At 49.3% G+C, this 57,671-nt stretch carries 51 protein-coding genes, 1 tRNA gene and 1 pseudogene (1 of these 53 only partly in view); 37 read left to right on the plus strand and 16 right to left on the minus strand.

The features are described from left to right. Window positions 1-465: the 5' portion of an ABC transporter permease gene (locus MJ770_RS01900; protein WP_239249870.1), read on the minus strand. The gene continues 279 nt to the left of window position 1, outside the view; 465 of the gene's 744 nt are visible here — the first part of the coding sequence; the start codon lies at window positions 463-465; its stop codon lies off the left edge, out of view. Then, window positions 462-1,400: an ABC transporter ATP-binding protein gene (locus tag MJ770_RS01905; protein WP_239249872.1), complete on the minus strand. Its 939-nt coding sequence runs from the start codon at window positions 1,398-1,400 to the stop codon at window positions 462-464. The genes MJ770_RS01900 and MJ770_RS01905 overlap by 4 nt, the downstream gene beginning before the upstream one ends. Window positions 1,401-1,700: 300 nt before the next feature. Here MJ770_RS01905 and MJ770_RS01910 point away from each other — a divergent pair, with 300 nt between their 5' ends. The 8 genes from MJ770_RS01910 to ychF all read left to right on the plus strand — a co-directional run bounded on the left by MJ770_RS01910 (window position 1,701) and on the right by ychF (window position 8,446). Next, window positions 1,701-3,419, plus strand: coding sequence for a tetratricopeptide repeat protein (locus MJ770_RS01910; protein ID WP_239249874.1), 1,719 nt, complete (start codon window positions 1,701-1,703; stop codon window positions 3,417-3,419). An 83-nt stretch (window positions 3,420-3,502) separates the two neighbouring features. Beyond that, window positions 3,503-3,979: a lipoprotein insertase outer membrane protein LolB gene (lolB, locus tag MJ770_RS01915; protein ID WP_239249876.1), complete on the plus strand. Its 477-nt coding sequence runs from the start codon at window positions 3,503-3,505 to the stop codon at window positions 3,977-3,979. Continuing rightward, the gene (gene ispE, locus MJ770_RS01920) at window positions 3,967-4,833 is read left to right on the plus strand and encodes a 4-(cytidine 5'-diphospho)-2-C-methyl-D-erythritol kinase (protein WP_239249878.1); all 867 of its coding nucleotides are present in this window, start codon (window positions 3,967-3,969) and stop codon (window positions 4,831-4,833) included. Before lolB ends, ispE begins: the two co-directional genes overlap by 13 nt. Before the next feature lie 13 nt (window positions 4,834-4,846). Continuing rightward, window positions 4,847-4,921: transfer RNA gene (locus MJ770_RS01925), tRNA-Gln, on the plus strand. Between the two features lie 61 nt (window positions 4,922-4,982). Then, window positions 4,983-5,933 carry a ribose-phosphate pyrophosphokinase gene (locus MJ770_RS01930; RefSeq protein ID WP_239249988.1) on the plus strand — a complete coding sequence of 317 codons (951 nt, stop codon included), beginning with the start codon at window positions 4,983-4,985 and terminating at the stop codon, window positions 5,931-5,933. A gap of 83 nt (window positions 5,934-6,016) precedes the next feature. Beyond that, window positions 6,017-6,664 carry a 50S ribosomal protein L25/general stress protein Ctc gene (locus MJ770_RS01935; RefSeq protein WP_239249880.1) on the plus strand — a complete coding sequence of 216 codons (648 nt, stop codon included), beginning with the start codon at window positions 6,017-6,019 and terminating at the stop codon, window positions 6,662-6,664. Window positions 6,665-6,762: 98 nt separating this feature from the next. Then, entirely contained in the window at window positions 6,763-7,338 is a 576-nt protein-coding gene (gene pth, locus MJ770_RS01940) for an aminoacyl-tRNA hydrolase (RefSeq protein WP_239249882.1), read from the plus strand. Between the two features lie 16 nt (window positions 7,339-7,354). After that, window positions 7,355-8,446: a redox-regulated ATPase YchF gene (gene ychF / locus MJ770_RS01945; protein ID WP_239249884.1), complete on the plus strand. Its 1,092-nt coding sequence runs from the start codon at window positions 7,355-7,357 to the stop codon at window positions 8,444-8,446. A gap of 173 nt (window positions 8,447-8,619) precedes the next feature. Here the strand turns inward: ychF and MJ770_RS01950 are convergent, their stop codons facing one another. Beyond that, the gene (locus tag MJ770_RS01950; RefSeq protein ID WP_239249886.1) at window positions 8,620-11,586 is read right to left on the minus strand and encodes a hypothetical protein; all 2,967 of its coding nucleotides are present in this window, start codon (window positions 11,584-11,586) and stop codon (window positions 8,620-8,622) included. Between the two features lie 339 nt (window positions 11,587-11,925). Here MJ770_RS01950 and MJ770_RS01955 point away from each other — a divergent pair, with 339 nt between their 5' ends. Beyond that, window positions 11,926-14,250, plus strand: a complete 2,325-nt coding sequence (locus MJ770_RS01955; protein ID WP_239249888.1) for a hypothetical protein — start codon at window positions 11,926-11,928, stop codon at window positions 14,248-14,250. A gap of 233 nt (window positions 14,251-14,483) precedes the next feature. Here MJ770_RS01955 and MJ770_RS01960 read toward each other — a convergent pair whose 3' ends face one another. From MJ770_RS01960 to MJ770_RS01980, 5 genes are all read right to left on the minus strand, one after another. Continuing rightward, complete coding sequence (locus MJ770_RS01960; protein WP_239249890.1) at window positions 14,484-16,028, minus strand: NAD(P)H-dependent oxidoreductase; 1,545 nt, start codon at window positions 16,026-16,028, stop codon at window positions 14,484-14,486. A gap of 82 nt (window positions 16,029-16,110) precedes the next feature. Next, a complete protein-coding gene (locus tag MJ770_RS01965) occupies window positions 16,111-16,953 on the minus strand; it encodes a chlorite dismutase family protein (RefSeq protein WP_239249892.1) in 843 nt (280 codons plus the stop codon). Between the two features lie 360 nt (window positions 16,954-17,313). Beyond that, window positions 17,314-17,988: a peptide-methionine (S)-S-oxide reductase MsrA gene (gene msrA, locus MJ770_RS01970; RefSeq protein ID WP_239249894.1), complete on the minus strand. Its 675-nt coding sequence runs from the start codon at window positions 17,986-17,988 to the stop codon at window positions 17,314-17,316. A 2-nt stretch (window positions 17,989-17,990) separates the two neighbouring features. Beyond that, window positions 17,991-18,515, minus strand: a complete 525-nt coding sequence (gene msrB / locus MJ770_RS01975) for a peptide-methionine (R)-S-oxide reductase MsrB (protein WP_239249896.1) — start codon at window positions 18,513-18,515, stop codon at window positions 17,991-17,993. Between the two features lie 159 nt (window positions 18,516-18,674). Further along, entirely contained in the window at window positions 18,675-20,159 is a 1,485-nt protein-coding gene (locus tag MJ770_RS01980) for a hypothetical protein (RefSeq protein WP_239249898.1), read from the minus strand. A gap of 87 nt (window positions 20,160-20,246) precedes the next feature. On the opposite strand from MJ770_RS01980, the gene MJ770_RS01985 reads away from it, so the two are divergent. The 7 genes from MJ770_RS01985 (at window position 20,247) to MJ770_RS02015 (ending at window position 29,639) form a co-directional block, all read left to right on the plus strand. Next, window positions 20,247-21,410 carry a MalY/PatB family protein gene (locus MJ770_RS01985; protein WP_239249900.1) on the plus strand — a complete coding sequence of 388 codons (1,164 nt, stop codon included), beginning with the start codon at window positions 20,247-20,249 and terminating at the stop codon, window positions 21,408-21,410. Between the two features lie 534 nt (window positions 21,411-21,944). Then, entirely contained in the window at window positions 21,945-22,250 is a 306-nt protein-coding gene (locus MJ770_RS01990; RefSeq protein WP_239249902.1) for a P-II family nitrogen regulator, read from the plus strand. Window positions 22,251-22,402: 152 nt separating this feature from the next. Continuing rightward, entirely contained in the window at window positions 22,403-22,753 is a 351-nt protein-coding gene (locus MJ770_RS01995; protein ID WP_239249904.1) for a hypothetical protein, read from the plus strand. Window positions 22,754-22,850: 97 nt separating this feature from the next. Beyond that, window positions 22,851-24,158, plus strand: coding sequence for a TolC family protein (locus MJ770_RS02000; RefSeq protein WP_239249906.1), 1,308 nt, complete (start codon window positions 22,851-22,853; stop codon window positions 24,156-24,158). Between the two features lie 9 nt (window positions 24,159-24,167). Next, window positions 24,168-25,760, plus strand: coding sequence for an efflux RND transporter periplasmic adaptor subunit (locus tag MJ770_RS02005; RefSeq protein ID WP_239249908.1), 1,593 nt, complete (start codon window positions 24,168-24,170; stop codon window positions 25,758-25,760). A gap of 18 nt (window positions 25,761-25,778) precedes the next feature. Beyond that, window positions 25,779-28,901 (plus strand): CusA/CzcA family heavy metal efflux RND transporter, encoded by a 3,123-nt coding sequence (locus MJ770_RS02010; protein WP_239249910.1) that lies wholly within the window; start codon window positions 25,779-25,781, stop codon window positions 28,899-28,901. Window positions 28,902-29,060: 159 nt separating this feature from the next. Next, complete coding sequence (locus MJ770_RS02015; protein WP_320412209.1) at window positions 29,061-29,639, plus strand: aminotransferase class I/II-fold pyridoxal phosphate-dependent enzyme; 579 nt, start codon at window positions 29,061-29,063, stop codon at window positions 29,637-29,639. An 84-nt stretch (window positions 29,640-29,723) separates the two neighbouring features. On the opposite strand, the gene MJ770_RS02020 is transcribed toward MJ770_RS02015, so the two are convergent. Both MJ770_RS02020 and MJ770_RS02025 read right to left on the minus strand, forming a co-directional pair. Further along, window positions 29,724-30,602 (minus strand): dihydrodipicolinate synthase family protein, encoded by an 879-nt coding sequence (locus MJ770_RS02020; protein ID WP_239249912.1) that lies wholly within the window; start codon window positions 30,600-30,602, stop codon window positions 29,724-29,726. An 11-nt stretch (window positions 30,603-30,613) separates the two neighbouring features. Next, the gene (locus MJ770_RS02025) at window positions 30,614-31,390 is read right to left on the minus strand and encodes an aldolase (protein WP_239249914.1); all 777 of its coding nucleotides are present in this window, start codon (window positions 31,388-31,390) and stop codon (window positions 30,614-30,616) included. A gap of 126 nt (window positions 31,391-31,516) precedes the next feature. On the opposite strand from MJ770_RS02025, the gene pdxR reads away from it, so the two are divergent. The 4 genes and pseudogenes from pdxR to mutS all read left to right on the plus strand — a co-directional run bounded on the left by pdxR (window position 31,517) and on the right by mutS (window position 37,644). After that, window positions 31,517-32,974, plus strand: coding sequence for a MocR-like pyridoxine biosynthesis transcription factor PdxR (gene pdxR, locus MJ770_RS02030; RefSeq protein ID WP_239249916.1), 1,458 nt, complete (start codon window positions 31,517-31,519; stop codon window positions 32,972-32,974). Window positions 32,975-33,572: 598 nt separating this feature from the next. Next, a pseudogene (locus MJ770_RS15545) lies at window positions 33,573-33,911 on the plus strand (DUF4238 domain-containing protein); the annotation flags it as partial. A 161-nt stretch (window positions 33,912-34,072) separates the two neighbouring features. Beyond that, window positions 34,073-34,456, plus strand: a complete 384-nt coding sequence (locus MJ770_RS15550) for a DUF4238 domain-containing protein (protein ID WP_445083115.1) — start codon at window positions 34,073-34,075, stop codon at window positions 34,454-34,456. A gap of 542 nt (window positions 34,457-34,998) precedes the next feature. After that, entirely contained in the window at window positions 34,999-37,644 is a 2,646-nt protein-coding gene (mutS, locus tag MJ770_RS02040; protein WP_239249920.1) for a DNA mismatch repair protein MutS, read from the plus strand. 39 nt (window positions 37,645-37,683) lie between these two features. On the opposite strand, the gene MJ770_RS02045 is transcribed toward mutS, so the two are convergent. Beyond that, window positions 37,684-38,490, minus strand: a complete 807-nt coding sequence (locus MJ770_RS02045) for an inositol monophosphatase family protein (protein ID WP_239249922.1) — start codon at window positions 38,488-38,490, stop codon at window positions 37,684-37,686. 14 nt (window positions 38,491-38,504) lie between these two features. Between MJ770_RS02045 and MJ770_RS02050 the strand changes: the two genes are divergently transcribed. The 16 genes from MJ770_RS02050 (at window position 38,505) to MJ770_RS02125 (ending at window position 52,089) form a co-directional block, all read left to right on the plus strand. Next, entirely contained in the window at window positions 38,505-39,314 is an 810-nt protein-coding gene (locus MJ770_RS02050) for an RNA methyltransferase (protein ID WP_239249924.1), read from the plus strand. A 14-nt stretch (window positions 39,315-39,328) separates the two neighbouring features. Beyond that, entirely contained in the window at window positions 39,329-40,057 is a 729-nt protein-coding gene (cysE, locus tag MJ770_RS02055; protein WP_239249925.1) for a serine O-acetyltransferase, read from the plus strand. Window positions 40,058-40,533: 476 nt separating this feature from the next. Then, window positions 40,534-41,007 (plus strand): Rrf2 family transcriptional regulator, encoded by a 474-nt coding sequence (locus MJ770_RS02060; RefSeq protein WP_239249927.1) that lies wholly within the window; start codon window positions 40,534-40,536, stop codon window positions 41,005-41,007. A 231-nt stretch (window positions 41,008-41,238) separates the two neighbouring features. Beyond that, window positions 41,239-41,598 (plus strand): HesB/IscA family protein, encoded by a 360-nt coding sequence (locus tag MJ770_RS02065; protein ID WP_239249929.1) that lies wholly within the window; start codon window positions 41,239-41,241, stop codon window positions 41,596-41,598. A gap of 85 nt (window positions 41,599-41,683) precedes the next feature. Then, entirely contained in the window at window positions 41,684-43,120 is a 1,437-nt protein-coding gene (gene sufB, locus MJ770_RS02070; protein WP_239249931.1) for a Fe-S cluster assembly protein SufB, read from the plus strand. Then, a complete protein-coding gene (gene sufC / locus MJ770_RS02075; protein ID WP_239249933.1) occupies window positions 43,117-43,911 on the plus strand; it encodes a Fe-S cluster assembly ATPase SufC in 795 nt (264 codons plus the stop codon). The genes sufB and sufC overlap by 4 nt, the downstream gene beginning before the upstream one ends. Further along, entirely contained in the window at window positions 43,908-45,215 is a 1,308-nt protein-coding gene (gene sufD / locus MJ770_RS02080) for a Fe-S cluster assembly protein SufD (protein WP_239249935.1), read from the plus strand. Before sufC ends, sufD begins: the two co-directional genes overlap by 4 nt. Beyond that, window positions 45,212-46,471: a cysteine desulfurase gene (locus tag MJ770_RS02085; protein ID WP_239249937.1), complete on the plus strand. Its 1,260-nt coding sequence runs from the start codon at window positions 45,212-45,214 to the stop codon at window positions 46,469-46,471. Before sufD ends, MJ770_RS02085 begins: the two co-directional genes overlap by 4 nt. Beyond that, the gene (sufU, locus tag MJ770_RS02090) at window positions 46,471-46,956 is read left to right on the plus strand and encodes a Fe-S cluster assembly sulfur transfer protein SufU (RefSeq protein ID WP_239249939.1); all 486 of its coding nucleotides are present in this window, start codon (window positions 46,471-46,473) and stop codon (window positions 46,954-46,956) included. The genes MJ770_RS02085 and sufU overlap by 1 nt, the downstream gene beginning before the upstream one ends. Before the next feature lie 250 nt (window positions 46,957-47,206). After that, entirely contained in the window at window positions 47,207-47,767 is a 561-nt protein-coding gene (locus MJ770_RS02095) for a NifU family protein (protein ID WP_239249941.1), read from the plus strand. 315 nt (window positions 47,768-48,082) lie between these two features. After that, a complete protein-coding gene (locus tag MJ770_RS02100; protein ID WP_239249943.1) occupies window positions 48,083-48,406 on the plus strand; it encodes a rhodanese-like domain-containing protein in 324 nt (107 codons plus the stop codon). 122 nt (window positions 48,407-48,528) lie between these two features. Next, window positions 48,529-48,849 (plus strand): non-heme iron oxygenase ferredoxin subunit, encoded by a 321-nt coding sequence (locus MJ770_RS02105; protein WP_239249945.1) that lies wholly within the window; start codon window positions 48,529-48,531, stop codon window positions 48,847-48,849. 160 nt (window positions 48,850-49,009) lie between these two features. Beyond that, a complete protein-coding gene (gene folE, locus MJ770_RS02110) occupies window positions 49,010-49,576 on the plus strand; it encodes a GTP cyclohydrolase I FolE (protein WP_239249947.1) in 567 nt (188 codons plus the stop codon). An 18-nt stretch (window positions 49,577-49,594) separates the two neighbouring features. Then, window positions 49,595-50,770, plus strand: coding sequence for an IscS subfamily cysteine desulfurase (locus MJ770_RS02115; RefSeq protein ID WP_256448775.1), 1,176 nt, complete (start codon window positions 49,595-49,597; stop codon window positions 50,768-50,770). Between the two features lie 69 nt (window positions 50,771-50,839). Next, complete coding sequence (locus tag MJ770_RS02120; protein WP_239249949.1) at window positions 50,840-51,352, plus strand: disulfide bond formation protein B; 513 nt, start codon at window positions 50,840-50,842, stop codon at window positions 51,350-51,352. A gap of 254 nt (window positions 51,353-51,606) precedes the next feature. Continuing rightward, window positions 51,607-52,089 carry a peptidylprolyl isomerase gene (locus MJ770_RS02125; protein WP_239249951.1) on the plus strand — a complete coding sequence of 161 codons (483 nt, stop codon included), beginning with the start codon at window positions 51,607-51,609 and terminating at the stop codon, window positions 52,087-52,089. A gap of 253 nt (window positions 52,090-52,342) precedes the next feature. Here MJ770_RS02125 and MJ770_RS02130 read toward each other — a convergent pair whose 3' ends face one another. Next, the gene (locus tag MJ770_RS02130) at window positions 52,343-52,864 is read right to left on the minus strand and encodes a hypothetical protein (protein WP_239249953.1); all 522 of its coding nucleotides are present in this window, start codon (window positions 52,862-52,864) and stop codon (window positions 52,343-52,345) included. A 1,217-nt stretch (window positions 52,865-54,081) separates the two neighbouring features. On the opposite strand from MJ770_RS02130, the gene MJ770_RS02135 reads away from it, so the two are divergent. Continuing rightward, window positions 54,082-54,366: a peptidylprolyl isomerase gene (locus MJ770_RS02135; protein ID WP_239249955.1), complete on the plus strand. Its 285-nt coding sequence runs from the start codon at window positions 54,082-54,084 to the stop codon at window positions 54,364-54,366. A 504-nt stretch (window positions 54,367-54,870) separates the two neighbouring features. On the opposite strand, the gene MJ770_RS02140 is transcribed toward MJ770_RS02135, so the two are convergent. The 4 genes from MJ770_RS02140 to serB all read right to left on the minus strand — a co-directional run bounded on the left by MJ770_RS02140 (window position 54,871) and on the right by serB (window position 57,607). Further along, window positions 54,871-55,125, minus strand: a complete 255-nt coding sequence (locus tag MJ770_RS02140) for a hypothetical protein (protein ID WP_239249957.1) — start codon at window positions 55,123-55,125, stop codon at window positions 54,871-54,873. Window positions 55,126-55,407: 282 nt separating this feature from the next. Next, a complete protein-coding gene (locus MJ770_RS02145; protein WP_239249959.1) occupies window positions 55,408-55,950 on the minus strand; it encodes a hemerythrin domain-containing protein in 543 nt (180 codons plus the stop codon). Window positions 55,951-55,996: 46 nt separating this feature from the next. Then, on the minus strand, window positions 55,997-56,707 hold the full coding sequence (locus MJ770_RS02150; protein WP_239249960.1) for an HPP family protein: 711 nt from the start codon (window positions 56,705-56,707) through the stop codon (window positions 55,997-55,999). Between the two features lie 63 nt (window positions 56,708-56,770). Beyond that, entirely contained in the window at window positions 56,771-57,607 is an 837-nt protein-coding gene (gene serB, locus MJ770_RS02155) for a phosphoserine phosphatase SerB (protein WP_239249961.1), read from the minus strand. Window positions 57,608-57,671 lie beyond the last annotated feature (64 nt).

Consider the following 57,671-nt stretch of genomic DNA (forward strand, 5'->3'; position numbering starts at 1 on the left):
GGCAAGCAGTATGAGCCCCAGTCCATTGGTGAGAAGTAGGCCTGTATCTAGTTGCGTGCCTGAGGCCAGCGTTAGCACCATCAAACTACAGCTTGCGATGATGAGCGACAGCAATATCATTAGACCGATGAACTTTCCTAGCACAATGTGGCAATCGGAAACTGGCGAACTCATTAATAGGGTCAGGGTTTGGTTGCGCCGTTCCTCGGCGATTAAGCGCATGGTAAAAATTGGTGTCAGCATCATTAAAATCAACGCGAGTGTACCGAATAATGGAGCCGCCACAGCTAATGTGGCACCGAACGGATTGGCAAGCTGAGCTAGTTGTGCCTGTACTTGTATAAAGGCATCGAGGCGTGCCAAGAAAAACCAAGCGAAGATAAATTGCAGAGCGGCCAAAATAAACCAGGTCGAAGGGATAACGAAAAGACTGCGGAATTCTTTGTGCGCAATAGTTAGAATCATGATTTTTCGTCTTGAGTGATTTGCATAAAAACATCTTCCAGGCATGTTCGCAACGGAACTAGTTGTTCCGCTTGCCAGCCATGTTGTGCGGCGAGCGTGAGCAGAGCAGCGCTTGGATTTGTGTTGTCGGCATGCAGAATGCGGAACTGTGTGGTGGAAAGTTGGTCTACTTTCTGTACTTCGGCAAGGGCTTGCAATTCGGAAAGCAAAGGCGGTGCCAACAGGGTGATGATGAAGCCTGATTGAGCCCCGTATTGCTGCATTTTTGTGCTGCTGCCGCCGTAAATTAAGCGCCCGTGATGCATGATTTCAACGCGGTCACAAATGCTTTCTACTTCGGCTAGCAGATGGGTAGAAAGGATAACGCTGTGCATATTCCCCAATTCGCGAATCAATGCGCGGATGTCGCGGATCTGAGATGGGTCCAAACCAACGGTGGGCTCGTCGAGAATGATTACTTCTGGTTGATGGATGATCGCTTGCGCAATACCGACGCGTTGCTGATAGCCCTTGGAAAGGGTCCCGATTATGCTTTTTCCACTGTCCTGTAAACCGCAACGGCGTTTGGTTTCGGTCAAAGCATCCGTAATTTGCGCACGGGGTACACGATGCAACTTGGCGGCGAATATAAGGAAATTATTTACGCTCATGTCCCGATATAGAGGTAGCGTTTCTGGTAAAAACCCGATTCGCGCTTTAGCCTTCTGGGGCTGGCGTAAGAGATCAATGCCGCAGATTTCAATCTGCCCCGAATGTGGTAATAGTGCGCCGGTCAGCATTTGCAAAGTCGTACTTTTACCGGCACCGTTGTGTCCAAGTAGGCCAAGTACTTCACCATGTCGAAGTTCTAGCGATATGCCATGAATGACCTCGCGTTGACCGAAGCGGCGAATCAGATTGCGTACAGACAGGGTGATTGGTGCATTGACAGACATTAGTGCTTATGCAGATTGTGTGGGAAGGTGAATATAACCTAATATGTAGTTGTGCATCAAAATGAACTTATCGATCATGCTGGGGAACTTAAAATTTAAGGGTGCTTAATAACTAAACTTATAATTTATTTATGTAAAGCCAAGGATGTAAAACGCGAAAAACATCGAGCAACATATTTTGATGTTCTCCAAATCTGAGCTACTCTTTGCTTCGACACTAATTATAGTGATTATGGCTCAATCAGAGGGTATGTGTGATTCAATGATTATTTATTTTTTAAAATGTCTACCATACAAAATATGATGAACTTAAAACGTAGTACAGTTTTTTTTGCATTGTTACTGATTTCTTGTGCGCACGCGTCGCAGCAGAGCGCGGGACAAGCGGAGAAGCCAGGACTAGAAGCAAAAAAGCAAGCGGAACTGCCCAAGCAGGAATTGACTGAGGAAATGCTCTATGAGTATCTTCTGGGAGACATGGCTCTGCAGCGTGGTCAGCCTGAGCTGGCTACGCAGCTCTACCTGAAGCTGGCCAACTCCACGCGTGATCCACGCTTGGCGCGATATGCTGCACATTTGGCTTTTGAGACGCGCCAAATGGACAAAGCGATGTCGGCATTCAACCTCTGGCTGGAAATAGAACCAGACTCGCTACTGGCAAAACAGGCTCTGGCCACCCTGCTGGTAAGTGGCGGCAAACTGGATGAGGCACGCCCGCATCTCGTGAGCCTTTTAGCAGCAGCGACAGAGGGGGTCGGAAATATTTTTACGCAAATCTCCTCAATGATCGCGAGTTATCCCGATAAAAATGCCGCATTTAATTTACTTCGTGAACTGGCGCAACCTTATCCGCGCGTAGCGGAGGCGCGTTGGGTGCTGGCACAAGTAGCGGAAGCCGCAGGTCAACACGAATTAGCCTTGAAAGAAGCTCAGCAGGCATATGCTTTGCGACCGGAATGGGATAGCGCCGTGCTACTCAATGCCCAATTGATGCAGAGCGCAGCTCCACAGAAGGCATTGGCATTGCTGAAAAAATATCTTGAAACATATCCTGACACCAAAGAAGTGCGCCTGTTTTATGCACGCGCACTGACTCAACAAAAGCAGAATCGAGAAGCGCGCTCAGAATTTCAGAAGTTGCTAAACGAATATCCGGATAACGCCGATCTGGCGTTCGCGGTGGGATTGTTGTCGTTAGATATGGGTGAGCTGGATCGTGGTGAAAAAGAGCTGCAGCAGGCCCTCACTAATAGAAAAAAAGATGAAAACGTAGTGTACTACTACCTTGGCCAGTTAAGTGAAGCTAAGAAGCATGATGAAGATGCAATGAAGAACTATAGCAAAGTAAGGGGTGGGGAGTATAACTTCAACGCGCGCTTACGCATGGCTTATCTGACCAATAAATTGGGAAAGCTGGATGAGGCACGACAGCTCTTACATAAGACCGCTTCGAAGAATAATAAGGAACGAATACAATTGACTATGGTTGAGGCGCAGATTCTGCGCGATGCTCAGCAATTTGAATCTGCCTATCAGGTAGTAATGCTTGGGCTGGAAAAATTACCCAACCAACCAGAGCTAATGTATGAGGCGGCGATGCTTGCGAATAAGATCGGGAAACTAGATGCGTTTGAGCAGATGATGCGAAAACTAATTGAGATAGAGCCTGATAACGCACAAGTATATAACGCGCTAGGCTATGGCATGCTCGAGCGTAATGAACGCATATCAGAAGCGATGAAGCTGGTGGAGAAAGCATACCAGCTTGATCCGGATGACGCCGGCATCATTGACAGCATGGGTTTAGGGTATTATCGCTTGGGCAATATGTCCAAGAGCGTGGAGTTCCTTCGCCGTGCCTATGCTGCCTATCCAGATCCGGAAATTGCTGCGCATCTTGGCGAAGTGCTATGGATGCAAGGCGAAGAAGAGCAAGCAAAAAAAATATGGAGCGAGGCACTAAAGTCTAACCCCGATAGTACGGTGCTGCAGGTTGTCATCAAGAAATTTACGCCTTGATGTATAGACTCTGTCTACTGTGTCTCTTTTTTCTGGCTGGTTGCGTAAGTGCTCCGCCAGTACACCAACCTGTCACGCGACCCATGCAGCCGGAACATCTGCCATTTGTGCTGTCTGGGCGGATCGCCGTAAAGCATGACGGCAATCACTCTTCATCTGGAGTGCGCTGGATGCATTGTGCTGAATCGGATGAAATACTGCTATTTGCACCATTGGGGCAGACTGTGGCTCGCATTCGTAGCGACCCGCAGGGGGCAACGCTGGATATGCCGTTAAAACACTATGAAGCAAAAGATGCCGACGGATTAACTCAACAAGTGCTGGGCTGGCGTTTGCCGTTGTATGGTTTGCGTTACTGGGTATTGGCGTTGCCAGCGCCGATGGGCGCATTTGACATTGAGCATAATGCTAACGGACAGGTTATGCTGTTAAGCCAAGATGGCTGGGTGATTCGCTATACGCGCTATGCAGCGCAAACATCGGATGGCTTGCCATTACGTCTTGCCATGCAACGCGATGGACTGGAAATTCAATTGCTGATTGATGAATGGGAAATATAACAAGCACTCTAACCTTTCCGGCGCCGGCCAAGCTTAACCTGTTTTTGCATGTGGTGGGGCGCAGGATGGACGGCTACCATCTGCTGCAAACCTTGTTTCGTTTCATTGATTTTAGTGATATGTTGCATTTCTCTTTGCGCAAGGATGGTGTGGTGCGCCGAATTAGTGCGTTTGATGATGTGGCACAGGAGCAAGATTTGTGCGTGCGCGCTGCACATCTGCTGCAAAAGGAGTGTGGTTGTAGGCTGGGTGTGGATATAGCTCTGGAGAAACGTATCCCGATGGGTGGTGGTTTGGGTGGCGGTAGTTCGGATGCAGCCACTACACTTCTTGCACTGAATAATCTATGGGACTTAGGGTTGTCGCGCGAACGATTGATGGCGATAGGCTTGTCTCTGGGTGCGGACGTGCCGGTGTTTGTGTTTGGCGAAAACGCCTATGCAGAAGGCGTAGGCGAGCAATTGCAGGCCTACGTTGTGCCGGATGCATGGTATGTGGTGTTGTTCCCGCCAGTGCATGTTGCTACGGAAAAGGTATTTGCGCACTTGGATTTTTCGAACTTGGAATTGACACGGGATGCGATTTCCCTCAGAATTCGCGGCCTTCCGTTACGGCTACCACACAACGATCTGCAATCTGTCGTATGTGGTTTATATCCGGAAGTGGCGCGACACCTTGTTTGGCTTGAGAAATTTGCGCAAGCTAGGATGAGTGGTTCTGGTGCTTGTGTGTTTTCGGAGTTTGTTACCGAGGCACAGGCGCAAGCAGTCATAGAACATTTGCCGTCAAATATGCGCGGGATTGTAGCGCGCGGTTTACCGCATCACCCATTGCGAGATTTTGCCGTAATGTGAAATACAAGATTATTGGGGAGTCGCCAAGTGGTAAGGCACCGGATTTTGATTCCGGCATTCGTAGGTTCGATCCCTACCTCTCCAGCCAGTTTTAAGAATGTTGCTTGTTTGGGGCGCTTGCGCCCATTTCTATTTTTAAGGGGAGCATGGTGACCGACGACAGCTTGATGGTGTTCACCGGCAATGCCAATCCTAAGCTTGCACAAAATGTAGCGCAGCACCTGAATATTCAGCTTGGACAAGCCACCGTTGGCCGTTTTTCAGACGGCGAGGTACTGATAGAAATTCATGACAACGTGCGTGGCAAAGATGTGTTCGTACTGCAATCAACATGTGCCCCTACCAACGATAGCCTGATGGAAGTGTTGGTAATGGTGGATGCGCTTAAACGCGCTTCTGCCGGGCGTATCATCGCTGCATTACCCTATTTTGGCTATGCTCGGCAAGATCGACGTCCTCGATCTGCGCGTGTAGCAATTACTGCCAAGGTGGTGGCGAACATGCTTGGTGGTGTTGGCGTGGATCGCGTTCTAACTATGGATTTGCATTCGGATCAGATACAGGGATTTTTCGACATTCCTGTGGACAATATTTACGCTAGCCCGATTTTGTTGGCAGATGTGCGGAAGCATAATTACCAAAATCTGGTGATAGTTTCGCCGGACGTGGGCGGTGTTGTGCGTGCGCGTGCATTGGCCAAGCGTTTGGAAGCTGATCTCACTATCATCGACAAGCGTCGCCCCAAACCCAATGAGGCCAAGGTGATGAACATCATTGGTGAAGTGGTAGGCCGAACCTGTTTGATTATGGATGACTTGGTAGATACTGGTAATACTTTATGCGAGGCTGCCGATGCACTGAAAGCCAAGGGTGCAGAGAAGGTGGTGGCGTATTGCACACACCCAGTGCTGTCAGGCTCGGCGATTGAGCGCATAGAAAATTCTGCAATAGATGAACTTGTCGTGACCGACACAATCCCGCTGCGGAAGGAGGCTATAGCTTGTAAGCGTATCCGCCAGCTGAGCGTGGCTGAACTGCTGGCCGAAACAATGCGTCGCGTCCATGCAGAAGAGTCCGTCAGTTCATTATTTGTAGAATAGTTTTTGTGGCCGTCATATTGGCGGCCACGTAACCTGGGATTGCCTGGTCGCGGGTGATCCCGAATTTGAAGTGGAGAAACAAAATGAAAATTGAACTAAGCGCAATATCCCGCAAGGCGCAAGGAACGGGTGCGAGCCGCCGTCTGCGCAAGGCTGGGCGCGTACCTGGTATCGTGTATGGTGGCACTGAGCCTGCGCTGATTGATCTTGATCACAACACCCTGTATTACAGCCTGCGTAAGGAAGGGATCCATGCTTCTATCCTGACACTAGATTTGGATGGGAAAAAGGAAAAGGTGCTGCTTCGCGATTTTCAAATGCACCCATTTCGCCAGCAAGTGCAGCATATCGATTTTCAGCGTGTGGAAGAAAATAAGAAGATCCATATGAAAGTGCCATTGCACTTTATAAATGCCGATACTGCCCCTGGGGTGAAACTGAGCGGAGGTGTCGTTTCTCACGTAATGAATGATCTGAATGTTGCTTGCTTGCCGGCTGACTTGCCTGAATTTATTGAGGTTGATTTGTCCACGCTGGCGTTAGGTCATCCGATCCATGTATCTGACCTTATTCTACCGAAAGGTATAGAAGCGGCAGGTATTCATATTGAAAATGCCGTAGTGGCTACCGTTCAGGTACCGCGTGGCGCGGTTGAAGCAGAAGCACTGGCAGCGGCTGAAGCTGCCGCCGCTGCTGCTGCCGATGCGAAAGCTGCGGCAAAACCTGACTAGTATAAGCATCACAACTAAAAACCCGCCATGCATTCAGTGAGTGTATGGCGGGTTTTTTAACATGTCATGAACGGTTTTTCACATGGTGTACATTTCAAATGAGTGAAATCAAGTTAATTGTCGGGCTGGGTAACCCCGGTCGTGAATATGATTTTACACGGCACAACGCTGGATTCTGGTGGGTAGACACATTCGCTCGCATGCACCCATTCACTTTCAAGGCAGAAAATAAGTTTCACGGTTTGGTCGCGCGCGGCCAGATGGAAGGTCGTGAATTATTCCTGCTCAAGCCGCAAACCTTTATGAATGTCAGTGGCCGTGCAGTGGGGGCGCTGTCACAGTTCTACAAAATCGAACCGCGACACATCTTGGTGGTGCATGATGAACTTGATTTATTGCCTGGCGGCGTCAAGCTTAAACTCGGCGGTGGTCATGGCGGACACAACGGTTTGAAGGACATCTTTGCGCATCTTGGCACGCGCGATTTTTGGAGGTTGCGCATCGGTATCGGTCATCCGGGTGAACGTGCAGACGTTGTTAATTACGTGCTGGATGCCCCGCGCCGTGATGAGACGGAGTTAATCGAGCATGCTATGCAACGTGCGCTGAATGTGGTTTCCCTGATAGTCGATGGCAAGCAGGAAGCGGCAATGCTGAAGTTGCACAGTCATTAATTTTTAAGGAATATTCATGAGTCTGAAATGCGGAATCGTCGGTCTGCCGAATGTGGGCAAGTCCACCTTATTCAATGCACTGACCAAGGCGGGTATAGCGGCGGAGAACTATCCGTTCTGTACGATTGAGCCTAACGTTGGCATTGTGGAAGTTCCGGATGCACGGATGCAAGCCCTGGCCGAAATCGTCAAGCCGCAGAAAATGCAATATGCCATCACAGAATTCGTGGATATCGCCGGGTTGGTGGCTGGGGCATCCAAGGGCGAAGGCTTGGGTAATCAATTCCTTGCCAATATTCGTGAAACCGATGGTATTTTGAATGTGGTGCGCTGTTTCGAGGATGAAGACGTCATTCACGTGGCGGGCAAAGTCGATCCAATTTCCGACGTTGAAACGATTGTAACGGAACTGGCGCTGGCAGATATGACAACGGTTGAAAAAGCCCAGTTACGTAACACCAAGCTTGCCCGCTCCGGCGACAAAGAAGCTGTTAAATTTGGCGAGTTGCTGGATCAAGTTGCTGAACATTTAAACCAAGGCAAGCCTGCGCGTATGATGAAACTGGATGCGGCGCAGCTTGCCTTACTTAAGCCACTGTGCCTACTCACAATTAAGCCGGCCATGTACGTGGCCAACGTGGCTGAAGATGGTTTCAAAAATAATCCATTATTGACTCGGCTGGAAGAATTCGCCGAACGTGAAGGTGCGCCGGTAGTGGCGATTTGTGCAGCGCTGGAATCGGAAATTTCAGAGCTTTCAGATGAGGATAAAGTAGAGTTTCTGGCCGATATCGGTTTGACAGAACCAGGTTTAAATCGATTAATTCGCGTGGCATACAAGTTGTTGGGTTTGCAAACCTACTTTACCGCTGGAGTGAAAGAGGTGCGCGCTTGGACGATACACGCAGGCGATACCGCACCGCAGGCTGCGGGCGTCATTCATAATGATTTCGAGCATGGTTTTATACGCGCCGAAGTGATCAGTTATGATGATTTCGTTGCTCATAAGGGCGAGGCGGGCGCGAAAGAGAAAGGAAAGATGCGCTTGGAAGGCAAGGGCTATTTAGTGCAGGATGGCGATGTTATGCACTTCCGCTTTAACGTCTAACCATTTTTGATGTTTTGTGATATGGCATGAGGAAACAAATAAGTAAACCCCGGTAATTCGGGGTTTTTTTATCTGAGTTGTTTCTATTCGTTTTCTGGCTCCTCATAAACCACTTTAGACGCTGTGGCGTGTATAGCCGCCCTAGAGAGATTGGGTAAAAACTTTAAAACAAGTCAAATAGGAGCACACATGACCACCCCTTCATCGATCCAACCGCGCGCGATGACATCCTGAATGGCAGCCGCAGTACTGGAAATACGATGATTGCTGTCGACCCCGCGGGCAAACCCATTGTTATAGGCCCGATAGACTGGTACTGACCCGGTCGGACATACACCATTGGTCGGTGGAGACGAGATAAAATCCAGGCTTTCAAAATTCCAGCGCTTCTGTGTAGCGGGTGCAATGGCCTGAAGCTGCTTAAGGCCATCACATTCAGCACCCGCTAATGTATAGAAATGCGAATTGGGACCGGGGATCTGGCTGCCATAGAAGCGGCAAATGGGTGTACTACCGCCCGACTTGAAACTATTTCCGGTGCGAATCCAGCCAGGTCCCGCGCTACCCTCGTCGATAGCCGCAGCCTCAGTGGCGTCGGCGGTGATGAAATAGTGATCCAGATTGGTATTGTAAAATTCAACGACCGGCATACTGGCGAGCGCTCCACTCAGATCATAGCGAGCCAGAACAGCACTCGTCGCATCCTGTCCCGCAACGAGTAAACGAGAATTGGCATCGAGCGCCAGCGCTTCAACGCTCAACATGCCGGGTAACGGAAACGCGCCACCGATGCCAAAACTCGTATCAAAACTGTTATTCGGAAGCAGGCGATATAGCGCTGCCGAACTCGTTCCGTCAACGTAACGGTTGCCCGCTATCACCACACTGGCGTCGGGTAATGCTGTAACACTCCAATTGGATTGATCTTGACCTACAAACAAATTGTGTGCCCCGATCAGCAGGCCATTGCTGGAAATCCGAATCATGAGCAGCGATGCGCTTGAAGAACCAGATGGTACGTTTCGAATGCCAGCTAGCAGGGAACCATCGCTCAGTGAGAGCAAGGAGAGTGATGCAATGGAGAATGGATCGGCAAAAACATAGGCAAACTTACCGCCTGTTCCAAACGAAGCTACCGGCAACCCATGCGAATCGACTTTATATAGACGCAGGTTCTGATTCGTCAGTACGGCAACGATCACTGAGCCATCGCCAAGCAAAACCAGATCCGCATAGCGCGAACGCTCCTCGGCAGACAACGGGAATTCGATTTTACCGCCTGCGCCGAAACTCAGGTCAGGCGTGCCATCCGACATTGTCTGCTGCAAAACTGCAGTTCCATCGTTCGTTGTCGTTCCGTAAAGCAAGCGCCCATCTGGACGAACGGCCAACGCAATATCCATATTGGCATTCGACGGTGGTGCAAGAGCGGGTGCGAATCCAGCGTCGAGCACTCCGGCAGAGTTAAGTTGAAACGCTGTGATTCTGCCAAACTGACCAGCACTTCCGGCTGCGGTTCCAGTCACGACAGTTATTGCACCGCTTTCTTGTTCAGCTGCACGCACCTTACCCATGAAATGTGTGTATTGCCTAGGTGCCACACGTCCGTTCGTCCCGAATGCAATGTCGGGGGAACCATTTGCCGTCAGGCGTTCCAGCATATAATCAAAGGTCGCGTCTGCATCTGAAGTACCTGCAAGCACAACTTTGCCCGAAGTTTCAACCAGTATCGAGTCAATCGTGTCGTTGCTGTATTCGGCATTGTTTACGACGGCGAAGCCATCGCCTCGGCCATAGTTGGTTTGGAGTCGCCCGCTGCCATCGAGGCTTGCGACAGCAACATCCGCACCGCGAGAAACGCAAAGCGGGCCGAAGTAGCATACCGAGGTCATGGTGGCCGCTGCCGGTACGAGCAAGCCGCCTACGCCATTTGGCAAAACGCCTATGGCGGAGAACAAGATATAGTCGGCAAGTGCAATTGTCGCAATGCCGGCAGCACCAAAAGCACTATCCAGGACTCCGCTGGCATCGAAGCGACTCACGTGCGCAGTGGTGCCGTCGGCGCCGTAGACGACCTTGGCCAATGCAATACTGCCATCACTCAACGCTGCCAATCGAAAATTGTATGAGTTACTGCTGCCGATTTCTAATCGGCCGGTAGTACCGAAAGACGCATCGGCCAAACCGCCGGTAGTAACTCGCCACAACATGATTTTGACGTCCCCGAGGGATGGAGCATCGCCCATCAAAAGCAATCCGCCATTAGCGGTGCGCACCATCGTGACCGGCTGATCGAAGGGATTGCCCACGTCGTATCCCGAGATTAAACCACCATTTCCAAAGCCAGGGTTAAGTGTGCCAGCAGCCGTCACACGAAGCAGCAAATATGTGCCGCCACTAAAGGTCGCTCTTGCCATAACTGTAAATCCGCCGTCCGGCTCGGCGACAACTGAAACGCCCGAGGCCATTCCAAAATCCGGGGGTAGGCCGCTGAGTATCTTTTCGCCGTTCGGCGCATAGATGGAATCACGCACGCCAGCTGAGGTCAGGCGCGTAAGTTGCAATGCAAATTGCGGTCCTTGAGTGACGTCCGAGACGATCAGCAGACCGCCGTCCGACTGTTGCACGAAGCGCGACGTTGAGGTTCCTCCCATACTGAAAAAACCTTGCGTGCCAAAGCTGGTGTCAATATCGCCGGCCGCCGTGAGACGGGTCAGTACATAGTCGCTCGCAGCAGATCCATTTATAAGTATGGAGCCATCGGCACCCTGCTCGAGTTGTTGGATTCCGTAATAGCCTTCATTGGGCAGGTCGAACAAAGCAACGCCACTCAGGCCAAAAGAGGGATCAGGGACACCGTTCGGGAGTAGTCGGAGAACAAAAGCGTGCGATTGCCTTCCCGATGTCCAACCGGCAAGCAGCAACTTGCCGTCGCGCTGCAGGGCATATGCGGATGGCTTATCCTCCGCGCCGGCGGGCACCCCAATGCGTACGATACCGCTGCTGCCGAACGAGCTGTCGAGCACTGGCGCTGCATGTGCTTCAATCATCGTGGCATTAAACGCGATGAGCGCAAAAAATATCGCGAATATTTTTTTTGTTGCTACCGTCCTGAATACCTTCAGTAGACTCAACATCATTTTCCCTTATCAATATGCGCACAGTCATGAACAGAAACGCCATGTCATCAAGGCGCCGTAAAATTTAGATGGATGCCAGCCATTTATGGATGAGTGTATCAAGGAATGTCCTCTTGAAGCGGAATGTCAAAGTGATAAGATTTAGATTGCCGCATGAAGTATTATTCGAGGGTCAGATGTCCTGCACTAAGCCAGCATTGGCTGTTGTCCTTCGAAATTGAATTCGTCTACCTTCTACAAAACATTGAGCAGAACATGAAAACTCCCTTTAGCACAAAGCGGCAATCAGTAATTTTTCTGACATCAACCCTTGTGCTGTTGCTGTGTGGAGGTGGTTACATGACGATAAAAGAATATCGTCCACAATGGTTTCACACCCCAGCAATAGTTACGAATTCACAAGCCACAATAGCTACGAATATTTCAACAACGCCAATCATCGGATTCGTCGACAAATTGAACGATGAATCTATTGATGGCGGGAAAATTTCCGTGCTCGGATGGGCTGTGAGTCAAGCTGGTATTGCACGTGTAGAGTTGGTGCTGAACGGTGAGCTTAGAATACCGCTTACCATAGCTTTGCCACGCGCGGACGTGGCTCAGGCCTACCCAGGCTTTCCAGACTCAGGTCAAGCAGGATTCGAAGGTAAGGTCGAAGTTTCAAACCGACCTATCGAGTTGCAAACATTGGAGTTGATTGTCACTGACAAACAAGGTGGAGAAAGTGTCCTCACTCGGCGCACTCTACCGGCATTAAATGCTAAGCAGACATGGTCCGATCTTCTCAAGTTGCGCGAACTGAAGCGTGATGACGTGTTCTATTTCATCATGGCCACCAGTAACCTTTCTGGCGGAGGCGCAACGGATGTTGACACTATATTTCGACCCTACGAAAGTGATACCGTTAAGGTCGGCATTAGGGTTCCCATTCTTTATTTGCGTACGACCAAAGGCAGGACCAGCGATTACACTTTCGATGCCGACTTTCCATTCAATCGCAAATGCGGCACGCGGGCCATCGCTGAAGACAATCTGCAAGGCGTTATCGATTACGCGATCAAACACCAGTTGCCTGTATTGTTTACGCTGAATGGCGGGATTTGGGCCGATGCCGCGTGCGACGCACCGGAATGGGATATCAATGATGTGCTCGAACAAGATGTCGTCAACTTGCAGTGGAATGAAAAGAATCAGGTGATGGCGGATGATTATCTGAAAAATCTCTCTGGCTCCATGGATTCACCCGAACTTGGCCGCTCCTTAACCTTCAACATTTACGCTGAGAAAAATCGACATTATAAAAAACGTAATTTGCAGCATGCCGCGTCCATTATCCGTAAATTTGCAACACAATACCCGGCACTTTTCATCGGTGTAACCACTGACCCAGATGTGTATTTAAATCCATTTTTTGAGGGTCGGCAATGGTATGACTATAATCCCGGCACCCTGCGCCAGTTTCGTGAATGGCTGCGCGGAAGCGGGCCATATTCTGGACAGGCGTCGGCGGGCGAACCGGATCTTTCTAGCTACAAAAAAGAAAGACCGCTGACGCTGGATGACGTGAATGCGCTGAGCGGACGTCAGTTCAAGCGTTGGAAAGATGTTGATCCACCCCGCACATTTCCAGCGACTATTAACCCATTCTGGAAAGATGCATGGGTAACAGAGTGGGAGCATTTCCGCCGTCATCTGGTCAAATTACATTATGACGAACTTTCGCAATGGATTGGAGAAGCTGGCATAGGCAAGGAATTCATTTATTCTGCACAAGGTTTCATGGCCCCGGATCCGGACCTTATGCCATTTCCAATTCACTTGGACAGCCCCGTGGCAAACACTGATATGGGCGGTATGTCAGTTGATGGAGCGATGCCATCCAATGGGCACCTCGGTGCAATTCTCTACGGGCCAAGTGCCGTCAATCAGGTCAGGATGGAAGGATCTCAATCGTTATTTTCAGTATTCCGTAAACTCGACCCTGATTGGGCAGTGATCGAACACAATACTGCCGCTTTACGCAATCCGAAACGTCTGGCGAATTTTGCTGAGGCTTACCGATCATTAAGGGATATCCATAATTACGGTGCACGTTTCATTTCACCAATGGCATGGAACGGTAGCCGAGGCATATTTGCTGGCCAAGCCAGCTTTATTGCTTATACAGCGTTACGTGATACACCTTTGGAAGATGCAATAAAGACGTTTATGATCTCGCACGCAAACCTGCCGCGCCGGTCACGCTTGTGGACCTTTGGCGCCGGAGAGCACGCTGATGGGGACGATTGGCTTCCTTCTGGAAAGACACAGGGTCAGATTGCCCCAGGGAAATTTACCTTAAGCACCGTTCTAGGTTCACAAGGTTCACTCGAATCACCGGATGATTTAGCTTTTCAACCGACTAGTTATCAAGCGATCGTCATAAAAATTGCTGAGCCTGAAGCATTAAAGGAGATTGGGGTGGAAGGACAAAATTCGAATGGAAAATGGATTTCCTTGGTCGCCACCACTGAGTCATCTAAGTTACAACGTGTCAGCGCCGGTTTGATGTTGCCGCTAGCGGGCCAGTTTGGCGATGCAGAATTTAGACGTATCCGGCTTACCTGGAAGGCCGCCTGGGGAAAGTCGATAATACTGGAGCGGATTGCGTTTTATGCCAAGTGAGCGCATTAGCAAAGTGATCAAATCCTGATGCTCTGTTTTTGATAACTGTACATTCGAATGGAACACGGAATAAATGGCGTGTCTCTCAATTTTAACGGTGTGCTGTGCATGGTACGTGACTTCCGTTTTCGAGAAAAACCGCTAGATGAGTAATACCTGCAAGCCCAGTTTGTACTGGGCTTTATTTTTTTCTAGCGCTTTACACTGTATGCGCTGTTCACTCTATTTCTGGCTTATTTCAAATGTAGCAAGGGAACCAATCCAAACCAAATAATATATGTGAGCGATGCCACCATCAGCCCATCAATGCGGTCGCAAAGTCTTTGTTGTGACCAGGCACGGTAAGTCAGAAATCCGAGCAGAAAAACATGGGGAAGCACCAAAGGTAGCAATCCTTGAAAGCTTCCGTGCAACGCCGGCTGATCCTTGATGAACAAAACGACCAATGGAGCCGCTGCGGCTAGTATCATAGCTAGTAGCGCTGCCCGGCCTGGGCCCAGGCGATCCACCAAGGTGTGCTTGCCAGCTTGTTTATCTGCCTCGAAGTCTGGAATACCTGAAAGGATGATGGCAGGCATCACCGCCAGAAGCAGAGGTAGGCTAATGAGCCAAGGAAAGGGGTTGTTCAATTCTCCACCCTGGAAGATATAGCCACACAGAATTACACCAAAGCTGTGCGTGAGAGCTACATTGAGTTCTCCCAACCCGCGCCATGCGAGCTTCAGGGGAGGTGCCGTATAACCCAGCCCCAGTATTGTCATTATGAGTATAACGATAGGTACATCACTGTTACCTGCTAGGTCATCCACTAGCAAGCCCGCACAGGCCGCAGCGGCCATTAATGACATCACGATGCCCACGCGTAATTCACGAAAGCTCAGGTTTTTATCCACAAGCACCCGAGAACCGCCGGTAAAGGGCCCGTAATTGCGGTTGCGTCTATCGCTATCATAGTCGAACCAATCATTGGTAAATACCGTGGCTGCTTCTAGAAAGAATAGGCAGGCATAACCTAGCCAGTAGACCCATAGATTCCAGTTTTCACTGATCAATGCCGCTCCCAATGCGCCTACCGTGTAGGCCATCCAGGTCATCGGATAAAATTGGAGTCGTAACGCTTTGAGCCAAGATTTTAGCTTTGTGGTAAAACGGTCAGTGTAGCTTGAGGCACCATTCCTTAAGGAAAAGCCGAGCCCTCGAGCTTGCTCCAGCCACTGAGCTCGTCGAACTGGTTCTGAGTCCTTTACTGGACCTAGCGCAAGGATGCGCTTCGTAGTGATTCCACAGAAGCCTAACGCGGATCGCTTCATGGCATTGTGACCGGGGGCGCGGTAGATGAATCGGTATACCCAAGGTGGCATATCTAAAGTGGTGATGAGATGAGCCGTCTTGCCGGTCAACAATCCCTCGAAGCGGCCGTCGTCACGTTCTCTGAAAGCAACCCCGGGCAAGAGTACCCGATCGAGAAACCCTTTAAGTCGAGCGGGCCCTACTCCCCACCAGGCAGGATAGATGAAAGTTATATGATCTGCCCACTTGATAAGCTGCAAGGCGTGTTCCAGACCTGGTTCCAGAGGTTGCTCCCGAGGCGAGATCGGGTGTACATCAAGGTCGAAGTCTATCGCCCCCAAATCTATCTTTTTAACTTCCAATTCAGCCGCTAGCGCGCCATTTTCATAGGCGTTAGCAAGGGCGGAGCATAGGCTGGGGCTACGTGGATGCCCTAAGATCACAAGTACCTTCATCGCGCCATTGCTCGATTCATAAGCTTCATCCATCAATTAGCTGTTCGTCGCATATCATCTGGTTTTGTTATATCAGTGTATGCGCGGTCGCCTGTTATGTAAGCATTTCTGAATTTTATTCAGTAAGAGCTTTAATAACATCCTCAGGGCTGAGAATGGAACCAAGTGTGGTTGGGTTGCCCCAGCGTACATGGTAATTGTTCTCCGGTATCGTAGCGAGAGATGTTAATAACTTGTTGAATGCAAGCAGATCGTTTGTCTCAAAGTAGGTTATGAAATCGACATCGTCCAGCCCTGTAGAGTGATAGAGTTTACGCTTGATGTTGGTCAGATAGGCTAGTGTTGGTACGGTATGGGCCTCCATCTCCTTCAGCCGTTGCTCAAATGATAAAGTCCACCACGCTGCGCTTTTCTTTACCGGGATAACGATAGCGAAACGAGGCGCGTCGCCAATATAGGATGCTGCGTTAATGCTCGCATTGAGGTTGGGAGATTTTTCTTTTGTGATGTAATTCAATGGTTTCGTCACGCCTACCAGCGTATCGGAAACGACAGCATTTTTACCGATGGTTGTCGACCGAAATTCACGCATGAATGTCTGCGCCTTAGCGAGGTCATAAGCATGTATACGGACAAAAAAGTCGGAGTTGGTTTTAAGGCCGCGAGTCAGATAAAAGTCCACCAGCACAGCATCTTTATGCTTTTCGATCAAATTTGCTACTTCAGCAGCGCTACCCATTCGTTCATATGATGGTACCTTGTCCCACTCTGGCTTCAGTTTAAACATCGTAACTACGCCAAAAACACCTGGCTGGGTAAGAATCATGGAGCGTTCTATTGTTACTGCATCCATAGTCACTTGTTGTGCAACAACAGGCGCCGTTTGCATAGCCATGATCGCGGCAATGGTTCCCGCAACAAGGCTTACATGGAGGTTGCGAATTGACAAACGTCTCATAATATTTTTCCTTATGGAAGGGTTAAAAAGTCAAACAAGCATTGATTCTTAATGCAGTCGTGTCTGGTTAAATATGGTATGAGATTGAGTCTGTTTTGCACAGAACAATCACAGTACAAACGTTATCTGCGATTAGATTATCGAATTGAGTACTCATCACCAAATAATGTTACCTGTAACTAATTGTGCATTCCAGCACAACCATTACTGTTCGCGGTGAACTTGTCGAACCGCTAGTTCCGCGCTAATACTAACCATCGACAATCTCAGCCCGAACGGATTAGTTGAAATTAATGTACGGAACGATCTAGCAGGCTATTTTTCTCGTAATGCAAAACACTCATTGTAGTGAAAAAACCATCAGTTTTTTTTGTTCCAAACTTGTTTCAGGCGCGCATCTCGTCCACAGCGGTAACGATAGTATTTGTATCGAATCGGATTTTTGGTGTGAAAATCTTGGTGATACTCTTCCGCTGGATAGAATGTTGTAGCAGGTAAAAGGTCAGTCACAATCGGTTTGGTAAAGCGAGAAGAAGCTACCAGTGCTGCTATAGATGCTTCAACTTGCTGTCGTTGATCTGCATTGTGATAAAAAATTGCGCTACGGTATTGTGTGCCACTATCGCAAAATTGACGATTGGGCGTTAGCGGATCTATCGTCGGCCAGTATGCGGCAAGTAGTTTGGCGAAATTGGTCTTGGCAGGGTCAAAACGTATTTGTACTGCTTCAACATGCCCAGTGTTGCCGGCAGATACTTGTTTGTATGTCGGATTGATCACTGTGCCGCCGATATAACCTGATGTAGTGGATGTCACGCCAGGTATCTTGTCGAAATCTGATTCGGTGCACCAGAAGCAGCCACCCGCAAAGGTGGCGACGCCTACCGCTGGCTCAGCTCGCTCGTTGGAGGCTATGGACGACGTATTCTGTGCCTTTGATTGCCCACTGGCAGCAAATACGGCAAATATCAGCAAGGCAATATTAAGCGCATTGCGGGCTTGGTTATCAAAAATTGAGGGGTTAATTATTTTCATGATTAACTCCTTAGCGCTGGCAATGGTTCGTCCTTCGGGATAAATCGCAACGCTACGCCGTTATTGCACCAGCGTTCACCACGTGGTGGTGGCCCATCATTAAATACATGGCCTTGATGGCCGCCGCAGCGTGCGCAGTGATATTCAGTGCGGGGTAGAATCATTTTGAAATCCTGTTTTGTTCCCACGTGCCCCGCAATGGGCTGAGTAAAGCTGGGCCAGCCCGTACCGCTTTCAAATTTATGCGCACTTTCGAACAATGGCAGGTAACACGCTGCACAAATATAGTGGCCATCACGATGCTCACGATTGAGCTCGCTACTATTTCGTCGTTCGGTATCCTCTTCAAACAGCACCTTGTAGGCGTCAGTGGAGACTAAATCTCGCCACGAATTCTGTGGCTTATTCAGAGGCGTAATTGTGACAGTATCAATGGTATTAGTTGCCGTCCGGCCGCGAGAACAAGCTGAAACCAACGGAAGCACAGCCGCCATGGCGAGACTTTGTAGTAGGGTTCGTCGTTTCATGGAAATTCCTTTTGGAAGTTTCGACCTTATTTTCACATTTTCGTTCTCAACGCCCACACTAGCTGCAAGTGACTCTGCACAAACGGGCACTGTCAATTCGATCATCTGCCATCCGCGACTGCAGCGAGAAACAGACTGCGATTCAGTATAGCAATTTTTTCATGGCACCTTCGTAAATAGCGATTGAATGAGAAATGCATCGTCAAAATGGCGACGACCAACAAATGCGGTGGCGTGACGCCCCCACTGACGCATCGCACCCGGCGAGCGAATTCCCATGGGCCACAAAAGAAAACGCTCAGCACGTTCAGTGCCGACGATTAAGCCATGCATGCCAAACAGGCTGCGGTAACCGTCAGCCGTGGGCAGAGAACGCAATGCATCGTATTTTTCCCAGGCCATAGATTGTGCCGCAGACAGTAATTCGAGTGGTGATTCGTCGTGGTAGATTCTCTGAATAAAATGAGTACGGGGTGCAATGCGCAGCACCAGCGGTTGTTGTTCAGGTGCAGGTTGCGGCAGCAGTGGGGGTTCAAAATAGGAAGTGGGAAGATCATCGCGCAGACGCAAGTGATGGCTAGTGAAAAATTCGTGGTAGCAACCGCAATTGTGGATAACGTCATACAGCCAAGGTTCGCCATCTGGGCCTAAAGTCACTCGCCAGTTTATGCCGTCTAACTGTCCGGCATAAATGTCGTTGCCGGGGCGTGCTGGAAACCAGACAATATAATTGAGTTGCAACAGCACTTGATCATCGAAACGAGAGTGCGAGACCTTGCGATAGTGTGTCGGGCGCGTCACATCCACCATGGGCCCATTCTCCAAGCGTGGCATTCCAATATGATCATTGTTATCCATTACGTCCACTTCCCATACCGGGGCAAAGGTATCGAAGAGATGGTCGAGATCGGTGACCTTTGGCATAGGGATACCGAGTGGATCCAGTGAACGATGCAGAATTTCGCCAACCTGTGGGGTAGTAAGCGGTACACCGGACGGAGACGTCCAGCGCACCAGTTCACCCGTAACTGGCAACGCTGCCAGAGGGGTGGTGAAGGTGTTGTGTGTCTCAATATGCCAAGCTGATATTCTATTAGAAACGATTAGCGCGGTGAGCGGATAGAGGCCGAGTACTTGCCACCAGGTGACATAATCATCCGGAACGTGAGCGGCTTCGCGCAACATAGCGCGGCGCTCCGGCTGCGCAAGATCGGCGGCTAGCAAGCGTTCACGACAGCGGTTGAGTTCTTCATTTAATGTGCCGTTGCGATGATTTTTCATCGACGTGGGCAGATTACGTAACTCCAGCGCACGTGACTCTGCATCCAAATCTGCCATGTGTGTGGTCCATGCTGACCAGTGTTGCTGTGTGATCAGCTCGTCGCTGAACGAAGCAAGCAGACGTGTTGTACGTAAATAGGGAAAATCTCGAACCGGTGATGAACCGAAATCACGCACCCCCGCACCTTCGATGGCCGCGTCGACTTCTTCGTACAGCATCCGGCAGGTAGTCAAAACATCGCCTGTAGGTGTCGCCGGATGGGTTTTTACAGTGGCGCAGCTGGTAAGAAAAGATGTGGCAAACAATAGGATCAATTTTGCCATGGCCAGTGCAAAGCTGCGTGAATTTGTAATGCTATCCATGGCATATTTTTCCATAGAATTAAGTAGTGTGGAATATTGTACCGTTCGATACAATAGAATTTACTCGAAATGTCCAGGAGAAATTACTTGAGCAACAGCTTTGACCACGACATCAACCGAGCCGGTACCTCGAGTGTCAAATATGACGGGCGGAAAAGCATGTTTGGTACAGGCGAAGTCATCCCGATGTGGATAGCCGATATGGACTTTGCCGCCCCGCCAGCTGTGACCCGTGCCCTCGCCGAGCGCGCTGCCCATCCCGTGTATGGCTATACCCAATATCCGGACAGCCTGTACGAATCGTTGATAGATTGGCTTAGACGACGCCACGGTTGGGAGATAAAGCGCGAATGGATCATGATGTGCCCCGGCGTAGTGCCCTCGCTGCACGCCGCTATCATGGCTTTTACCGAGCCAGATGAATCGGTCATCGTGCAGCCGCCAGTGTATTTTCCATTTTTTTCGGCTGTCAAAAACACGGGTAGAACGCTGCTGCAAAACCCATTGCGCATAGAGAACGGTCACTATGTCATCGACTTCGACCACCTGGAACAATGTGCAGTTCAGGCACGTATTTTGTTGCTATGTTCACCGCACAACCCGGTTGGGAGGGTATGGCGCCAGCAGGAATTGCAGCGTCTCCTGCAAATCGCAAAAAAATACGATCTGCTCATACTTTCAGACGAAATCCATGCTGATTTGGTCTACCCCGGAAATAAACACACCACGCTGGCGACGCTGGCAGAGAATCCGGCCACCATCCTCACTGCCGTCGCACCCAGCAAAACATTCAATATCCCGGGGCTGAATCTTTCCTCACTCATCGTGCCGGATGCTAAGCATCGCGCGGTGATCACCCAGATATTTGACAGGATGCACATCAGTGCAACCAATCCCTTTAGTATCGTCGCTTTCGAAGCCGCCTACCGGGAAGGCGAGACATGGCTGGTCGAGTTACTGGCCTATCTGCGGGATACGCGAGATTACGTCGAGAATTATCTGGCCGCTCATCTCCCAAAAATCCGGCTTATCAAACCAGAGGGCACCTACCTGCTATGGCTTGATTGCCGTGCATTAGAGATGAGCAACGCGCAACTCAAGCATTTCTTCGTGCAGCAAGCCGGTGTAGGCATGAGCCCTGGCATTCTATTTGGTGAGGGCGGCAGCGGATTTATGCGCATGAATATCGGCGCACCTCGCCATACCATCGTGACCGCTCTTGAAAATATTAGGGAAGCGGAACTATTGTGATTTGCATAGGCGGGATTACTATCCATCCAAAACGATACATTTGTAATTTTTCGCATCCTTATTTCGCATCCTTATAAAGATTAAGGCTATGTCGCAGTTAGCTGTTGAATTTAGTTTGATAATTAACTAAACACTTATAAATCATATTGTTGCGCGTCTCTATGGTTATCGAAAAATCCTTCATAATTAAATGGTTACCAAAAATCGACAGCTAATTGCGACATAGCCAAGATTAAAGGGTTCAAGTCTTTATCTAAAGAGCTTTGACCCGAATGCCACTAAGTTAAGAGGCTTCAGCATAGCTAAAACAGGAACTTATTTTAGTTTTGGCGCGGGTTACACAATAGTCTAACCTTGCTGAAAAGGTTTAACTTAGTGGCATTCAGCTTTGACCCCTTTAGATTTCTTTAGATTCTTTCTATTGCCGCTGATGTATGAGTGGGTGGAGAACCGCCGCGAACGCAAACAAGCGAAGTAAATAAGCAGCGTCCGGTCTGGAAGGGTCGCACCCAATTGCTAAAAAGGAGAACCCACATGAAAGAAATCAAGGCTTATATCCATAACCACCGCATCGCCGATGTGATTCACGCCCTGAAGGAGTCGGGACAGTGCAATGCGAATGCAGGCACTGGCTGCCGCAACCTCAGCGTCATCCCGGTGCAAAGTCTGCTGAAGGCGGTAGACGCCAAGGAACAACACTATTCTATCGATTGGGCCGAGGCGGTCATCAACGAATCAAAGTTAGAACTGATTTGCGAGGATGGTCAGGTGGACGAACTGGTGGACATCATCGGAGGTGCCGCCCGCACTGGCCAAGCCGAGGCAGGTGGATTTGTGTGAGCGATATCATCCAGGCAATTTCGGTTGCGGGTCTGCCATGACATTCATAGATATCGGCGGAGTCAAAAACCAACTGCAATACTGCGCAATGCAACCTAAAGGTACCCACTTCATCATTGACAGGACAAGCCCACAGTAATATAGTGTCAGCCATGCGACGATTTATCTTGAGCCTTATGATGTGCTTGCTACCGCTCCAGATATCTTGGGCGGCGGTGGCTGAATATTGTGGGCACGAGCAGTCCAAAGCCGTACAGCACTTCGGCCATCACGATGATGAGCACAAAGCGTCTTCCGCAAAACCCGACCCAGACAAGCAGCCCGAGAAATTCAACCTCGGGCACGATCACTGTCATATGTCTGTCTTCCTGGGCCTCTTGAACGAGTCCGCTTTCCGCTCCCCCGCTCCACCCACACAGCCCTCGCTGCGAAGCAACGAAGCGGTTTATCCTTCCATCACTCAGAACAGACCCGAACGTCCCAAGTGGTCCGGTCTCGCCTAATACGGCGGGACGGATGCCACTTCTCAAGCTAGCACGCACTTTTTAGCCTGCGCGGTTCCGTTTCGCCGGATTCATCCTTGTTATTTTGGAGAATTCGATGCGAAGACGTCTATTGCCGCTTGGGTTGGCGGTGCTGTTATTCAATCCATCTTTTGCACAAACTGTCGATGCCGGACGTAATGGCGCTTATATAACGCGTGGTTTCCACGCTCCGCGTGCCGCCGAACCACAAGCTGCCTCGCTCACCCTGAAGACGGCACTGGAGCTAGCGCTTGGCGCCAACCCTGAGCTATCGGCCGCTGAGCGCGAGCTGCAGGCGGTTGAAGCCACTATCATTCAGGCAGGTGTCCGGCCCAATCCGCAAATATCGGCCTCGATCCAGGACACGCAGAGGTCGACGCGCACCACCACATTTCAACTGAAACAGCCTATCGAGCTTGGCGGCAAACGTACCGCTCGCATCGAAGCTGCCGAGCGTGGACGCGATGCCGCCTCAGCTGAGCTCGATGCCAAGCGGGCTGAAATCCGGGCCGCCGTGATGACGGCATTTTTCGATGCGTTGTCAGCGCAAGAGCGCTTTCGGCTCGTTCAGTCATCGGTCCTGCTCGCTCAACGTGCAACGACTGCTGCTTCACGGCGAGTGACTGCTGGAAAAGTTTCCCCAGTCGAAGAAACCAAAGCACGTGTGGCCGAGGCCGGGGTGCGGGTTGAATCGTTCCAAGTCGCCAGCGAGTTGAGCATTGCGCGCAAACGCTTGGCGGCTACCTGGGGCAGTCCGTCGCCCCGATTCGAGCGTGTAGAGGGCGCGCTTGAAACCTTGCCAACGCTGCCAGCGCTGGGGGAGCTGAACACACGCCTCGCCAATGCGCCCAGTCTTCTGCGAGCGCAACTCGAAGTCAATCGTCGTCAGGCTCTGGCCCAAGTAGAACGCACGCGCCGCATCCCCGATATGACCATCGGACTGGGCATAAACCGTAACGAAGAGATAGGGCGCAATCAAGCGATTTTCGGCATATCGATCCCGATTCCGGTATTCGACCGCAACCAGGGAAATTTGCTGGAAGCGCTGCGCCGCACCGATAAAGCGCGAGACGAATTAATTGCCACGGAAATGCGGCTAAGCAGCGAATTGGCGCAGGCCCATGGACGCCTGAATGCAGCACGACAGGAGGTCGATGCACTACAAAATGAAATCCTACCGGGCGCGCAAAGCGCCTACGACGCCGCGACCAAAGGCTTCGAGCTGGGGAAATTCAGCTTCCTCGAAGTATTGGATGCGCAGCGCACGCTGTTGCAAGCCAAATCCCAATATCTGCGCACGTTAACTGAAGGGCATCGAGCCGCTGCCGAGATTGAACGCGTGCTCGGCAATTCCTCATCCGTAACGCTCGCCGTCACTCCGTAGGAACCAAACATGAAAATCAATATGAACAAGAAGCAAACCCTTGCTGTTGCCGCGATTATCGCTGCCAGCATCCTGCTGGGCGGTCTCATCCTCGGTACGAACAAATCCATGCCGGAAGGTGAAGGACAGGATCCAGACACCCACGCGGAAGCAAAAGGCCACGCCGATGCCGAGCATCACGGCAGCGAAGTCACCGACAAACATGACGATTCCAAAGGCCATGCGGATGCGGAGCACCACGAACCCGCCTCGACCAAGGGTTCTCACGGCGGAAAATTATTCGTCAAGGGTGACTTTGGGCTGGAAATTCTGCTCTCGGAAGAGGGAGGTGAGCCGCGCTTCCAAGTCTATCTGCTCAATAAGGGTAAGGCACTCCCGCTAAACGCCGCCAAGGTGTCGGTGATGCTGATTCGACCGAATGGTGAGAAGCAAAACATCGGCTTTGCGGCGGAAAAAGATTTTCTGAAGAGCACCCAGCCCATCGAAGAGCCACATGTATTTGAGGCAACCGTGATTGCTCAAAATGGTAATCAGTCGTTCACGTTCTCTTTTTCAAATGAGGAAGGAAAAATAGAGCTGACCGATGCGCAGATCAAGGGGGCTGGCGTAACGATTGAGACCGCGGGTGCCGCTCGCATCAAGAGTGCGATGACCCTGCCGGGCGAAATTCGCTTCAATGAAGACAGAACGGCACACGTCGTCCCCCGCCTTGCCGGCGTGGTCGAAGGTATCTCGGCCAATCTCGGCCAGTGGGTCAAGAAAGGCCAGGTGTTGGCGGTGATTGCGAGCACAGATTTATCGGAGCACCGCAGTGAGTTGCTCGCCGCACAGAAACGCCTGTCATTGGCCAGGACGACATTCGAGCGAGAGAAGAAACTCTGGGAAGAGAAGATTTCGGCGGAGCAGGACTATCTGCAGGCCAGACAGGCGAAGAGTGAAGCAGAAATCGCCGTACACAACGCGCAACAGAAATTGAGTGCGATTGGGGCCAGTTCAAACGTATCAAGCAGGAGCGGTGCGCTTAACCGCTTCGAGATTCGTGCGCCGTTCAACGGCATGGTGGTCGAAAAGCATATCGCCCTGGGCGAATCGGTCAAGGAAGATGCGAGCATTTTCACTATTTCCGATTTGTCGACCGTGTGGGCCGAGATCATTGTGCCGGCGAAGGATATCAATGTCATCCGGGTTGGCGAGAAGGTCACGATCAGGGCCACGGCGTTTGAGTCCACGGCGTCCGGCGCCGTCTCTTATATCGGCGCATTGATCGGTGAGCAAACACGCACTGCCAATGCGCGCGTGACGCTGTCGAATCCGCAGATGGCCTGGCGTCCGGGGCTGTTCATCAATGTCGAGATCGTCTCCAAGGAAACCAGTGTACCGGTCGCCGTGTCGTTGGATGCCATCCAGAATGTCGACGAAAAGCCCACGATCTTTGTCCGCATGCCGGGGGGCTTCATCGCCCAACCCGTCACCACCGGCCTGTCCGACGGCAAGACTATTGAGGTCGTAAAAGGGCTTAAGTCGGGAACCGAATACGCCGCCGCCGGCAGCTTCACCATCAAGTCGGAGCTGGGTAAAAGCAGCGCCGAACACGCGCATTGATACAAAGGAACACACATCATGTTTGAACGTATCATTCGTTTAGCCATCGAGCATCGGTGGCTGGTACTCCTGGCCGTTTTCGGTATGGCTGCGGTCGGTGTCTTCAGTTACAAGGCGCTGCCCATCGATGCCGTCCCGGACATCACCAATGTCCAGGTACAGATTAATACGGCGGCGCCTGGCTATTCACCGCTGGAGACCGAGCAGCGCATTACCTATCCGATCGAGACCGTCATGTCGGGTCTGCCCGATCTGCAGGAGACCCGCTCACTGTCGCGCTATGGCCTCTCACAGGTGACGGTGATCTTCAAAGACGGCACCGATATCTATTTTGCTCGGCAGCTGGTTAATCAACGCATCCAGGAAGCCAGAGATAAACTGCCACCCGGCGTAACCCCGGCGATGGGACCTGTCTCGACCGGCCTGGGTGAAATCTACCTCTGGACTGTCGAAGCTGAAGAAGGTGCGAAGAAGCCGGATGGATCGGCTTATATGCCGACGGATTTACGCGAGATTCAGGACTGGATCATCAAGCCGCAGCTGCGCAACGTGCCGGGCGTGACCGAGATCAATTCCATCGGCGGCTTCGCCAAGCAGTATCAGGTCGCGCCCATTCCGGAGAAACTCGCGTCCTACGGCCTGACGTTGCAAGACATCGTGACAGCACTCGATCGCAACAACAATAACGTGGGTGCAGGCTACATCGAGAAGCGAGGTGAGCAGTATCTCGTCCGTGCGCCGGGGCAGGTCAATTCAATTGAGGATATCGAGAACATCATCCTCGACAATACACAGGGTGTGCCTATCCGCATACGCGATGTCGGCGAGGTCGGCATTGGTCGCGAACTGCGTTCCGGCGCTGCCACCGAAAACGGTCGAGAAGTTGTACTGGGCACAGTTTTCATGTTGATCGGCCAGAACAGTCGCACCGTCTCGCAGGCGGTCGCCATAAAAATGGAAAAGATCAACCGCACACTTCCTGAAGGCGTTCAAGCTGTCACCGTCTACGACCGGACGGTGCTGGTCGATAAAGCAATCAACACGGTCAAGAAAAACTTAACCGAGGGCGCGATCCTTGTGATCGTGATTCTGTTTCTGTTCCTCGGCAACATCCGTGCGGCCATCATCACGGCGATGGTGATTCCGCTGGCCATGCTGTTCACCTTCACCGGAATGGTGACCTACAAGGTGAGTGCGAACCTGATGAGTTTGGGTGCGCTCGACTTCGGCATCATCATCGATGGCGCAGTGGTGATCGTGGAGAACTGCGTACGGCGGCTCGCCCATGCCCAAACTCACCACGGCCGTCCGCTTACCCGTACGGAGCGCTTTCATGAAGTTTTTGCCGCCTCGAAAGAGGCACGCCGGCCGCTGCTGTTCGGCCAGCTCATTATCATGGTCGTGTATCTGCCGATCTTCGCCCTGAGCGGTGTGGAAGGAAAGATGTTCCACCCGATGGCTTTGACTGTGGTGATGGCCCTGGTGGGGGCAATGATCCTTTCGATCACGTTTATACCTGCAGCCGTGGCACTCTTCATTGGCAACAAGGTTGCCGAGAAGGAAAACATTCTGATGCGGCAGGCCAAGCGCGCCTATGCGCCGATGCTGGACAAGGTCATGGTCAACAAGCCCGTGGTATTGACGTTGGCAATTGTCATGGTGCTTCTGTCTGGACTCCTGGCAACGCGCATGGGCAGCGAGTTTGTACCGAGTCTGAATGAGGGTGACTTTGCGATTCAGGCGCTACGTGTGCCTGGCACCAGTTTGACGCAGTCCGTCGCCATGCAGCAGCAGATTGAGCGTGCACTCATACAGCAGTTTCCGGAAATTGAACGGATATTTGCGCGCACGGGTACCGCTGAAATCGCCTCCGACGTGATGCCGCCTAGTATTTCGGACGGCTACATCATGCTCAAGCCACTGGATCAGTGGCCAGAACCGAAAAAAACGCGTGATGAATTGTTGGCCTCCATACAGGAGGCGGCGAACAAACTTCCTGGCAACAACTACGAGTTCTCCCAACCGATCCAGCTGCGCTTCAATGAGTTGATCTCAGGTGTACGTAGCGACGTCGCGGTCAAGGTGTTCGGCGACGATATGGATGTACTCAATGATACCGCAATAAAAATAGCCGCTGTGATGGAGCAGATTCCAGGTGCATCAGAGGTAAAAGTAGAGCAGACCACCGGCCTGCCCATGTTGACCGTCAATATTGACCGCGACAAAACTGCACGTTACGGCTTGAATGTGGGCGATGTGCAGGATGCAGTGGCCACTGCGATTGGCGGCAAGGAGGCGGGCACCCTGTTTCAGGGCGACCGTCGCTTCGACATCATCGTTCGTCTGCCGGAATATTTGCGTTCCGATCTGGAGGCGATCAAACGCTTACCGCTTGCACTACCACGGGCACAGGGCGGCGACAGTCAAAAGACCTATATTCCGCTCGCAGAGGTCGCAAGCCTTGACTTGGCTCCCGGGCCAAACCAGGTGAGCCGGGAAAATGGCAAACGCCGAATCGTCGTGAGTTCTAACGTTCGTGGTCGGGACATTGGATCGTTTGTGTCAGAAGCCGAACAGCAGCTTCAGCAGAAAATAAAGATACCTGCAGGCTACTGGACAACCTGGGGCGGACAATTCGAGCAGTTGCTGTCGGCCACGAAGCGTCTGCAAGTCGTAGTGCCCGTCGCGTTGCTGCTGGTCTTTGTGCTGCTCTTCATGATGTTTGGCAACGTTAAAGATGGACTGCTGGTCTTTAGCGGCATCCCCTTTGCGCTGACGGGCGGTTTGGTTGCACTCTGGCTGCGCGATATTCCGATGTCGATCTCGGCGGCAGTGGGCTTTATCGCGCTCTCGGGTGTGGCAGTGCTCAATGGCCTGGTGATGATCTCCTACATCCGCAGCCTGCGCGAAGGAGGCATGTCACTGGACAAGGCGATTCGCGAGGGGGCGTTGACGCGGCTGCGCCCGGTACTGATGACGGCGCTGGTGGCATCGTTTGGCTTTGTGCCGATGGCGATTGCCGTTGGTACGGGCGCTGAAGTCCAGCGTCCGCTGGCGACCGTGGTGATCGGTGGCATTCTCTCCTCGACTGCACTGACGCTTCTCGTACTGCCGATTCTGTATCGACTGACACATCGATGAGATGAAGATGAGGAAGACTTTACGGCCGACTTTGCCCCCTTCCTGCAAAGACGTAACGATTGCCAAAGCACTGTAACGGTAAGTAGGGGGCATTTTTCAAAGCAAAGAGAAAGTTGCGGGACCGATTTATGCAATCCCCGCACTTCACCACTTGCCAGGCTGTCAGATGAAACTCATGCTGATTTAGTCTACCTCGGAAATAAACACACTACGCTTGCGACGCTGGCAGATAACCCCGCCAACGTTCTCACTGCCATCGCACCCAGTAAAACATTCAATATCCCTGGACTGAATCTTTCTACACTCATCGTGCCTGATCCTAAGCATCGTGCGGCTATCACCCAGATATTTGACAGGATTCACATCAGCGCATCCAATCCGTTTAGTGTCGTCGCTTTTGAAGCGGCTTACCGAGAAAGCGAGACATGGCTGGACGAGTTACTACTTTATCTAAGGGATACGCGAGATTACGTCGAGAACTATGTAACCGAACATTTCCCGAAAATCCGGCTTATCAAACCAGAGGGCACCTACCTGCTATGGCTTGATTGCCGAGCACTAGAGATGAGCGACTCACAACTCAAGCATTTTTTCGTGCATAAAGCCGGTGTAGGCATGAGTCCTGGAACAATATTTGGCGAAGGCGGCAGCGGAGTCATGCGCATGAATATCGGCGCACCTCGCCATACTATTGTGGCCGCACTTGAAAAAATAAAAAACGCTGAACGTGATTTATAGCGAAAAAAGCACCTGATACTTGTTCAAAGTATCAGGTGCTTTAGTCTCCCTGAAAAACAACGTAAGTATTTGCTAGCTACGCCGTTAGCTTACTTTTGTCATCAAAGACTGTAGCAATGCTATTTCCTCAGGTTGTGAGCCGCGCAATGGTTTACGTGGCACGCCTGCATCAATGCCTCTTAGTTTCAATCCAGCCTTGATTGCCCGAGGGATGTTGCCAGAAACAATAAAGCGCAACATGGGAAGTTGCTGATAAAAAATAGTTTGAGCAGCAGCAAGATTTCCCTTGGCAACATTCTCATAAAGATTTTTAGGTTGCCGATCTAACAGGTTGGGAGCTGCCGTACACCAACCACTGGCACCTGCACAAAGTGCTTCCAGCGCAAGCGGGTTGCTGCCGTTAAAGAAAGGCAACTCACCGTTGCTTAGTTCAAATAATTTGTGCATACGCTGAATATCACCCGTGCTTTCCTTCACCATGGTTACGTTGTCTATTTCATTAAACATTTTTACCAGCAGCTCAGGCGATATATCGACACCACCAGTCGCCGGATTGTTGTAAACCATAATAGGTATTGAAATATTATTTGAAATTTCCTGATAATAATCAAAAATTTCCTGGTCAGTCAGTTTCCAGTAAGACACAGGTATCACCATTACCGCATCAGCACCAATAGACTCAGCATACTTTGCTTTTTTCACTGCCTGCGATGTGGTGATCTCTGAAATACCGACAATCACGGGAACACGTTTAGATACAGCGTCTACAGTAAAGGCCGCAACTTTTTCCCATTCCTCCTGATTGAGGTAAGCGCTCTCGCCAGTGCTCCCTAAAGGGGCAATTGCATCGCTGCCTGCATCAATCAATTGTTCCAGGCAGCTCGCTAAAACAGCGAAGTCGATGCGCTCTCCACAAGCGCTAAAAGGGGTAATGGGGTATGCAATAATACCTGTCAGTTTCATGAATAAGCTCCTTAGATACAGTCGGGGTGATTTTTTAGTGCCTGTCTTGCGTAGTAGGCGAAATTAACTTTGTTGCGTCGATCCGTCGAAACCCAGTCATGAGCTTCTCTGGCCACCTCGGGTGATAGTGGTTTTATGTCACCTGCTGACATGGCAAGTAATTGCAGTTTTGCAGCGCGTTCAATCAATATGGCTAGATTGCAGGCCTCTTCAATGGTCTCGCCCACGACGAGTTGACCGTGATGTGCCAGTAATATGGAGCGCTTGTCACCCAGTGCTTTGGAGATAGTGATTCCTTCTTCATTGCCAACAGGAACGCCTGGCCAATCCTTGAGAAATGCACAATCTTCGTAGAGACCTGTCGTATCCATATGAGACACGATTAACGGTACTTCCAGCATCGATAGTGCCGCAATATGGGTAGGGTGCGTGTGAACAATGCAATTCACATCGGGGCGCTCTTTATATACCCAGGTGTGGAAACGATTAGCCGGGTTAGCCATTCCTTCTCCGTCGAGCGGTTGTAAATCTTGATCAACTGTCAACAGGTTATTGGCTGTTATCTCATCAAAACCCAAACCTAAACGTTGTGTAATAAACGTATTTCTGTCTGCTCCTCGGCAACTGATTTGTCCTGCCAGGCCCGAGTCGTGGCCTTTGTCATAAAGAGTTCGGCAGGTTAATGCCAATTTTTGCTTATCACTCAGATCGCTATCTTTAAATAAATCATCCATGCGATCTTGTGCTGTTTGCATGAGCGCTTGTTTACTCTGACTTTCTGACTTCATTACTTTTCTCCTCTATTTGCCCGTTTGACGAGGTGTAGGCATAATATGAAAATATTGGACCATGCAAAACATCCAGTTTAAATTTTTTTAATGGTCCAGAAGTTTTAACAAACACATGAGCATTACATGAAGCAACCTTGGGAAATTAATGTCTGGCTGGAAGACCGTGAAGAGAGTTCATTTCATGCAAAATTCGTTAACCAGCTCACCAACGATATACAAACCGGTCGACTAAAGCCGGGTATGGCAATGCCCGGGTCTCGTTCAATGGCCCAACGGCTGGGGGTGAACAGGAAGACTGTGCAGCTCGCTTATGAAGAGCTGGAATCTCAAGGTTGGCTTTACGCCAGCCCCAGACGGGGGACATTTGTAGCCGATGTCTTGCCGGAGCAAAGCTTGACTGATGGAAATCGAAAACTACTCAATATCGATAAGGGTGCTTATCTCTCCGGAAGCCTGGTATCTGAACTCTACCGAAATTCGCTCACTGAAAATCATAATGGTATCGGTGCCAACGACGGCGTGCCCGACCCGCGACTCATTCCCCACGAATTGCTTTCAAAAGCCTATCGCCGCGCCATTATCCAATCAACGCGAAAAGGGGAGCTGGGCTATGGTGACCCACGCGGAGTTGAAAGCCTTCGCCGCTCAATCATGGATATGCTCGCGATGGATCGTTTCATGAACCCAAGCCTGGAAGAGATTTGCGTAGTTCGCGGAAGTCAGATGGGTATTTACCTGGCATCGAGAGTACTCAACCCTCAAGATGGCGTGATTGTTTGTGAAGAACTTAGCTACCCGCCAGCTGTGGCTGCATTTGAGTCGAATGGTTTTCAGGTAGTGAGATGCGCTTTGGATCTTCACGGTTTAAATACTGATGCTTTACGAGCCATTATCCAGCAACACAAAGTTGCGGCTGTTTACACTACGCCACATCACCAATACCCCACCACGGTTTCCATGAGTATGGAACGGCGACTGATGCTATTGGCTCTGTCTAATGAATACCGGTTCTGGATTCTTGAGGATGATTACGACCATGAGTTTCACTATGAGAGCAGGCCCATCCCTCCGCTATCGAGTCTGAATGGAGCTGACAATGTCGTCCATATTGGCTCCATGTCCAAGGTTTTTTCACCAGCGCTTCGGCTCGGTTATATCGCTGCCGATAAACGCTTTATCGATTTGGTCGCCAAGGAGATCCTGTTAATTGATCGACAGGGAAACACGATTACAGAACTGGCCGTATCTTACCTGATGGAATCCGGTGACGTGAAAAGGCATATTCGAAAAATGCGCAGGAAGTATCAATTACGGCGCGACTTCGCTATGTGCGAATTTCACCGTGTATTTGGCGACGACGTTGTTATTGAAAAACCAGCAGGAGGAATGGCATTATGGATTGATTTACAGAAAATAACGCACGAAAAAAATGCTGCTCGATTCAGCCACCCGGACTTCCATTTTAATAAGCTATTCAATACTGAGAAAAATAATTTAACGCATATCCGGTTTGGCTTTGGTGCCCTGGAAAAAAAGGAAATAACCGCATCAATAGAGCAACTCGCAAAAATGTTGTCGTAAGTTAGCCCAACGAATTAACTGGAGTATCAGCTAATGCTCTACGAACTGTACGATAGTTTTTGGGCCAATAGTGGCTGTAGGTGGTTTTCTCTCTTAAAATATTACCTGACTGTTCGGCTAGAGCGCTTGAAGGAGCATTTGATCTGTTCAGTATATTGATTTTATTTAACTTATTTATTTTGGTCGAACAGTATTGAGCCCCGACCTCTTTCTTTTCAAAGTAGTCATTCGCTGCTTCATGTTTTCTTTACTCGTAGGTACGGAACGATATGCGCTACCGTAATCAACCAGCCCCATAAAAGAATGATTCAGGGGCGCCTCTAAAATTTCAAGTTTTTAAGCAAGACAAGGCACGAGTAAAAGATTTGAGCGCAGCATATATTTGATATGTACGCGATAATTTTTTCAAGTAACGACGTATCGTGACGAAAATTGGGTTTTTAGAGATGCCCTCAGATAAACTCCCAGCTTATCTGAATTTAAGAATACCGGTTTATGTCAAAGTCAGGCAAGTCGCATACGCATAAGAAGCAGCATTTCGTAGCCCAGTGCTACACCAAGGCGTGGCACAGATCCTTCTGTCTCAGCAAGCTCGACTATGAAGCCATATGTCTGGGTGTTTGACCGCGACGGAGCCAACCCTCGACGCAAAGCGCCCGTCAATCTCTTCACCGAGACGGACATTTACACGATTAAGTGTGCAGACGGCGAGCGTGACCTACGGCTTGAACACGGCTTTTCAGAGCTAGAAGACAAGTTCACACGCATTCGCAACTCTAAGTTCAAGCGGCACGAATGGCCTGACGCCGAGCAAATAGTTTGCTTATTAGCATTCGTCGCCACAGCACAAGCTAGGACAGCCGCTTTTCGTGACCATCATCGCCAGCAATGGAGCGGCACTCGAAAGCGCATGGAAGAGATGCAAGCTGCCTATAAGAGCGCATCGCCGGCAAAAAAGGCGACGATGGAACTCATGGGAAGCCCGAACTCAGAGTCAAGCAAAGTTATAACGCTTGACGATGTTCGTGTCCTCGAAAAGTACCCGATCCAACAAATGATCGGAATGATCTTGCAATCCGTATACCTATTTTCCAGCGCATGCATGTTGCGGTGCTTTGCGCTGCTGATCCGATTGGCTTTGTCACATCCGACCATCCTTGCACATGGTTTGATCCGGAGAGCTACAAATTGCCGCCAATTTACAGAGGCCCCGGACTTGGCTCCTGCACAATCGAAGTCACATTTCCCATCTCGCCTAGCCAGTGCTTAATCATCACCCACAATTCCCAATGGCAAGGCTACATTGATGTTCAGGAAGAAGTGGTCAATGAGCTCAATTGCCGTCACATTGCCCACTGCAATAAAACTTTCATCTCGTGCAGTCCTCAAACACTTCCCATCTGGTTTGAACAGCGCACCATGCCTGACGATGCATGGGAAAAAGTTAGAGAACAGAAGATGAAATCAGGAGAATGGGGCTAAATAGAAATGCTGTGATCAATTTAAGGTTGCGAATATGTACGTCTGAGCCATGCCTCTCCAATCATGCTCACCTTGAAAGCGCTCAAGTTAGATTGGGGTTTTTAGTCCGGCAGCATGGTTATAATTTATCAGGTTATCGAATTGTCGTTTGACAGCAATACTCATCATGTTCCAGCTTGTCATAAATATGCGGCAGTGCTTTACAAGCCACTTGTGACCTCGGCGAAGTTTACGAAGCACTACCTAGACGCTGAATTTGTAGAGGTTTTCAACCCGTAGCCATCATTGCATGAACTATATCGGCAACTAATTCAGCGCGTTCTTGATATCATTTATGTTTGGCGAAATTGCCAACCATGGGCATGATTGATTTGCCATGAACCTTGCGTAGGATGATGTAAATATTATTGCGCCAAACCTTCACCTCGAAGTCTAGCCGTGAGTTGTGGCTGCTGTCTCATAAAATGTAACCCTTGCAAGAAGGGCCTTTGCTAAAACATGTGAAGGAACAACAGGGCTGCGAAAAGTAAAAAAATCATTCAATGAAAATCGAACAAAAACATACTGATAAATCGCTGCCTGCCAGCGGTGCCACCTTGAAGCACACCCCCATGATGCAACAATACCTGCGCATCAAGGCAGAGTATCCCGACATGCTACTTTTCTACCGCATGGGAGATTTTTATGAGTTATTCCATGAGGATGCAGCTCGTGCTGCCAAGCTGCTCGACATTACGCTCACTCAGCGTGGTGCGTCCAATGGCCAGCCGATCAAAATGGCGGGCGTGCCTTACCATGCCGCCGAGCAATATTTGGCGAGGCTGGTAAAGCTGGGCGAATCGATTGCCATATGCGAACAGGTCGGCGATCCCGCCACCAGCAAGGGGCCGGTAGAGCGCAAGGTGATGCGTATCGTTACCCCCGGCACACTCACTGATTCCGCATTGTTGGATGAAAAAAAAGACAGCCTGTTGCTGGCGCTGCAAGAGCGCGCTGGCAAGGTGGGGCTGGCTTGGATGAATCTGGCTTCAGGCAAATTTTTCGTCAGCGAAATTGATGCGCACAATTTGCCTGCCGAACTGGAACGCTTGCAGTTTTCAGAAATCCTGCTGGCCGAAAATGCTAATCAGCCGACACTCTGCAAAGTAGCCATCAAGACTTTGCCCGTTTGGAATTTTGATCTGGAAGCCGCTCGGCGCACACTGTGCCAGCAGTTTGCCACGCACGACCTGAGTGGTTTCGGGTGTGACAATTTTACGCTTGGCTTGGAAGCGGCGGGCGCGCTGCTCGGCTATGCCAAGCTTACACAGGGGCAAGGTATCAGTCATGTGCACGCCATTCAGGTTTATGCTGCCGAGAATTTCGTGCGTCTGGACGCCGCCACGCGGCGCAATCTGGAAATCACCCAGACCTTGCGCGGCGAGCCTGCCCCCACCCTGCTTTCTTTGCTGGATACCTGCGCCAGTAATATGGGCAGCCGTTTGCTTAACCACTGGCTTCATCATCCGCTGCGCGAGCGCATCACTCTGCATGCACGACTGGATGCGGTTGATAAATTACAGGGATCTGCTATTCCGCAAACGGAAGAAGGGGAGCGGAGCTTCAGCAGCAGGCAGGCAATGTATCAAGCTGTTCACGAACAGCTCAAACCCTGTGTAGATGTAGAACGCATCACTGCACGCATCGCGCTGCGCAGTGCACGTCCACGCGATTTATCCGGTTTGCGTGACACGCTCACGCAACTGCCTCAATTGCATGCCGTATTAACCAGCGCTAATGCTTCAAGATTGATTGGCGATTTGGCCGCCGCCATGCAGCCGGATGCCGAACTCATCGCGCTGTTGCAACGTACGCTGCGAGCGGAGCCATCCAGCATGTTGCGCGAAGGTGGCGTTATCGCTGATGGCTATGATGCGGATCTCGATGAATTGCGTGGCATCCAGACTAATTGCGGCGAATTCCTGCTGCAACTGGAAGCACGCGAACGCGCGCGCAGCGGCATCGCGACCCTTAAAGTCGAATATAACCGTGTGCATGGTTTTTATATCGAGGTGTCGCTCGCACAGTCCACCAAAGTGCCGGACGATTACCGCCGTCGCCAGACCTTGAAAAATGCCGAACGCTATATCACGCCGGAACTCAAAGCCTTCGAAGACAAAGCTTTGTCTGCCAACGACCGTGCGTTGGCTCGCGAGAAGCTGCTCTACGAGCAATTGCTGGATCAGCTTGTGTCCTACATTGTGCCGTTGCAATGTATCGCCGCCGCCATCGCCGAGCTGGATGTGCTGGCCACCTTCGCCGAACGCGCTTCAGCATTGAATTTCTGCGCGCCAACATTCAGCGAAGAATCTATAGTGCACATCCGTGGCGGTCGTCACCCAGTGGTGGAAGCACAGGTTGAGCAATTCATCGCTAACGACACTGAATTGGATGGCGCGCGCAAGGTGTTGCTTGTCACCGGTCCTAACATGGGCGGTAAATCCACCTATATGCGCCAAGTTGCGCTGATAACATTGCTCGCGCACTGCGGTAGTTTTGTTCCGGCAGACGAGGTCGTGTTGGGCGAAATTGACCAGATTTTTACGCGCATCGGTGCTTCGGATGATCTCGCCAGCGGCCGTTCCACCTTCATGGTAGAGATGACGGAAGCGGCCAACATCCTGCACAACGCGACCGAGAATAGTTTGGTTTTAGTAGATGAAATCGGACGCGGCACCTCCACCTTCGATGGCTTGGCGCTGGCCTATGCCATCGCCCGTCATTTGCTGGAAGAGAATCGCAGCCACACCCTGTTTGCCACCCATTACTTCGAATTGACCCGACTTGCCGATGAGTATAGTCAGCTTGCCAACGTTCATCTTGCCGCCATTGAGCACAAGAACAGCATTGTATTTTTGCACAGCGTGAGCGAAGGCGCGGCTAACCAGAGCTACGGTTTACAGGTGGCCGCCCTTGCAGGGGTGCCGAGGAGTGTCATTAAAATCGCGCGAAAGCAATTGCAAACACTGGAACAGAATAGCGCGTCACAACATCCGCAGGGTGATTTGTTCAGCGTTGTGCCGGACTTGCCCGAACTGCCGGAGCTGCCAGAGCACCCGGCGTTGATTTCATTGCGTGGTATTACGCCTGATGAACTTAGTCCGAGAGAAGCGCTGGAAAAATTGTATCAGTTGAAGAAATTGATTTGATTCTCAAATTCTTCAAGTCCGATAAACTTCTAAAGTTGTTTATGAATTACTGGATTTCAGCTCCTCAGTCAGATGAGGCGCAATTACCTGCAGCATTTGCGCGAATACCTTGGGGTTAGCTGCACAAATATTGCCGCTTTTGAGGAAGGTTTCGTTGCCTTGCATATCACCGACCAAGCCGCCCGCTTCTGTAACCAGCAAACACCCTGCGGCAATGTCCCAAGATTTCAGGCCAAGTTCAAAAAAACCATCGTAGCGCCCGGCTGCAGTGTAGGCGAGATCAAGTGCGGCAGAGCCAGGCCGACGCAGGCCGGAGGTCTTTTGCATCATGTCGCGCAGGATGTTCATATAGGCATCCAAAGATTCAAACTTGGTGTAAGGGAATCCTGTGCCAAGCAGGCAGTCGGCCAGTTGGATCCTCTTACTTACGCGCAGGCGACGGTCATTGAGATAAGCACCGCAGCCACGCGTGGCAGTGAACAGGTCGTTTTTGGTTGGGTCATAAATGACTGCCTGGGTCAATACGCCATTGTGTTGCAATGCAATGGACACGGCGTATTGTTGAAAACCATGCAAGAAATTAGTAGTGCCATCGAGCGGGTCGATGATCCAAAGATATTCTGACTCGCCTTGGGCACCGCTCTCTTCTGCTAGAATTGCGTGTTTTGGGTAGGCATCCAGTAGGGTGGTAATGATGGCCTGCTCGGCTGCGCGATCCACCTCGCTGACATAATCGGAGTGAGATTTTTTGGTGACAGTGAGATGGTCAAGATTATTGGCTGCGCGATGGATTAAATTACCGGCGCGACGTGCGGCTTTCACCGCGATGGTGAGCATGGGATGCATAACGAACCTTTTTAATGAGCAGTCGGATTGTTCCGATTGCGTATTTTAGTGTGAATTACACTTTGGATAAACCAGATACTTTAAATAATGTACGAGTGGTACTTAGTAATACCTCTCATCCAGGTAATATTGGTGCGGCTGCACGCGCGATGAAGACCATGGGGCTGCAGAATTTGTATTTGATTAATCCGAGACGTTTCCCTGACCAACAAGCGGATGCGATGGCGGCCAGCGCGGCAGATGTGCTGCAAAACGCGGTTGTGTGTGGCTCGCTGGACGAGGCGTTGCAAGGCGCGGTCTTGGTGGCGGGAATGTCGGCACGTGTCAGGGACATTTCGCAAGAGGTGCTCACGCCGCGCGAGGCGATGCCACAAATGGTGCAACAGGCAACGCAGCAGCCTGTGGCACTTCTATTCGGCACTGAAATATCTGGTTTGACCAATGATGAGTTAGCGCGTTGCCACTTCATGGTGCGCATTCCGGTCAGCCCGTCTTATACGTCGCTTAACCTGGCTGCCGCGGTGCAACTGATATGTTATGAACTGCGTCTGGCTGCAGGGCAGGACGAATATGTCCCACCCGAACTGAGTCCGGCACCAGCAGAACAGGTAGAAAGATATTTCCGGCACTTGGAAGATACGCTTATCGAGATTGGTTTTTTACGAGAAAAGCAATCAACCAAGCTGATGCAAAAGTTACGCCGTTTGTATGCGCGTGCACGGTTGGAGCATGAAGAAGTTAATATTCTACGTGGCATTCTGACTGTCACGACTGAATACAATACGCAACAAAAACTCGAAGATCAAAAAAAATTGAGTGAGTGAATTTAGGTGCCCTGATGTTTCAATCTATTAAAGAAGATATAGGCAGTGTATTTGCGCGTGATCCAGCGGCGCGCAGTGCGTTTGAAGTAATTACCTGCTACCCAGGATTTCAAGCACGCTTGGTGCATCGCATGGCGCACTGGTTGTGGAGTGCAAATCTGAAATGGCTGGCGCGCTTTGTGTCGCATGTGGGCCGTTTTTTGACCGGCATCGAGATCCATCCGGGGGCTACCATCGGGAGGCGGTTTTTCATTGACCACGGCATGGGTGTAGTTATTGGTGAAACAGCTGAAATCGGTGATGATTGTACTTTGTATCACGGCGTAACGTTGGGTGGGACTTCATGGAAAGAGGGGAAGCGCCATCCTACGTTAGGTAATGGTGTCGTGGTTGGGGCCGGTGCCAAAATCCTGGGCCCTATTTCCATTGGCGATAGCGCTAAAATAGGGTCCAATGCTGTGGTGGTGAAAAATGTACCGGCGGGAGCGACAGCTGCCGGAATACCGGCGCGAATCCTTGATGAGGCTACCAAGAGGCCAGGTTTCAATGCTTATGGTATCAGTAATGACCAAAATGACCCGCTGGCTCAAGCTATTCATGGCTTGCTAGGGCATGGCATAGTGGTAGATAAACGCATCAATTTTATTTTAGAGCAGCTAGAAAAAATGGGTGTGAATATCGAAGAAGAACACGCCACTGCCGACAAATTCGATCCTAATTACCTGAATAAAATTGTTGATTAAGCGGTAATTCTAATAGATCTCAATTTCGAGAAGCGTTACTTTGCAGATGCCCTGCCTACACCCGTTTCGTCTCAATGCGGCGTCACTCGAAAAAATTATCGCTTACATATCAATCATATGTGCCGATTGAATTTTTAACTCCGATATTAAGTCTTGCCCAGGAACTTGAATTCTGAGAGGCGTCTGACAGTTATTAGTTGACTAAATCACTAGGGTATTTTATTATTCTTCTAGAGATTGTTCATAAATTCTATTCGCGTGATGATCTCGCAGAATGAAATGGCAGTGAAGCTCGAGTGTGTTTTATAAAAAACAATGTATGGGCTCAGATTAAGCAGGGGCTTTACATATTTGCACAGAGAAGAAGCAAAGTTAGGATAGTGCGGCTTATTTATAAAACATAAGAGCTGGTTCACGTTGGCATGTATGTCAGATAAAAATGCTGATCTTGTGCGATATAAATTCAGGGGAGAATCATGCGACTTACCACTAAAGGGCGTTTTGCTGTGATGGCAATGGCTGATCTGGCGTTGCATGGTGGATGCAGCCCAGTGACACTATCAAGTATTAGTGAGCGCCAAAATATCTCACAATCTTACCTTGAGCAGTTGTTCGGTAAGTTGCGAAAGCGCAACGTTGTGGTTGCAGTGCGCGGCCCGGGTGGTGGTTATTATTTGGCACGTCCAAGCGAGCAAATCTCAGTGGCCGACATAGTCGTGGCGGTGGATGAGTCAGTGGATGCCACCCGGTGTGGTGGAAAGGCTAATTGCCATGACGATAAACAATGCGTTACGCATGATTTATGGATGGGGCTGAACGAAGCTTTATATAGCTATATGGCGGGGGTAAGCTTGCAACAATTAGTCAACAATGCGGCTAAGCCCAAGTCCGGAGTTAAGACGATAAGCGTCAGCAAAAGGACTGCTAAGTCGGCGCTTGCGCCGGTGTGACTTAGACTTGAAACGTGTTAGACGCATTTTCGATCGTTAAATTTCGTGGGATGAGGTAGTGAAGTGCGTGACTAAATCGCGCCTTATCACCTCAACCATATTGCCTATTTCTAATAGGCGGGATTGAAGCAACTTTCGAACTAGATAAATGCAGTACATATTGCAGCCTTTGTTTGCAATAAACCCAAATTGAATCGATGCTCTCTTTGGCTACTATTAGGAGATTAAATAATGGCGATTACATTAACTGAAAGTGCGGCAAAACAGATCCAAACTCAACTTGCAAAGCGCGGAAAAGGCCTTGCACTTCGCGTCGGCGTCAAAAAAGTAGGTTGCTCTGGTTATGCTTACACCTATGACTATGCTGATGAAGTGCTTGCAGGCGATCATATGTTCGAAGCGCATAACGCAAAGGTGGTGTTTGATGACTCGACCTTGTCTTATATTAACGGTTCGCGTTTAGATTTTGTGACCGAAGGGCTAAAGCAGATGTTTAAATTTGAAAATCCCAATGTCAGCAGTATGTGCGGCTGTGGTGAGAGCTTCAACCTGACAGGTGAAGCGGCAAAGTCCATCGTTCAAAATTCATAGTTAAGGGGTAACCGTTTAATTGCCTTGCTATAGACCATGGACATGTTTTTTTCTTCGATCTTGATGATTTCTCGGAGGTAACACAATGAGTGCAACGCTGCAAACCCTCGTCAACCAGCCTTATAAGCATGGTTTTGTCACTAGCATTGAGTCAGATGTCGCGCCGAAGGGATTGAATACAGATACCATCCGGATGATTTCGACTAAGAAAAATGAACCGGAGTGGTTGCTTGAATTCCGGCTAAAATCCTACGAAGCCTGGCTCAAGATGGAAGTGCCTGCGTGGTCGAATGTCCATTATCCGGAGATCGATTTCCAGGCAATCAGCTACTATGCTGCGCCCAAGCAAAAACCGAAATTGAAAAGCATGGACGAAGTCGATCCTGAATTGTTACGTACGTTCGAAAAGCTTGGCGTGCCACTACATGAGCGCATGGCACTTGCGGGCGTTGCGGTTGATGTCATTTTCGACAGTGTTTCGGTGGCGACTACTTACAAGGATAAGCTTGCCGAAGTGGGCATCATTTTCTGTTCCATGTCGGAGGCTGTGCTTGAGCATCCCGAGCTGGTGAAACAATATCTCGGTACCGTGGTATCAACTAGTGATAATTTTTATGCTGCGCTTAACTCGGCGGTATTTACCGATGGCTCGTTCTGCTACATCCCCAAGGGTGTTAAATGTCCGATGGATTTGTCGACCTATTTCCGCATCAATACGGAGGAATCAGGTCAATTCGAACGCACGCTGATCATTGCTGAAGAAGGCGCTTCAGTCTCCTATCTTGAAGGCTGTACCGCGCCCGCGTTTAGCAGCAACCAGCTGCATGCGGCGGTAGTTGAGCTTGTAGCACTCGATAATGCCGACATCAAATATTCAACAGTGCAAAATTGGTATTCGGGTGATGAAAACGGCATAGGTGGTATTTACAACTTCGTGACCAAGCGCGGTTTGGCCAAAGGTGTTAACTCGCGCATTTCATGGACTCAGGTTGAAACCGGCTCAGCGGTCACCTGGAAGTATCCTTCTTGTGTGCTGCTTGGCGATAATTCGGTCGGTGAATTTTATTCGGTCGCGGTCACCAATCATTATCAGCAAGCCGATACAGGCACTAAAATGATACATATCGGTAAAAATACGCGCAGCACCATCGTCAGTAAAGGTATTTCGGCTGGCCATTCAAATAACAGTTATCGCGGGTTGGTCAAGGTTGCTCCAAGCGCTGCTGGTGCACGTAATTATTCGCAATGTGATTCAATGTTGGTCGGCCACCAGTCAGGTGCCCACACCTTCCCCTATATCCAAGTAGCTAACAATAGCTCCCAAGTCGAACACGAGGCATCCACCTCGAAGATCGGTGAGGATCAGCTGTTCTACTTTGCACAGCGTGGAATTGACGCAGAGGCTGCAGTATCAATGATTATTAATGGGTTCTGTAAAGACGTGTTTCAACAATTACCAATGGAGTTTGCGGTCGAAGCAACCGCATTGCTCAGTTTCAAACTTGAAGGGAGTGTTGGATGATTCACCAAGACAGCAAGGTATTACTTGAAGTGAGCGGGCTTTGCGCAAACGTTAATGGTACCGAAATATTAAAAGGATTGAACTTGACTGTACGGAGTGGCGAAATTCACGCCATTATGGGCCCAAACGGCTCAGGCAAGAGCACGTTCTCCAAAATACTCGCAGGCCATTCTGCATATGAGGTCACCGGCGGTACAGTGATGTTTGAAGGCCAGGACTTGCTCGAACTTGCTCCCGAAGAGCGTGCCCGTGCCGGCGTATTTCTCGCTTTTCAATACCCGATTGAGATACCCGGCGTCGGTAATAGCCAGTTCCTGCGTCTAACTTATAATACTGTTCAGACGCATCGCGGCAAAGAAGAGCTCGATCCGCTCGAATTTGATGACTTTGTGCGTGAGAAGATGAAATTGCTCGAAATGAGTCCTGATTTTCTCGAGCGTAGCGTTAATGAAGGCTTTTCTGGTGGCGAAAAAAAGCGCAACGAAATATTGCAAATGGCGATGTTAGACCCACGACTGGCAATTCTGGATGAGACTGATTCAGGCCTCGACATTGACGCACTCAGGGTCGTTGCGGGCGGCGTCAACCAACTTGCTAACAAAGATAATGCGATCGTGCTGGTAACGCACTATCAGCGTCTGCTGAACTATATCGTGCCGGATTACGTGCATGTGATGGAAGCAGGCCGTATCATCAAGACTGGTGGCAAAGAACTTGCGCTCGAACTCGAATCGCGTGGTTACGACTGGGTTGGGGTCGAGCACAAGGCTGCAATGGGGGCGCAGGCATGAGTGCATCCGCAACTGTTAATGCGAGTTACCTGGAAAACCTGCTAGCAGGGCAACCACATTTGCCTGCAAGTCCATTGGCATGGCTCAATGCATTACGCGCGGAGGCGGTTGACCGCGTGGGTGCGCTGACAGTGCCCACCCTGCGCGATGAGGAATGGCGCTTTACCGATATTTCGATGCTCACGAAGATGTCATTTCATCCGGTGCGCACAACAATCAGCCTTCAGGTCGCAGACATAGAACGCTTTTATATCGAGGAAGCGACTACCCGACTGGTATTCGTCGATGGAGTATATGCCCCGCAGCTGTCTAGTGCTGCTACAGACCATGGCATATCGGTGCTCAATTTAGAAGCTGGATTTGCCGCGCACGCAGCAGCAATCGAACCATATCTAGGTCGCCTCACAGAATTCCACAACAATGTATTTGCTGCTCTTAACACTGCATTTCTGCATGACACGGCATTGATCGTCGTGCCACGCGACATTTCGGTTAAGGTGCCAGTGCATCTGCTGTTTATCGCAACGCAAAAGGATGTCGTAAGTTACCCGCGTTGCTTGATACTTGCCGAGTCCGGTAGTGCTGTGACAGTGATTGAAGATTATGTTTCATTGCAAGAAGATGCCTATTTCACCAATGCGGTGACCGAAATCGCGTTGGTCGATAACGCGCGCGTCAACCATATCAGGGTGCAACGCGAAGGTGCGAAGGCGTTCCATATTGCAAACTGCGCGGTATCAGTTGCACGTGCTAGTAATTATCAGTCGGTGAGTGTTGCGTTCGGCGCTCGTATTTCGCGTTATAACCTGAATGTCAAGCTAGCTGAGGGGGCTGAATGTGCGGTTGACGGATTGGCGCTAATCTCAGGACGCCAGTTGGCCGATACACATACCTGCATCGATCACGCGAAGCCGCAAGCCATAAGCAATCAGATGCATAAGTGTATCGTCGGCGGCAGTGCGCATGCGGTATTCAACGGTAAAGTTATGGTGCGTCAAGATGCACAACGTACCGATTCAAAGCAGTCCAATCGCAACCTGCTATTGACCAGCAAAGCCCACGTAGATACCAAGCCGCAACTTGAGATTTTCGCTGATGACGTGAAGTGCACACATGGCGCGACTATCGGTCAGCTCGACGACGAGGAAGTATTTTATTTACAGAGTCGAGGGTTGTCCGATACCGCAGCGCGCAATATGCTTACTTATGCATTTGGGGCTGAGATCATCGAGCGCATACCCATTTCATCGCTCAAATATCAGCTTGAACAAACCGTGCTCGAGCAGACCTCAGCCCAGTTATGAGTGAAATTCAGGCAGCACTAAAATATAACTCGCCATCCACATTCGATGTGGATGGTATTCGCGCTGATTTCCCAATCCTGAAGCTGACGGTTAACGACAAACCGCTGGTGTACCTCGACAACGCAGCCTCAAGCCAAATGCCTCAGCAGGTGATCGACCGCCTGGTGTGCTACCAGACAACGCAACACGCCAATATTAATCGCGCGGTGCATTACTTGTCAGAGGTTGCAACCTCTGAATTCGAGGAGGCGCGTCGCAAATTACAGCGCTTCATTAATGCAAATGAAGAGCGCGAAGTAATCTTCACCAGCGGCACTACTGATGCGATCAATCTGGTAATGCATGGCTATGGTCGTAAGTTCATTGGAGCCGGCGACGAAATTATTTTGACCACGCTAGAACATCATTCGAATATTGTGCCGTGGCAGATGTTGGCAGAAGAAAAGGGTGCGAAGATTCGCGTCGTGCCGATTAACGATGCGGGTGAGTTGCTCATAGACGAATATGAGAAACTTTTCAACGAGCGCACAAAGTTCGTCGGTGTAATGCATGTCTCGAACGCGCTTGGCACGATCAACCCAATAAAAGAAATGATAGCATTTGCACATGCGCGTGGAGTGCCGGTGCTGGTGGATGGTGCGCAGGCCGTCCCGCATATGAAAGTTGACGTAAAGGATCTTGACTGCGACTTCTACGCATTTTCGGGTCACAAGCTGTGCGGGCCAACCGGCATCGGCATTCTTTACGGCCGTGCTGAGCTGCTAGAAGACATGCAGCCATTCAAGGGTGGCGGCGACATGATTTTGTCGGTGACGTTCGAGAAAACTATTTACAACACAATTCCGCATAAATTCGAGGCTGGTACCCCGCCAATTTCGGCGGCAATTGGGCTTGGTGCTGCTGTTGACTACTTGTCGGAGATCGGCATGGATGCAATAGCCGCGTACGAACTCGACCTGCTAAAACACGCAACTGAGCAAATAAATGCTATGCCAGGTGTGCGGATTCTAGGCACCGCTGAGCACAAGGCCGCAGTAATATCCTTTGCAGTTGACGGTGTGCATCCACATGACATCGGCACACTACTCAATCAGGAAGGCATCGCTGTGCGTACTGGGCATCATTGCGCACAGCCAATTATGCATCGTTTGCATGTGCCGGCTACTTCACGCGCATCGTTCGCGTTTTACAACAGTATGGATGAAGTCGATGCATTGATCGCCGGCATCCGCACCGTACAGAAGATATTTACATAATGGCTAACTATAACTCGCTCTATCAAGAAGTGATCCTTGATCACAACAAAAAACCGCGTAATTTCGGTGCGATTGAACACCCTAGTCATCATGCGGTAGGACACAATCCGCTGTGTGGCGATCACATCAGCGTGGATGTCGTTCTCGGTGATGAGCGGATTGACAACATTGCATTTCAGGGTGAGGCTTGCGCAATCTGCAAGGCATCTGCTTCGATGATGACGACAGCTGTCAAGGGTAAGACGCGTGCGGAGGCGGAAACACTGATCCAGGAATTTCTCGCTATGACAACTGGCAAGCTCTCCCATGAGGCTTGTCCTAACATTGGCAGGCTTGCTGTATTTGCTGGCGTGAGCGATTTACCAACACGTGTTAAATGCGCAATTTTGCCATGGCATACCCTGAGTGGCGCCTTTAATGCAGTGGAAACCACATCGACCGAGGCGGAAGAAGATCCTATGCACGCCCCGATCGGGGATGCTTGAAAATAATAAACGAACAAATTACAGCTAACGCGGTCATATCCGGTACAGAAATGCAGGTTACTCTGAAAGAACCGTTTCCTTGCTTGGTATATGAAAACCAGCTAAAAACCAGTGACGGTATGCAAAAAATGGCTACAAGCAGCATAGTCTTAAGAGAAAGGTTTAGACAAACGGTTATTTATAGCAACCTATTGCTTACGAGATTGGCAAAGGCGTTAAAAAATGAGGCCTTAACTTTTAAGGAATAGAAATGCCAAAAATTGCTGAAATAGAAGACACACCCAACCCAAACGCAGTGAAGTTTATGCTCAAGGAACCACTGACATGGGGGGTATCACACTCGTACGATAATGCCGAGGAGGCCAAGTCCGATACCCTCGCTTCAGCGCTGTTTGATATCGAGCATGTGACTAATGTATTTTATGTCGATAGCTGCTTGACGGTCACACAGAACGGTAAAGCCCACTGGCCTCAGTTGGCGCGCGAAATTGCCGTGCCACTTCGCGAGGCACCTTCAGCGGATGCATCTTCGGAAGCGTTGGTTGCGGCGGCGGCAACTGTAATCGCCGGTCTCAGCCCTGAGGATCAGGTGCGCTTCGATAAGATAATGGAGATGCTTGACGAAAAAATCCGTCCCTATCTGCGAAGCGACGGCGGTGACTTGCATGTAATTGGCTTCTCAGGCAACTTCCTCAGCGTGCATCTCCAAGGTGCATGTGGGTCCTGCCCGAGTTCAACATCGACTACGCTCATCAGCATCACAAGTTTACTTCGGACGATTGAGCCAGACATAGAAGTGCTGTCTGTTTAGCTTGTAATGTTTATCGCGTTCTGGCTTATTCTTTAATTTGAGTTGGGTATAGAGCCGATAAGCGGGCACTAATTTAAGAACATATTTATATAGAGGGCACCTCCAAAATTCAAGTTTCGTGGCAAAGTACGAGTTAAAAATTTGAGCAAGGCATATATTTGGTATGTAAGCAATAATTTTTTCGAGTAGTGCCGTATTGTGATGAAACGGGGTAAGCGGGCAAGCCGAAAAAAGGCTGCATGCAGGATTGGGTTTTTAGAGGTGGCCTGGAGTCTGGTAACACTATTTCATCCGTAATAACTGGTCGCCACTATTATGCAAACTTTAACTGCACCGGATTTAGCCACATGGCTTTCAGATAAAACGAGAGATAATCCAGTATTACTCGACGTGCGTGAGCCTTGGGAATTTCAAACCTGCCATATTGATGGATCGTTGACGATGCCGATGAATACCATTCCAGACAGGTTGTCAGAGCTAGATGCGGAGCAGCCTATTGTCTGTATTTGCCATCACGGAATGCGGAGTATGCAGATTGCGGTTTTTTTAGAACAGAATGGTTTTACTCAGGTTAGCAACTTGATAGGCGGCGTCCATGCTTGGGCTCAGCAAGTCGATAACACAATGCCAGCATATTAAGTCAAATATGGCTCCTTTTGAAGAGCAAGTTGCGGCAACATCTTTATACATTCTAGACTTGCTACGTAGTTAAGTATCAAGCACGAAATTAGCACATAGAAACTATTAAAAATGGAGTTGCAATGACTGATTGGGTGAAGGTGGCGCAAGTAGGTGAACTCGCACCAGGCGAGTGGCGAGTCGTGGATCTTGATGGCGCGCAGGCTGTGGTATTCAATCTTGAAGACCAATATTATGCCATTGAAGACGTTTGCACTCATGATTCCGGACAACTTACTGGCGGTACAGTAGAAGGAGACCAGATTATTTGCCCACGCCACGGCGCGCGTTTCTGCATTCGCACTGGTGAAGCATTAACTGCGCCTGCGTACGAACCGACCGCCACTTTCCCTGTGCGCATTGAAAATGACGAGATTCAAGTACGCGACAACCGCTGGGATTGATTTAAGCGTTGCTCGATTGCATACCAGCGGCTGATAAATCAGTGTTCAGCTTTAAGTGGCACAACGCTTAAGATTATGACGAAGGAGTTGTGAAGAAAAATTCACTGCAAAAAGTCGAATAATTGTTTGATAGAGGTCAACATTGACAGAAAAAGCACAGATGTCAGAGCAACAGTTTACCGAGCAAGACTGGCGTCGGCTTCTGGTGAGTTTGGGGGAAAACCCCGATAGAGCGGGCTTGGTTGAAACTCCGTCTCGCCTTGTGACTGCCTGGAAGCACTGGACTTCTGGATATACACAAGATCCGGCAGAACTTTTGAAAGTATTTGAAGATGGGGCAGAGGAGTACAACGAACTCATTGTGATACGAGGCATTCCTGTCTATAGTCATTGTGAGCATCATCTCGCACCTTTTTTTGGCAAAGCCACGATCGGCTACGTTCCTAACGGAAAAATAGTGGGTTTATCTAAGTTGACGCGCTTGGTCAATTGTTTTTCCAGGCGGTTACAAGTACAAGAGCGGCTTACCATTCAAATTGCCAACGCCTTGATGACGAATCTGGAGCCGAAAGCAGTGGGCGTAGTTATTCGCTGTCGGCACATGTGTATGGAAAGCCGCGGCATTAGCACCGAGGGAGAAGAGACTGTCACGTCATCTATGCTCGGCGAACTTCAACCAAATCTGGCGTTGCGCACGGAGTTTCTTGATTTAGCGCGTGGGGCATAATTTGAATCAAAAATTAAAATGAGTCTGCACTTCCCAATTTACCTGGACTATTCAGCAACCACACCAGTTGATCCACGCGTTGCTGAAGCAATGATTCCTTATTTATCAGAGAGCTTCGGCAATCCGGCAAGCCCTCATATCTTCGGCCAGATAGCGAACGAGGCGGTGGAACGTGCTCGTGAACAGGTGGCAGCCCTCGTGAACGCTGATCCTAAAGAAATCGTCTGGACTTCGGGTGCGACTGAGTCCAACAATCTGGCGTTGAAGGGGGCGGCACTTTTTTACGAGAATAAGGGCAAGCACATTGTCACAATGAAAGCTGAGCATAAGGCGGTGCTCGATACTGTGCGCGAACTGGAGCGGCAAGGATTTTCTGCAACTTACCTCGATTCTGAACCGAACGGTCTACTCGATCTGGATAAATTAAAAGCGGCATTGCGTCCTGATACCATCATTGTTTCAATAATGTATGTCAACAATGAAATTGGTGTGATTCAAGACATTGCAGCGATTGGTGAAATATGCCGTGAGCGCGGCATCCTGTTTCATGTTGATGCGGTTCAGGCCGCTGGAAAAATAGTGATAGATTTGCTGCGCTTAAAAGTTGACCTGATGTCGTTTTCCGCACACAAAATTTACGGCCCGAAAGGCATAGGCGCTTTGTATGTGCGGCGCAAGCCACGAGTGCGTCTGGAAGCACAGATGCATGGTGGCGGGCATGAACGTGGCATGCGTTCAGGCACTCTGGCGACACACCAGATCGTTGGCATGGGTGAAGCGTTTCGCATAGCCCACAAGGAAATGGCAACAGAGAACGAACGCATTCGCATGCTACGTGACAGCTTGTGGCATGGCCTATCCAGTATAGGTGACGTGTACCTGAACGGCGACATTAAGCAACGCGTATCGCACAATCTGAATGTCAGTTTCAATTATGTGGATGGTGACTCGTTGACTAAGGCGATCACTGAAATTGCAGTGTCCAGCGGGTCTGCCTGCACTTCGGCAAGCTTGGAACCGTCCTATGTGCTGCGCAGCTTGGGGTGTAGCGATGAATTGGCACGCAGCTCGATTCGGTTCACGGTGGGGCGTTTTACCACCGAGGAGGAGGTAAACTTCACGATAGAACTGCTGCAGAATAAAATTAGCAAGTTACGCGATGAAAAAAAGCTCACCATCATGGTTCCTCAATAAATTCAAAATCTTAATCGAGAAATCCTGCGCCTGAATTGATGGTCGTGGGGTGAATAAAGAGGTTGCACAATGAAAAATCATAATCTGTGGCGCACACTTTCAAACCGTTGGTTATATCTGGCTGGGACGTTGGTCATCTCCGGTGTGTTCGGCACAGCGCTTTATCTGCAATATGTTCTGCATCAGGACCCTTGTCCTTTATGCATGGTTCAGCGTTTCATCTTCATTGCGATGTTGGTGCTGTTCGCTATTGCCACTTTGCATAACCCCAAACGTGGCGGGTCGAAAGTGTACGGGGCATTGATAACACTGCTGGCGGTGGGCGGCATGAGCACTGCTAGTCGCCATATATGGCTTCAGAATTTGCCCAAAGACCAAGTGCCTGCCTGCGGTCCAGGCTTGGAGTACATGCTGGGCAACTTTCCTATGTCAGAAGTGTGGCAGGAACTCATGCAAGGCTCCGGCGAATGTGCTGCCAAAGGTTGGACTTTCCTTAGCTTGGGCATTCCACAATGGTCCTTGTTATTGTATGTTCTTTTGGGTGCGTGGGCGGTGATGATTGCACTGAGAAAACCAATCTAACGCCTCCAGCCAATAATGCAGTCATACCTGCATCGAGCAGTTAAATATTCCCGTGTCCATCGAAACATGAGAAGGATGATCATGAACAATCTTGCTCCATTTGTTCAATTGAAGGGTATCTACAGCGCGGAATTTGTAACCAGCTCATTTTAAATAAACGTTTAATCGAGGCTCCATTCATTACTTCTACTTAACATTTGCAAGTGTTTTTTTAATTTTTTAACTTTTTATCAAGACTAACCAAAGGAACCCAAATGTCAAAACAATGGACAACCCCACCCGAAATGCAGATTGATCCTAAGAAAAAATTCACAGCTACCGTGGTGACCGAGCATGGAAACATTGTGATCGAGCTTTACCCGCAACATGCTCCTAAAACCGTAAATAACTTTGTTTTCTTGGCGCGAGAGGGTTTCTACGATGGCCTCCTCTTCCATCGTGTGATCGGAGACTTTATGATTCAGGGTGGCGACCCAACTGGTAGCGGGCGAGGCGGACCAGGCTACAAGTTTGAAGATGAAACCAGTGGCAATCCGCTCAAACATGGCGCCGGATCTCTCTCCATGGCAAACTCAGGCCCCAACAGCAATGGTAGCCAATTCTTTATTACCCACAGCCCCCAGAACCACTTGAATGGCAAGCACACGGTATTTGGCAAAGTTATCGATGGCATGGATGCGGTCAATTCCGTTAGCCAAGGTGATGTGATGACTAAAGTGGAAATTAGCGAAGAGTAAAGCGCTAGAGGAACGACTGGAGATTGAAAACTGGTTACCTGTTGCCAGTTTCCAATCTGCACGACTAAAAGGCATGGAGATCCAGAATTATAATATTTAACGATTGAGCTTAGATCGTTCAGCGAGCCACGAACTAATCCGTTTGTTGGGCGAACCTATTTGTTCACAAATGTTACGCAAATCTCTCCCAAATCCGACTTAGAATCGAAGATTTCAAGCGTATCTACTTTACCTTAGTAAACTATTCAGGTCGTTAATCTGAAAAACATAATTTTCCCTTGAATTTCATGGTGATGCCACCCATGCAGTTAAATTTACCCTTGATTATAATTCCATGTTCATTCGTGATACCTACAAATGCTCCACGTGCCGTGCTTGGATCGGGAATGGATTTCTCAATAAACGAAAATGAGATTGGCCCGCCTGGTGATCCTGCGGGGCAAGATCCGGTAACTAATGGGTTTTCAAGAAAGCTTGTATCGAATGTAACTTGTGCTTGAGCTTCTTCATCTGATGTCTTATTATCACAAACCATTGTATGTTTGAAGTCCGGGCCACCAAAGGCCTGTGGGTCGCCTTTAAGTGCGCACTTAAGTTTTTCACCACCAAAATTTACAGCAGCAACACCTAGTGTGGAGCCATCTGGCTGAGCGTTATTAGTGATACTACCTTTTGCATCAAAACATTTTGACGCTGCTAATGCATTACCTGAAAAAAAAGAAGCCGTTGTAATGATTAATACTGTACCTAACAGACTTGATGGTTTTTTTAGCATATCAATACCTCAAAAAAATATTTTTTGTAAAGAAAAGGGACCAGGTCTTGTAATCATGTATTTATGATATTTTCTGAGCGATCCACGTTACGTGGTTGTGAAAATTCATAGAAAAAATGGATTATTTCTACCCGTTTGCGCGATTTCTTCTTTCATAAAATTCGGTCGCTTGATTGTGGCACACAGCCTCCGAAAACTGTGAAAAAAGAGCCGAGACTAGATTTTCTAACTGTGGTAATAACCGTTTCGTACTTTTTACTTCCTGACTCATTGCGATTTCGGATCAGTGACTACGCCTTACAGTTACGGACTCAAAGGTTGTATCTATTTAAAAGCCCGCAGTAGAAAAACTCGATTCCATTTGAAATGGCTTGAGACGCCTTAGCTATTTCCATCGCCATTTCAGCAATGACAGGCTTGGCACTCCCTTTTTACTTCCTCTTCATCTGAAGTACGACTAGGGACAAGTTTTCTCTCTTCAAGCATGTTGCAACCTCCGTTTCTATAGAATTAGTATTAAGAATAATCAATAGTGTTGCATTTTATAAAAAGCATATATCGTGCCAATACTTAAAATTAACTAATAATTTGATTTTAAGTAGCTATTGTTAATTATATAAATAAGGGGTGGGTCATATTGCACCCATCAAAATGGCCGATAAAGAAGATTTATACGCCTGAAAAGCGCTACAGTAAAGGAGTGTGTTTGATTGACCCACTTTTGGGTCATAGTTGACCCAGGCATACATTCAAGTGGCTATAGAGGGAAATGCGGATGACTGAAAGGGGGCACATAAATGAAAAAATGAAGTGGGAGGCAGGTCTGAATGGCGCGAAAATAATGGTCTTCAGCGTTTCTAAAGCAACAACTTAAATCAGTATTGGCGCGGATTTCATAGCAGTTTAATCTTGCTAATAGGTTTAACTTAGTAGTATTCAAGTCTTGTAATCAGGAATTTTTGAGCGAAGTTTTATAGATTGCTCTACTTGTTCCCCCGCTAAATCAAATGATACAACCTGTCGACTGATTCCATTCTGAGTGGTCCTACCATAAGTGCCCGTATTAAATTTTGGTGCTCTATTACAATACCTGAATCCGCTGTAGTTCTGCGGTGTGGTTTACTGAAGCGTTGTCTGGTTTGAAAAAGATGCCTTACCTGTGTTTAAATATAGCTTGCAACGGACGCATATTCTAAAATAATCAGGGGAAAAAACTAATGGCACTAGTAGCTAATGCACGTCATATTTTGGTAGAAACAGAAGAGCAATGTAACAGCCTGAAGGATGAAATTAGTAATGGCGCAGAATTTTCAGACCTGGCCGCGAAACATTCAAAATGCCCATCCGGAAAACAAGGTGGAGATTTAGGTGAGTTTGGTCCAGGGCAAATGGTCAAAGAGTTTGATGAAGTGGTTTTTAGTGCCCCCATTGGTGAAGTGCAAGGTCCTGTTAGAACGCAGTTTGGCTATCATCTGCTTGAAGTAACAAAACGTAGCGACTAGACAGATACAGGTCTGATCGCTGCTAAAGGGAGCTGACAGGCTCCCTTTTTTTGCATAATTTTCTAGAGTAACACGTAACCAATAGCGATTTCGGACCCACTGGTAATCATATTAAAATGGTTGTTAAAAGAGGCTTATGAAAAAAATTCGGTCTCAGTACATTTCGGACAAGTGTGCTTACTCATCTACTTCACAGTAACTGTTCTAATACTCCGATCCTCGATTGCATTTACTTGAAAAAAATATTTTTCCTGCTTTTGGTTTGACAAAAGTCCATTTTTTTGATTCTTGTTGGTATGCGGCGACACCCACCATATCCCTGTTTGGAACGAAAATAGGGATTTTGATTTGATGAATTTAATAAAGCAGTTTTACAATTTTGAGTTTTTTACAGCCTCAATGCCAGCCATAACGGGTGGCTTGGAGCATGGAAGGCACGACAGACGCGGAAAATCTTCCAAATTTATGGCGCTTGTTAGCCAAAATACATTTCCCGAAATACATTTAATTATTTTTTTTCTCATTCGTCTTTTTCGAACCAGCGTAGCTTTGAAGTAACTCTTCTACTTGTTGCCTTGAACGACATACATTTTCGCAAGGTATTGCATCTTTATCTCGATCTTTATTTCCAAAATCACCTAACGGGAAATCAGATATGACTTCAGCACATGATTGATAGTCTTTACATAGCTTGGCTGCATTTGCTTCTGATATAGATAGAAGCATGACAGCAATCAAAAATAATCCACTTCGATACATTTCCGCATCTCATTAATAATGAATAGCGTTTATCTGCCGCCCCACCCAAACTTGTTTATCACGCGTACCTTATGGACGGAAACTAAACCTTATTGGCTGAACCATCCGTAGAGTGGAGCCTTTGGGGATTGTATGGTATTGCGGCGGGACGTCAATTGCATGATCGGGGGACATTCTCCTGCGATCAAGGATCGAAAATTTATACAGTATTTTTAGCAAAATAAATCAGAAGGTTGAATCAGGATGCGATTGGATCGGATTGTCACCGCTTAGCGGTTTAGTTCAATAGGTATTGGTAAACACCACCCCGCGCCGTTCCGCCATGCTTCTTCCCAGTGCTTCTAATTGGATAGGGCTCAGCAGTCTTTCTGCTTGCGGCAATAGCTGGGAATTTTCCAGGGAAATGTGCTTTTCATGCACTGTGATGAAATGCTCCACCTTTTTAATATCTAATTCCGTCACTCGGCCTTCTGCAATACCAAGCAGCAAAGGGCGTAATTGCTGCCATGCCGCATCCAGCACCTTGTGTTCGTCCAGTAAGCGCGTTATTAATTTTTGTACCTCGGTGTTTGCTGTGGCGAGCAGGCGCGGGAATAAATCCTGTTCCTCGTCGTCATGGTGGTTCTGTCCGGCAGTATCGAAATAGCGCAGGATGGCCTGTGCTGCTTGTTGTGCCTGTGCATCGCAGCCTTGAGAGAAGAGGTGTTGCAGTAACTTGCGCAGTGTGACGCACTGTGTCTGTATCTTGCCGTGGCACGCTAACAGCATTTCCAGGGGATTATCGAAGCTGGGAGTGGGTGCGCCACCCAATACGTCAGTCATCATTGGCTATTTGCATTACAGGCAATCACAAATTCGTCAGTGTAACGGGTCAAACCTTAACTTTACCGTCATGATTCTGCGCATGCTTGATGGCCAGTTCATAGATTTCGGCAAGATCTTCTTCGCTGACGTCGATCACACCATCCATTTGAGTCAGTGCCCATTCGATATCAGTCTGGTCGATTTGAACATGATTAGGCTGAGTAGAGGGCGGTAGTGCAGGTTGGGGAGTATGTCGCATCGGGTAATGTCGGCCTGGTATAAGGTTATTGATCAACACCGCCAGCACCAATGAGATTCCGATATTCGCAAGCACGATACAAGCTACCCATGGCCAACCCATGGGAGTGAATTGTGTGCTGTGTACCACTAACGTGAGCGCCGTGGCTGCAGCCGGTGGGTGTAGGCAATTCAGATAATGCATTAGAAATACTGCAAATCCCACTGCGCAACCTGCGGCTATTACCGGGTCACTGATTTGTTGGCTGCATAGCCAACCCGCTAATGTTGAAATTAAATGGCCACCGAGTAAAGGTCGTGGTTGCGCCATAGGGCTGTGCGGTACAGCAAAGAGAAGCACAGCAGAAGCTGCGATCGAACCCAGCATAACAAGTGGATAATTGGGCTGTGGCAGAAATTTGAGCGCTATTCCCAAGAGAAGGATGCCAATTCCAGCGGCCAAACCGCTGCGAATTTTTTCGGAGAAGGGAACGGGGGCAGAATGTGCCTTGAAAAATAGACTAAATTCTTTAAAATTCATTGGGTCAGGCTTTCCTTTTAGTAAATTGTGAAGCGCGATACTTATATTCTTTACTTAATAGGGTTAGTCGCCAAACAAATTAACCAACCCATCCAGCCCCACAAAATTAAACGCATAAGTAGCCTGTGCGAGCACTACCGGTTTGGCGTGGTAGGCGATACTGACGCCAGCTTGCGCCATCATCTTGAGATCATTAGCGCCATCGCCTATAGCAATAACTTGTTCCGGTTTAAGTTTCAATTCATCTCTGATATTCACTAAGTAATCAGCTTTACTTTGTGCGTCCAGTATATGCCCGAGTACGTTGCCAGTTAGTTTGCCGTTGATGATTTCCAGTGTGTTGGCATGTGCGTAGTCGAGTCCCAACCGTTGTTGTAAACGATCGGAGAAGAAGCCAAACCCACCAGACACCAGCATGGTCTTGATACCGTGTTCTTTTAGTTTTGCCAACATGATTTCAGCACCAAGATTGAGCTGCAGGCGTTCGTCATAAACGCGTTGCAATGCACTTTCTTCCAGTCCTGCCAGCAACGCTACACGACGACGCAGGCTCTCACTGAAATCAATTTTGCCGCGCATCGCGTCTTCGGTGATGGCTGCTACCTGCGGTTTAACGTGGATCATATCTGCGACCTCATCGATACATTCGATAGAGATGAGGGTGGAATCCATATCCATCACTACAAGGCCAAAATCAGATAAATGCTGGCTTGGACGGACAAAACCATAGTCGAGTTGGTGTTCGTAACAGTAAGCAGTAATGGCATCATGCGGCTTGGCATCGTACAGTCGGTAGGTGTAAGTCGAGGTCTGTTCGATACGAGATGCAGTGGTCAATCCGGCAAGGTGGTTCAAATGGGCCGGGGCAATGTCTTGGATGCCTTGAATTATGAAGTTCATATACTTATAGATTTTTTTATTGGCGCGATTAGAAATGGCGATTTTGTCATGCCCTCGAGTGTGG

This window comes from Candidatus Nitrotoga sp. M5, assembly GCF_927904885.1.
Taxonomy (GTDB): domain Bacteria; phylum Pseudomonadota; class Gammaproteobacteria; order Burkholderiales; family Gallionellaceae; genus Nitrotoga.

Excerpts from the sequence above, each read along its gene's own strand:
- MJ770_RS01905 (WP_239249872.1), bottom strand. The coding sequence starts at position 1,400 with ATGTCTGTCAATGCACCAATCACCCTGTCTGTACGCAATCTGATTCGC.
- MJ770_RS01910 (WP_239249874.1), top strand. The coding sequence starts at position 1,701 with ATGATGAACTTAAAACGTAGTACAGTTTTTTTTGCATTGTTACTGATT.
- lolB (WP_239249876.1), top strand. The coding sequence starts at position 3,503 with ATGCAGCCGGAACATCTGCCATTTGTGCTGTCTGGGCGGATCGCCGTA.
- ispE (WP_239249878.1), top strand. The coding sequence starts at position 3,967 with ATGGGAAATATAACAAGCACTCTAACCTTTCCGGCGCCGGCCAAGCTT.
- MJ770_RS01935 (WP_239249880.1), top strand. The coding sequence starts at position 6,017 with ATGAAAATTGAACTAAGCGCAATATCCCGCAAGGCGCAAGGAACGGGT.
- pth (WP_239249882.1), top strand. The coding sequence starts at position 6,763 with ATGAGTGAAATCAAGTTAATTGTCGGGCTGGGTAACCCCGGTCGTGAA.
- ychF (WP_239249884.1), top strand. The coding sequence starts at position 7,355 with ATGAGTCTGAAATGCGGAATCGTCGGTCTGCCGAATGTGGGCAAGTCC.
- MJ770_RS01950 (WP_239249886.1), bottom strand. The coding sequence starts at position 11,586 with ATGATGTTGAGTCTACTGAAGGTATTCAGGACGGTAGCAACAAAAAAA.
- MJ770_RS01955 (WP_239249888.1), top strand. The coding sequence starts at position 11,926 with ATGACGATAAAAGAATATCGTCCACAATGGTTTCACACCCCAGCAATA.
- MJ770_RS01960 (WP_239249890.1), bottom strand. The coding sequence starts at position 16,028 with ATGGATGAAGCTTATGAATCGAGCAATGGCGCGATGAAGGTACTTGTG.
- MJ770_RS01965 (WP_239249892.1), bottom strand. The coding sequence starts at position 16,953 with ATGAGACGTTTGTCAATTCGCAACCTCCATGTAAGCCTTGTTGCGGGA.
- msrA (WP_239249894.1), bottom strand. The coding sequence starts at position 17,988 with ATGAAAATAATTAACCCCTCAATTTTTGATAACCAAGCCCGCAATGCG.
- msrB (WP_239249896.1), bottom strand. The coding sequence starts at position 18,515 with ATGAAACGACGAACCCTACTACAAAGTCTCGCCATGGCGGCTGTGCTT.
- MJ770_RS01980 (WP_239249898.1), bottom strand. The coding sequence starts at position 20,159 with ATGGATAGCATTACAAATTCACGCAGCTTTGCACTGGCCATGGCAAAA.
- MJ770_RS01990 (WP_239249902.1), top strand. The coding sequence starts at position 21,945 with ATGAAAGAAATCAAGGCTTATATCCATAACCACCGCATCGCCGATGTG.
- MJ770_RS01995 (WP_239249904.1), top strand. The coding sequence starts at position 22,403 with ATGCGACGATTTATCTTGAGCCTTATGATGTGCTTGCTACCGCTCCAG.
- MJ770_RS02000 (WP_239249906.1), top strand. The coding sequence starts at position 22,851 with ATGCGAAGACGTCTATTGCCGCTTGGGTTGGCGGTGCTGTTATTCAAT.
- MJ770_RS02005 (WP_239249908.1), top strand. The coding sequence starts at position 24,168 with ATGAAAATCAATATGAACAAGAAGCAAACCCTTGCTGTTGCCGCGATT.
- MJ770_RS02010 (WP_239249910.1), top strand. The coding sequence starts at position 25,779 with ATGTTTGAACGTATCATTCGTTTAGCCATCGAGCATCGGTGGCTGGTA.
- MJ770_RS02020 (WP_239249912.1), bottom strand. The coding sequence starts at position 30,602 with ATGAAACTGACAGGTATTATTGCATACCCCATTACCCCTTTTAGCGCT.
- MJ770_RS02025 (WP_239249914.1), bottom strand. The coding sequence starts at position 31,390 with ATGAAGTCAGAAAGTCAGAGTAAACAAGCGCTCATGCAAACAGCACAA.
- pdxR (WP_239249916.1), top strand. The coding sequence starts at position 31,517 with ATGAAGCAACCTTGGGAAATTAATGTCTGGCTGGAAGACCGTGAAGAG.
- MJ770_RS15550 (WP_445083115.1), top strand. The coding sequence starts at position 34,073 with ATGCATGTTGCGGTGCTTTGCGCTGCTGATCCGATTGGCTTTGTCACA.
- mutS (WP_239249920.1), top strand. The coding sequence starts at position 34,999 with ATGAAAATCGAACAAAAACATACTGATAAATCGCTGCCTGCCAGCGGT.
- MJ770_RS02045 (WP_239249922.1), bottom strand. The coding sequence starts at position 38,490 with ATGCATCCCATGCTCACCATCGCGGTGAAAGCCGCACGTCGCGCCGGT.
- MJ770_RS02050 (WP_239249924.1), top strand. The coding sequence starts at position 38,505 with ATGAGCAGTCGGATTGTTCCGATTGCGTATTTTAGTGTGAATTACACT.
- cysE (WP_239249925.1), top strand. The coding sequence starts at position 39,329 with ATGTTTCAATCTATTAAAGAAGATATAGGCAGTGTATTTGCGCGTGAT.
- MJ770_RS02060 (WP_239249927.1), top strand. The coding sequence starts at position 40,534 with ATGCGACTTACCACTAAAGGGCGTTTTGCTGTGATGGCAATGGCTGAT.
- MJ770_RS02065 (WP_239249929.1), top strand. The coding sequence starts at position 41,239 with ATGGCGATTACATTAACTGAAAGTGCGGCAAAACAGATCCAAACTCAA.
- sufB (WP_239249931.1), top strand. The coding sequence starts at position 41,684 with ATGAGTGCAACGCTGCAAACCCTCGTCAACCAGCCTTATAAGCATGGT.
- sufC (WP_239249933.1), top strand. The coding sequence starts at position 43,117 with ATGATTCACCAAGACAGCAAGGTATTACTTGAAGTGAGCGGGCTTTGC.
- sufD (WP_239249935.1), top strand. The coding sequence starts at position 43,908 with ATGAGTGCATCCGCAACTGTTAATGCGAGTTACCTGGAAAACCTGCTA.
- MJ770_RS02085 (WP_239249937.1), top strand. The coding sequence starts at position 45,212 with ATGAGTGAAATTCAGGCAGCACTAAAATATAACTCGCCATCCACATTC.
- sufU (WP_239249939.1), top strand. The coding sequence starts at position 46,471 with ATGGCTAACTATAACTCGCTCTATCAAGAAGTGATCCTTGATCACAAC.
- MJ770_RS02095 (WP_239249941.1), top strand. The coding sequence starts at position 47,207 with ATGCCAAAAATTGCTGAAATAGAAGACACACCCAACCCAAACGCAGTG.
- MJ770_RS02100 (WP_239249943.1), top strand. The coding sequence starts at position 48,083 with ATGCAAACTTTAACTGCACCGGATTTAGCCACATGGCTTTCAGATAAA.
- MJ770_RS02105 (WP_239249945.1), top strand. The coding sequence starts at position 48,529 with ATGACTGATTGGGTGAAGGTGGCGCAAGTAGGTGAACTCGCACCAGGC.
- folE (WP_239249947.1), top strand. The coding sequence starts at position 49,010 with ATGTCAGAGCAACAGTTTACCGAGCAAGACTGGCGTCGGCTTCTGGTG.
- MJ770_RS02115 (WP_256448775.1), top strand. The coding sequence starts at position 49,595 with ATGAGTCTGCACTTCCCAATTTACCTGGACTATTCAGCAACCACACCA.
- MJ770_RS02120 (WP_239249949.1), top strand. The coding sequence starts at position 50,840 with ATGAAAAATCATAATCTGTGGCGCACACTTTCAAACCGTTGGTTATAT.
- MJ770_RS02125 (WP_239249951.1), top strand. The coding sequence starts at position 51,607 with ATGTCAAAACAATGGACAACCCCACCCGAAATGCAGATTGATCCTAAG.
- MJ770_RS02130 (WP_239249953.1), bottom strand. The coding sequence starts at position 52,864 with ATGCTAAAAAAACCATCAAGTCTGTTAGGTACAGTATTAATCATTACA.
- MJ770_RS02135 (WP_239249955.1), top strand. The coding sequence starts at position 54,082 with ATGGCACTAGTAGCTAATGCACGTCATATTTTGGTAGAAACAGAAGAG.
- MJ770_RS02140 (WP_239249957.1), bottom strand. The coding sequence starts at position 55,125 with ATGTATCGAAGTGGATTATTTTTGATTGCTGTCATGCTTCTATCTATA.
- MJ770_RS02145 (WP_239249959.1), bottom strand. The coding sequence starts at position 55,950 with ATGATGACTGACGTATTGGGTGGCGCACCCACTCCCAGCTTCGATAAT.
- MJ770_RS02150 (WP_239249960.1), bottom strand. The coding sequence starts at position 56,707 with ATGAATTTTAAAGAATTTAGTCTATTTTTCAAGGCACATTCTGCCCCC.
- serB (WP_239249961.1), bottom strand. The coding sequence starts at position 57,607 with ATGAACTTCATAATTCAAGGCATCCAAGACATTGCCCCGGCCCATTTG.